At 68.4% G+C, this 56,752-nt stretch carries 55 protein-coding genes and 1 pseudogene (1 of these 56 only partly in view); 15 read left to right on the top strand and 41 right to left on the bottom strand.

Features of this window, described 5'->3' with window-relative positions:
- Positions 1-34 precede the first annotated feature (34 nt).
- Entirely contained in the window at positions 35-1,630 is a 1,596-nt protein-coding gene (locus ABD981_RS13820) for a Na+/H+ antiporter (protein ID WP_046907327.1), read from the top strand.
- On the opposite strand, the gene ABD981_RS13815 is transcribed toward ABD981_RS13820, so the two are convergent.
- Entirely contained in the window at positions 1,609-2,526 is a 918-nt protein-coding gene (locus ABD981_RS13815; RefSeq protein ID WP_046907326.1) for a 1-aminocyclopropane-1-carboxylate deaminase/D-cysteine desulfhydrase, read from the bottom strand. The genes ABD981_RS13820 and ABD981_RS13815 overlap by 22 nt on opposite strands.
- A gap of 56 nt (positions 2,527-2,582) precedes the next feature.
- Positions 2,583-3,173: a peptidoglycan recognition protein family protein gene (locus ABD981_RS13810; RefSeq protein WP_046907325.1), complete on the bottom strand. Its 591-nt coding sequence runs from the start codon at positions 3,171-3,173 to the stop codon at positions 2,583-2,585.
- Positions 3,174-3,445: 272 nt separating this feature from the next.
- Between ABD981_RS13810 and ABD981_RS13805 the strand changes: the two genes are divergently transcribed.
- The 5 genes from ABD981_RS13805 (at position 3,446) to ABD981_RS13785 (ending at position 7,508) form a co-directional block, all read left to right on the top strand.
- Complete coding sequence (locus ABD981_RS13805; RefSeq protein WP_046907324.1) at positions 3,446-4,861, top strand: family 2B encapsulin nanocompartment shell protein; 1,416 nt, start codon at positions 3,446-3,448, stop codon at positions 4,859-4,861.
- 70 nt (positions 4,862-4,931) lie between these two features.
- Positions 4,932-5,981 (top strand): family 2 encapsulin nanocompartment cargo protein polyprenyl transferase, encoded by a 1,050-nt coding sequence (locus tag ABD981_RS13800; protein WP_046907323.1) that lies wholly within the window; start codon positions 4,932-4,934, stop codon positions 5,979-5,981.
- A 162-nt stretch (positions 5,982-6,143) separates the two neighbouring features.
- Positions 6,144-6,728 carry a dihydrofolate reductase family protein gene (locus ABD981_RS13795; RefSeq protein ID WP_046907322.1) on the top strand — a complete coding sequence of 195 codons (585 nt, stop codon included), beginning with the start codon at positions 6,144-6,146 and terminating at the stop codon, positions 6,726-6,728.
- 26 nt (positions 6,729-6,754) lie between these two features.
- Positions 6,755-7,042, top strand: coding sequence for a hypothetical protein (locus ABD981_RS13790; protein WP_046907321.1), 288 nt, complete (start codon positions 6,755-6,757; stop codon positions 7,040-7,042).
- A gap of 43 nt (positions 7,043-7,085) precedes the next feature.
- The gene (locus ABD981_RS13785) at positions 7,086-7,508 is read left to right on the top strand and encodes a DUF6304 family protein (RefSeq protein ID WP_046907320.1); all 423 of its coding nucleotides are present in this window, start codon (positions 7,086-7,088) and stop codon (positions 7,506-7,508) included.
- A gap of 34 nt (positions 7,509-7,542) precedes the next feature.
- Here the strand turns inward: ABD981_RS13785 and ABD981_RS13780 are convergent, their stop codons facing one another.
- The gene (locus tag ABD981_RS13780; RefSeq protein ID WP_046907319.1) at positions 7,543-8,001 is read right to left on the bottom strand and encodes a group II truncated hemoglobin; all 459 of its coding nucleotides are present in this window, start codon (positions 7,999-8,001) and stop codon (positions 7,543-7,545) included.
- Positions 8,002-8,066: 65 nt separating this feature from the next.
- Complete coding sequence (snpA, locus tag ABD981_RS13775) at positions 8,067-8,705, bottom strand: snapalysin (RefSeq protein ID WP_046907318.1); 639 nt, start codon at positions 8,703-8,705, stop codon at positions 8,067-8,069.
- 178 nt (positions 8,706-8,883) lie between these two features.
- On the opposite strand from snpA, the gene ABD981_RS13770 reads away from it, so the two are divergent.
- Together ABD981_RS13770 and ABD981_RS13765 are read left to right on the top strand one after the other, a co-directional pair.
- Complete coding sequence (locus tag ABD981_RS13770; protein ID WP_046907317.1) at positions 8,884-9,837, top strand: LysR family transcriptional regulator; 954 nt, start codon at positions 8,884-8,886, stop codon at positions 9,835-9,837.
- A pseudogene (locus tag ABD981_RS13765) lies at positions 9,789-10,199 on the top strand (GNAT family N-acetyltransferase); the annotation flags it as partial. The gene ABD981_RS13770 and the pseudogene ABD981_RS13765, both read left to right, overlap by 49 nt.
- A gap of 354 nt (positions 10,200-10,553) precedes the next feature.
- Here ABD981_RS13765 and ABD981_RS13760 read toward each other — a convergent pair.
- Entirely contained in the window at positions 10,554-10,685 is a 132-nt protein-coding gene (locus ABD981_RS13760) for a hypothetical protein (RefSeq protein WP_345530477.1), read from the bottom strand.
- Positions 10,686-11,125: 440 nt separating this feature from the next.
- Between ABD981_RS13760 and ABD981_RS13755 the strand changes: the two genes are divergently transcribed.
- Positions 11,126-11,407 (top strand): GntR family transcriptional regulator, encoded by a 282-nt coding sequence (locus ABD981_RS13755; protein WP_345529315.1) that lies wholly within the window; start codon positions 11,126-11,128, stop codon positions 11,405-11,407.
- A gap of 81 nt (positions 11,408-11,488) precedes the next feature.
- Here the strand turns inward: ABD981_RS13755 and ABD981_RS13750 are convergent, their stop codons facing one another.
- The 4 genes from ABD981_RS13750 to ABD981_RS13735 form a co-directional block, all read right to left on the bottom strand.
- The gene (locus tag ABD981_RS13750) at positions 11,489-12,187 is read right to left on the bottom strand and encodes a protein kinase domain-containing protein (RefSeq protein ID WP_338058636.1); all 699 of its coding nucleotides are present in this window, start codon (positions 12,185-12,187) and stop codon (positions 11,489-11,491) included.
- Positions 12,188-12,403: 216 nt separating this feature from the next.
- On the bottom strand, positions 12,404-12,847 hold the full coding sequence (locus ABD981_RS13745) for a glycine-rich domain-containing protein (protein ID WP_046907312.1): 444 nt from the start codon (positions 12,845-12,847) through the stop codon (positions 12,404-12,406).
- Between the two features lie 1,041 nt (positions 12,848-13,888).
- Complete coding sequence (locus ABD981_RS13740) at positions 13,889-14,089, bottom strand: hypothetical protein (protein ID WP_131723856.1); 201 nt, start codon at positions 14,087-14,089, stop codon at positions 13,889-13,891.
- 32 nt (positions 14,090-14,121) lie between these two features.
- Positions 14,122-14,343, bottom strand: coding sequence for a hypothetical protein (locus tag ABD981_RS13735; RefSeq protein ID WP_046907310.1), 222 nt, complete (start codon positions 14,341-14,343; stop codon positions 14,122-14,124).
- 396 nt (positions 14,344-14,739) lie between these two features.
- Between ABD981_RS13735 and ABD981_RS13730 the strand changes: the two genes are divergently transcribed.
- Together ABD981_RS13730 and ABD981_RS13725 are read left to right on the top strand one after the other, a co-directional pair.
- Positions 14,740-15,579 (top strand): helix-turn-helix domain-containing protein, encoded by an 840-nt coding sequence (locus ABD981_RS13730; RefSeq protein WP_046907309.1) that lies wholly within the window; start codon positions 14,740-14,742, stop codon positions 15,577-15,579.
- Positions 15,576-15,776 carry a DUF397 domain-containing protein gene (locus ABD981_RS13725; protein WP_046907308.1) on the top strand — a complete coding sequence of 67 codons (201 nt, stop codon included), beginning with the start codon at positions 15,576-15,578 and terminating at the stop codon, positions 15,774-15,776. The genes ABD981_RS13730 and ABD981_RS13725 overlap by 4 nt, the downstream gene beginning before the upstream one ends.
- 302 nt (positions 15,777-16,078) lie before the next feature.
- Here ABD981_RS13725 and ABD981_RS13720 read toward each other — a convergent pair whose 3' ends face one another.
- The 16 genes from ABD981_RS13720 to ABD981_RS13645 form a co-directional block, all read right to left on the bottom strand.
- Entirely contained in the window at positions 16,079-16,453 is a 375-nt protein-coding gene (locus ABD981_RS13720) for a hypothetical protein (protein ID WP_123954398.1), read from the bottom strand.
- Positions 16,454-16,882: 429 nt separating this feature from the next.
- The gene (locus ABD981_RS13715) at positions 16,883-17,689 is read right to left on the bottom strand and encodes a sigma-70 family RNA polymerase sigma factor (RefSeq protein WP_046907306.1); all 807 of its coding nucleotides are present in this window, start codon (positions 17,687-17,689) and stop codon (positions 16,883-16,885) included.
- A gap of 395 nt (positions 17,690-18,084) precedes the next feature.
- Entirely contained in the window at positions 18,085-19,938 is a 1,854-nt protein-coding gene (locus tag ABD981_RS13710; protein WP_046907305.1) for a DNA polymerase, read from the bottom strand.
- 68 nt (positions 19,939-20,006) lie between these two features.
- On the bottom strand, positions 20,007-22,442 hold the full coding sequence (locus ABD981_RS13705; RefSeq protein ID WP_046907304.1) for a phage/plasmid primase, P4 family: 2,436 nt from the start codon (positions 22,440-22,442) through the stop codon (positions 20,007-20,009).
- Positions 22,429-22,953 (bottom strand): hypothetical protein, encoded by a 525-nt coding sequence (locus ABD981_RS13700; protein ID WP_205628148.1) that lies wholly within the window; start codon positions 22,951-22,953, stop codon positions 22,429-22,431. The genes ABD981_RS13705 and ABD981_RS13700 overlap by 14 nt, the downstream gene beginning before the upstream one ends.
- A 1,039-nt stretch (positions 22,954-23,992) precedes the next feature.
- Positions 23,993-24,604 carry a DNA cytosine methyltransferase gene (locus tag ABD981_RS13695; RefSeq protein ID WP_240495181.1) on the bottom strand — a complete coding sequence of 204 codons (612 nt, stop codon included), beginning with the start codon at positions 24,602-24,604 and terminating at the stop codon, positions 23,993-23,995.
- On the bottom strand, positions 24,582-25,280 hold the full coding sequence (locus ABD981_RS13690; protein ID WP_046907300.1) for a recombination directionality factor: 699 nt from the start codon (positions 25,278-25,280) through the stop codon (positions 24,582-24,584). The genes ABD981_RS13695 and ABD981_RS13690 overlap by 23 nt, the downstream gene beginning before the upstream one ends.
- Before the next feature lie 81 nt (positions 25,281-25,361).
- Complete coding sequence (locus ABD981_RS13685; RefSeq protein ID WP_046907299.1) at positions 25,362-26,198, bottom strand: hypothetical protein; 837 nt, start codon at positions 26,196-26,198, stop codon at positions 25,362-25,364.
- Positions 26,199-26,341: 143 nt separating this feature from the next.
- Positions 26,342-26,869, bottom strand: coding sequence for a deoxynucleotide monophosphate kinase family protein (locus tag ABD981_RS13680; RefSeq protein WP_205628147.1), 528 nt, complete (start codon positions 26,867-26,869; stop codon positions 26,342-26,344).
- Between the two features lie 50 nt (positions 26,870-26,919).
- Complete coding sequence (locus ABD981_RS13675; protein ID WP_046907298.1) at positions 26,920-27,171, bottom strand: hypothetical protein; 252 nt, start codon at positions 27,169-27,171, stop codon at positions 26,920-26,922.
- Between the two features lie 89 nt (positions 27,172-27,260).
- Positions 27,261-28,031: a peptidoglycan-binding protein gene (locus ABD981_RS13670; protein ID WP_046907297.1), complete on the bottom strand. Its 771-nt coding sequence runs from the start codon at positions 28,029-28,031 to the stop codon at positions 27,261-27,263.
- A gap of 77 nt (positions 28,032-28,108) precedes the next feature.
- On the bottom strand, positions 28,109-28,360 hold the full coding sequence (locus ABD981_RS13665; protein ID WP_046907296.1) for a hypothetical protein: 252 nt from the start codon (positions 28,358-28,360) through the stop codon (positions 28,109-28,111).
- 14 nt (positions 28,361-28,374) lie between these two features.
- Positions 28,375-29,997, bottom strand: coding sequence for a hypothetical protein (locus tag ABD981_RS13660; protein WP_131723855.1), 1,623 nt, complete (start codon positions 29,995-29,997; stop codon positions 28,375-28,377).
- Positions 29,998-31,469: 1,472 nt separating this feature from the next.
- A complete protein-coding gene (locus tag ABD981_RS13655) occupies positions 31,470-33,866 on the bottom strand; it encodes a phage tail tape measure protein (protein WP_131723854.1) in 2,397 nt (798 codons plus the stop codon).
- A 388-nt stretch (positions 33,867-34,254) separates the two neighbouring features.
- Positions 34,255-34,569: a hypothetical protein gene (locus ABD981_RS13650; RefSeq protein WP_131723853.1), complete on the bottom strand. Its 315-nt coding sequence runs from the start codon at positions 34,567-34,569 to the stop codon at positions 34,255-34,257.
- Positions 34,570-34,601: 32 nt separating this feature from the next.
- The gene (locus tag ABD981_RS13645) at positions 34,602-35,165 is read right to left on the bottom strand and encodes a phage tail tube protein (RefSeq protein ID WP_046907292.1); all 564 of its coding nucleotides are present in this window, start codon (positions 35,163-35,165) and stop codon (positions 34,602-34,604) included.
- A gap of 68 nt (positions 35,166-35,233) precedes the next feature.
- On the opposite strand from ABD981_RS13645, the gene ABD981_RS13640 reads away from it, so the two are divergent.
- The gene (locus ABD981_RS13640) at positions 35,234-35,797 is read left to right on the top strand and encodes a hypothetical protein (protein ID WP_131723851.1); all 564 of its coding nucleotides are present in this window, start codon (positions 35,234-35,236) and stop codon (positions 35,795-35,797) included.
- Positions 35,798-36,193: 396 nt separating this feature from the next.
- Here ABD981_RS13640 and ABD981_RS13635 read toward each other — a convergent pair whose 3' ends face one another.
- From ABD981_RS13635 to ABD981_RS13585, 11 genes are all read right to left on the bottom strand, one after another.
- The gene (locus ABD981_RS13635; protein WP_046907291.1) at positions 36,194-36,442 is read right to left on the bottom strand and encodes a hypothetical protein; all 249 of its coding nucleotides are present in this window, start codon (positions 36,440-36,442) and stop codon (positions 36,194-36,196) included.
- Positions 36,442-36,786: a hypothetical protein gene (locus ABD981_RS13630; RefSeq protein WP_046907290.1), complete on the bottom strand. Its 345-nt coding sequence runs from the start codon at positions 36,784-36,786 to the stop codon at positions 36,442-36,444. The genes ABD981_RS13635 and ABD981_RS13630 overlap by 1 nt, the downstream gene beginning before the upstream one ends.
- Complete coding sequence (locus ABD981_RS13625) at positions 36,783-37,316, bottom strand: hypothetical protein (protein WP_046907289.1); 534 nt, start codon at positions 37,314-37,316, stop codon at positions 36,783-36,785. Before ABD981_RS13625 ends, ABD981_RS13630 begins: the two co-directional genes overlap by 4 nt.
- A gap of 194 nt (positions 37,317-37,510) precedes the next feature.
- A complete protein-coding gene (locus ABD981_RS13620; RefSeq protein WP_046907288.1) occupies positions 37,511-38,467 on the bottom strand; it encodes a major capsid protein in 957 nt (318 codons plus the stop codon).
- Between the two features lie 79 nt (positions 38,468-38,546).
- A complete protein-coding gene (locus tag ABD981_RS13615; protein WP_123954394.1) occupies positions 38,547-39,134 on the bottom strand; it encodes a hypothetical protein in 588 nt (195 codons plus the stop codon).
- Between the two features lie 9 nt (positions 39,135-39,143).
- The gene (locus tag ABD981_RS13610) at positions 39,144-40,124 is read right to left on the bottom strand and encodes a VG15 protein (protein ID WP_240495180.1); all 981 of its coding nucleotides are present in this window, start codon (positions 40,122-40,124) and stop codon (positions 39,144-39,146) included.
- Positions 40,124-41,554 (bottom strand): phage portal protein, encoded by a 1,431-nt coding sequence (locus tag ABD981_RS13605; protein ID WP_046907385.1) that lies wholly within the window; start codon positions 41,552-41,554, stop codon positions 40,124-40,126. Before ABD981_RS13605 ends, ABD981_RS13610 begins: the two co-directional genes overlap by 1 nt.
- 533 nt (positions 41,555-42,087) lie before the next feature.
- Complete coding sequence (locus ABD981_RS13600; RefSeq protein ID WP_240495179.1) at positions 42,088-43,791, bottom strand: terminase large subunit; 1,704 nt, start codon at positions 43,789-43,791, stop codon at positions 42,088-42,090.
- Positions 43,766-44,248, bottom strand: a complete 483-nt coding sequence (locus ABD981_RS13595; RefSeq protein ID WP_123954393.1) for a P27 family phage terminase small subunit — start codon at positions 44,246-44,248, stop codon at positions 43,766-43,768. The genes ABD981_RS13600 and ABD981_RS13595 overlap by 26 nt, the downstream gene beginning before the upstream one ends.
- Before the next feature lie 781 nt (positions 44,249-45,029).
- Positions 45,030-45,368, bottom strand: a complete 339-nt coding sequence (locus tag ABD981_RS13590; protein ID WP_046907287.1) for an HNH endonuclease — start codon at positions 45,366-45,368, stop codon at positions 45,030-45,032.
- An 837-nt stretch (positions 45,369-46,205) separates the two neighbouring features.
- A complete protein-coding gene (locus ABD981_RS13585; RefSeq protein WP_046907382.1) occupies positions 46,206-47,954 on the bottom strand; it encodes a recombinase family protein in 1,749 nt (582 codons plus the stop codon).
- 58 nt (positions 47,955-48,012) lie between these two features.
- Here ABD981_RS13585 and ABD981_RS13580 point away from each other — a divergent pair, with 58 nt between their 5' ends.
- The gene (locus ABD981_RS13580) at positions 48,013-48,141 is read left to right on the top strand and encodes a hypothetical protein (protein ID WP_276205573.1); all 129 of its coding nucleotides are present in this window, start codon (positions 48,013-48,015) and stop codon (positions 48,139-48,141) included.
- Between the two features lie 31 nt (positions 48,142-48,172).
- Here ABD981_RS13580 and ABD981_RS13575 read toward each other — a convergent pair whose 3' ends face one another.
- The 3 genes from ABD981_RS13575 to ABD981_RS13565 form a co-directional block, all read right to left on the bottom strand.
- Positions 48,173-48,307 carry a hypothetical protein gene (locus ABD981_RS13575; protein WP_276205572.1) on the bottom strand — a complete coding sequence of 45 codons (135 nt, stop codon included), beginning with the start codon at positions 48,305-48,307 and terminating at the stop codon, positions 48,173-48,175.
- 160 nt (positions 48,308-48,467) lie between these two features.
- Positions 48,468-51,434, bottom strand: a complete 2,967-nt coding sequence (locus ABD981_RS13570) for an AfsR/SARP family transcriptional regulator (protein WP_165590923.1) — start codon at positions 51,432-51,434, stop codon at positions 48,468-48,470.
- 406 nt (positions 51,435-51,840) lie between these two features.
- Complete coding sequence (locus ABD981_RS13565) at positions 51,841-53,181, bottom strand: hypothetical protein (RefSeq protein WP_345529285.1); 1,341 nt, start codon at positions 53,179-53,181, stop codon at positions 51,841-51,843.
- A gap of 325 nt (positions 53,182-53,506) precedes the next feature.
- On the opposite strand from ABD981_RS13565, the gene ABD981_RS13560 reads away from it, so the two are divergent.
- Positions 53,507-54,154: a tetratricopeptide repeat protein gene (locus ABD981_RS13560; protein ID WP_345529283.1), complete on the top strand. Its 648-nt coding sequence runs from the start codon at positions 53,507-53,509 to the stop codon at positions 54,152-54,154.
- Here ABD981_RS13560 and ABD981_RS13555 read toward each other — a convergent pair.
- Together ABD981_RS13555 and ABD981_RS13550 are read right to left on the bottom strand one after the other, a co-directional pair.
- Complete coding sequence (locus ABD981_RS13555; RefSeq protein ID WP_046907286.1) at positions 54,093-54,407, bottom strand: hypothetical protein; 315 nt, start codon at positions 54,405-54,407, stop codon at positions 54,093-54,095. The genes ABD981_RS13560 and ABD981_RS13555 overlap by 62 nt on opposite strands.
- Complete coding sequence (locus ABD981_RS13550) at positions 54,404-55,597, bottom strand: hypothetical protein (protein ID WP_338058634.1); 1,194 nt, start codon at positions 55,595-55,597, stop codon at positions 54,404-54,406. Before ABD981_RS13550 ends, ABD981_RS13555 begins: the two co-directional genes overlap by 4 nt.
- A gap of 1,006 nt (positions 55,598-56,603) precedes the next feature.
- Between ABD981_RS13550 and ABD981_RS13545 the strand changes: the two genes are divergently transcribed.
- On the top strand, positions 56,604-56,752 hold the start of the coding sequence (locus ABD981_RS13545; protein ID WP_345529280.1) for a phosphorylase family protein. The gene runs 3,178 nt beyond the window's last position; only the first 149 of its 3,327 coding nucleotides appear in the window; it begins with the start codon at positions 56,604-56,606; its stop codon lies off the right edge, out of view.

The raw sequence follows: 56,752 nt of genomic DNA, 5'->3' as shown, positions 1-56,752 counted from the left end.
CGGGAGTGACGCAAGCGCACGGACGGGACCTGGCATGGACGCACTGCAGCTGGTGGCACTGGTCGCGGCGAGCGCCGCGGTGGCGGGGTTCGCCCGGCGCACCCCGGTGCCCGCACCGCTGCTCCTCGTCGCCGTCGGCCTCGTCGCGTCCTATCTGCCCGGGGTGCCGGACTACACCCTCGACCCGCACATCGTGCTGCCGCTGATCCTGCCGCCGCTGCTCTACACGGCCGCCGTCGAGTCCTCGTACCTCGACCTGAGGGCCAACATCCGGCCGGTCGCCCTGCTCTCCGTCGGCTACGTGCTCTTCGCGACGGTCGCGGTCGGCTGGCTCGCGTACGTCCTCGTGCCCGACCTGCCGCTGACCGCGGCGCTCGTCCTCGGCGCGGTCGTCGCCCCGCCGGACGCCGTCGCCGCCACCGCCATCGCCCGCAGGCTCGGCCTGCCGAACCGGATCACCACGATCCTCCAGGGCGAGTCCCTGGTGAACGACGCCACCGCCATCACCGCGTACAAGGTCGCGCTCGCCGCGGCCGTGGGGGAGGGCATCAGCTGGGCGGGCGGCTTCGGCGAGTTCATGCTCGCCGCGGTCGGCGGCATCGGCGTCGGACTGATCCTGATGGTCCCCATCCACTGGCTCCGCACCCACCTGCGCGAGGCCCTGCTGCAGAACACCCTCTCGCTGCTGATCCCCTTCATCGCCTACGCCGCCGCCGAGGAGGTCGGGGCCTCCGGGGTGCTCGCCGTCGTCGTGGTCGGCCTCTTCCTCGGGCACAAGAACTGGAAGGTCGACTTCGCCACCCGGCTCCAGGAGGAGGCGGTCTGGAAGATGGTCGCCTTCGTCCTGGAGTCCGCCGTCTTCGCGCTGATCGGCCTCCAGCTGCCGTACGTCGTCCAGGGCCTCGGCCCGTACGGCATCGGGGAGGCGGCCTGGTACGCGGCCGGCGTCTTCGTGGCCGTGGTCGTCGTCCGCTTCGTCTGGGTCTACCCCGCGACCTTCCTGCCCCGCTGGACGTCCGCGCGCATCCGGGAACGGGAACCCGAGGTGGACTGGCGGGCGCCGCTGGTCGTCGGCTGGGCCGGCATGCGCGGGGTCGTCTCGCTCGCCATCGCCTTCTCCATCCCGGTCGTCACCGACGGGGTCGAGTTCCCGGCCCGCAACCTGGTCCTCTTCCTCACCTTCACCACCGTGATCGGCACCCTCGTCGTCCAGGGCCTCACCCTGCCGCCGCTCATCCGCGTCCTGAAGCTGCCCGGACGCGACCGCTACCAGGAGACCCTCGCCGAGGCGCAGGCCCAGAGCGAGGCCTCGCAGGCCGCGGAGGAGCGGCTCGACGCGCTCCTCGCCGATCCGGCCAACACCCTTCCGCCGCCCCTCGCCGACCGGCTCCGCACCGTCCTGGAACGGCGCCGCAACGCCGTCTGGGAGCGGCTCGGCGCCGTCAACGAGCTCACCGGCGAGACCGCCGACGACACCTACCGCCGACTGGCCCGCGAGATGATCGACGCCGAGCGCGAGGTGTTCGTACAGCTGCGCGACGCCCGCCGCATCGACGACGAGATGATGCGCACCCTGCTGCGCCGGCTCGACCTGGAGGAGGCCGCGGCCTACCGGGAGGAGTCCGCCTGAGGCTCCGGGGAGCCGGTGACCACGGCCGCGATCCGGGTGCCGGGGGCGAAGGCGCCCTCCTCGGCGAGGGTGACGAGTCCGTGGAGCAATTTGGCGACATACAGCCGCTCGATGGCGAGTCCATGCCGCGCCCCGAAGGCGTCCGCGAAGGCGTCGAGCTCCGGGGTGGTCCGGGCGTAGCCCCCGCAGTGGAAGCGCTCGTCCAGCCGCCAGTCGCCGCGCGGGCCGCCGAACGCCGCCTCCTGGAGGGCGCGCACCTCCCCTCCGAGGAAGCCGCCCCGGAGGACCGGGACGCCCAGCACCGGGCCGGGGAAGCCGGCCGCCAGACCGGCCAGGGTGCCGCCCGTCCCGCAGGCGACCGCGGCCACGTCGGCCCCGCCCGCCAGCTCGCGGCCGAGCTCCGCGCAGCCCTCGACGGCGAGCGCGTTGCTGCCGCCCTCGGGCACCACGTACACGTCCCCCGGCGCCCCGGGGGCCCGCTCCAGGAGCCCGGCCAGGACGGCGGGCTCGTGCTTGGCGCGGTACGCGGCGCGGTCCACGAACAGCAGGCGCATCCCGTCCGCCGCGCACCGCGCGAGCGAGGGGTTCAGCGGCCGGCCGGCCAGCTCGTCGCCGCGCACGACGCCGATCGTCGGGAAGCCGAGCAGCCGGCCCGCGGCGGCGGTCGCGCGCAGGTGGTTGGAGTACGCGCCGCCGAAGGTGAGCACCGGGCGGCCTTCGGCCGCGCGGAGGTTGAGCGCCAGCTTGCGCCACTTGTTGCCCGGCAGGTCCGGGTGGATCAGGTCGTCGCGCTTGAGCAGCAGCGTCAGGCCGTGCCGGGCGAAGCGCTCGTCCTCGACCGGCTCCAGGGGGGAGGGGAGCCGGGGCCGCAGGCGTTCGAGGTCGGGCGCGTTCACCCGGCCATTCTCCCGGACGGCCCCGGACGGCCCGGGGACGTGCCCCGGGCGGCGGGTCAGCGCAGCCTCTCGGCGATCCGCTCGCGCATCGACGCCATGGTGAAGCCGCGCGGATCGACCTTGCCCGGCTGCCACTCCAGGTGCCCGATCACCGAGCGCTGGGTCCAGCCGTGCACCCGGCAGACGGCCGCCGCGGCCTTGGCGATGGCGTCCAGCTGGACCTTGGGCCACGGGTCCACCCCGTCGCCGAGGTTCTCGCACTCGAAGCCGTAGAAGTGCCGGTTGCCGTCGGTGGTGGCCTCGTTGTCCGGCGGGAGGCCCTTCTCGGCGATGACCGCCCGCAGCACCTCGTCGTCGCCGAGACCGGCGTGGTTGGCCCTGCCGTAGCCGACCAGGTGGACGCTGCCGTCCTTGGCGATCACGCCGTGGCAGAGCGGTCCGGGCAGGGACGCGTAGCCGTCCCGGCAGATGCGGACGGTGTTGGCGGTGCCCCGGGTGACGGTGTGGTGGATCATCACGCCGTGCACGGGGCCCCATGGGCCCTTGTGGTTGCGGTTGTGGGTGCGCCAGTCGCCGACCTCGACGACGTCGAGACCCTCGCCGCGCAGCGCGTCGAGGAAGCGGTTCGCGGACATGGGTGAGGACATGACCGGCTCCTTTCAGCAGGGGGAAACCGGTGCCTCCGGGGTACCGGAGCGGTGCGCTCCGCTGCCATTCGTTCGGGCCGTGTGCGAGCCGATCCGGACAACCTGGGGTGAAGGGGCGCGTATGGGCGCGCACCGGCGTGCGCTGTTCGAGTGGAAATCGCGCGCCATGCCCAGCGGAACGCTGTCAACTCCCACTCTTTTGTGTAATGGCGCACGCACTCTCCGTGCTGAAAGGCTTCCTCTCGCAGATCTGTCATACGAGAGGGAGTTCCATGTCCGTTGGTTCGGTTGGCGACGAGGTCCGCACGGACCAGGCGGCACCGCAGCAGAGTCTCGGCACGGCCGCCGCGCGGAACCTCGCGTCCACCACCAAGTCGGCCCCGCAGATGCAGGAGATCTCCTCCCGGTGGCTGCTGCGCGCGCTGCCCTGGGTGCAGGTCCAGGGCGGGACCTACCGGGTGAACCGCAGGCTGAGCTACACGGTGGGGGACGGCCGCGTCACCTTCGTGCAGACCGGGGGACGGGTCGCCGTCATCCCGGCCGAGCTCGGCGAACTCCCCGCCCTCCGCGGATACGGGGACGAGGACGCCCTCGCCGAGCTGGCCGGCCGCTGCCACCAGCGCGAGTTCGCCGCGGGCGAGGTCATCGCCACCCGCGGCGAGAGCACCGACCGGGTCCTCCTCCTCGCCCACGGCAAGGTCGAGCAGATCGGCGCGGGGCCGTACGGGGACGAGGCCGTCCTCGGCGTCCTCGCCGACGGCGCCTACTTCGGCGAGGACGCCCTCGTCGACGAGGACGCCACCTGGGAGTGGACCGCCCGGGCGGCCACCGCCTGCACGGTCCTGGAACTCACCCGCGCCGACGTGCTCGCCCTCGCCGGGCGGGCCGCCTCCCTGGCCGCGCAGCTCGCGGGGGTCACCGCCCTGCCCCAGCAGCGCACCAACGCCTACGGCGAGGCCGCGATCAACCTCTCCGCCGGCCATGTCGGCGAGGCCGTCGTCCCGCACACGTACGTGGACTACGAGGCCTCCCCGCGCGAGTACGAGCTGAGCGTCGCCCAGACCGTCCTGAAGGTCCACTCCCGCGTGGCCGACCTCTACAACCACCCGATGGACCAGACCGAGCACCAGCTGCGGCTCACGGTCGAGGCGCTGCGCGAGCGCCAGGAGCACGAGCTGGTCAACCACCGGGAGTTCGGCCTCCTCGCCAACTGCGACTACGGGCAGCGGATCCAGCCCCACGACGGCGTGCCCGGCCCGGACGACCTGGACGAGCTGCTCTCCCGCCGCCGCGGCTCCAAGCTCTTCCTCGCACACCCGCACGCCATCGCCGCCTTCGGGCGCGAGCTCAACCGGCGGGGCCTGGCGCCCGAGACCGTCGACGTCGACGGCAGCCGGATCCAGACCTGGCGCGGGGTGCCGATCTTCCCGTGCGACAAGATCCCGGTCTCCTCCGCCCGGACGACCTCGATCATCTGCATGCGTACGGGGGAGTCCGACCAGGGTGTGATCGGACTGCACCAGGCCGGCCTCCCGGACGAGATCGAGCCCGGCCTCTCGACCCGCTTCATGGGGATCGACGAGCAGGCGATCGTCTCCTACCTCGTCACCGCCTACTACTCGGCCGCGGTCCTGGTCCCCGACGCCCTGGGCGTCCTGGAGAACGTGGAGATCAGCCGGCGGCACTGAGCCGCCGCCCCGACTCCTCCGCTCCTCCGTCCGAACCGAACGAACCGCGAAGAAAGCGACTGCGAAGACCATGACCACGATCAGCGCCGACGCCGCGACCGGGGGGCAGGGGGCCGTGCTGCTCCTGGACCGGACGCGAAGCGTCGTCGACCCCCAACTGCGCAGCACCGTCGAGTCCTTGCCCGAGTCGATACGGCGGATCGCGATGTACCACTTCGGTTGGGAGCACGCCGACGGCACGCCCGCCGAGGGGGCGGGGGGCAAGGCGATCCGCCCGGCCCTCGTGCTCGCGGCCACCCGCGCCTTCGGCGCGGACCCGGCGCCCGCGGTGAAGGCCGCCGCCGCGGTGGAGCTGGCGCACAACTTCACCCTCCTCCACGACGACATCGTCGACGAGGACCCGACCCGCCGCCACCGGGCCACCGCCTGGACGGTGTTCGGCATTCCCGACGCGCTGATGGCGGGCGACGCGATGTCCGCGCTCGCGCTGCGGCTGCTGGCCGAGGACCCCCACCCGGCCTCGACCGCCGCCGCGGCCCGGCTGGCCGCCTGCGTCATCGAGCTCTGCGCGGGGCAGCAGGCGGACTGCGCCTTCGAGCGGCGGGGGCCGCGGGAGGTCGGCCTGGACGAGGTGGTGGCGATGGCCACCGCCAAGACCGGCGCCCTGCTCGGCTGCGCCTGCGCGGTGGGCGCGCTGTACGCGGGGGCGGGGGAGGAGGAGGTCGCGGCGATGGACGCGTTCGGCCGGGAGGCCGGGCTCGCGTTCCAGCTGATCGACGACCTCATCGGCATCTGGGGCGACCCGGGGCGCACCGGCAAGCCGGCCGGAGCCGACCTCGTGGCCCGCAAGAAGTCGCTGCCGGTCGTGGCGGCGCTCGTCTCCGGCACCCCGGCGGGCGAGGAGCTGGCCGAGCTGTACGCGCGACCGGTCCTCGACGCCGCGGCCGTGCGGGCGGCGGCGGACGCGATCGAGCGGGCCGGGGCCCGGGACTGGGCGCAGGCCCAGGCGGCCGAGCGGATGGCCCGCGCGGTGGAGCAGCTCTCCCGCGCGGTGCCGGACCTGGCGGCGGCGGGGGACCTGCTGGCGCTCGCGGAGTTCGTGACGCGCAGGAACCGCTGACGGGAGAGGCGCGAGGGGGCGCGGGAAGGGGGGTGGGCGGAGAGGCGAGGCGACGAGGGCGCGAAAGGGCGTGGCAGAAGGGCCTTGCGTAACCACTACGGATAGAGCACTATGGGCGCAGTGGTCAGCACGGTCACGCTCCCTGACGAAAGAGATCCCGGCTTGCGCAAGCTCTCGTACTACGTCGCCTGCACCCTCGACGGCTTCATCGGCGACCCCCACGGCGACGCCTCGTCCATGTTCCAGTTCATCGACGAGGAGTACGCCGCTTTCATGAACTCCGAGTACCCGGAGACGATCCCCACCGCGTTCCGCGAGAGCTTCGGCCTCGCGGGCGTGCCCAACAAGCGCTTCGACACGGTCATCCAGGGGCTCGGCTCGTACCGCCTCGCCCTGGACGCCGGCGTCGTCAGCCCGTACGCCCACCTGCGCGAGATCGTCGCGACCCGCTCGCTCGCCGAGTCCCCGGACCCGAACGTCGAGCTGGTCGCCGGCGACCTCGTCGCCAGGGTCCGCGAGCTCAAGGCCGAGGACGGCCCGCTGGGCATCTGGCTCTGCGGCGGCGCCCAGGTCGCCGGACAGCTGGCCGACGAGATCGACGAGCTCGTCATCAAGTCGTACCCGCAGGTCTACGGCTCCGGAATGCCGATGTTCGGCGCAGGCTTCGGCATCCGTGACTTCGCGCTCGAAGACGTGCGGAGCTTCGGCAACGGGGTCGTCGTGCGGACGTACACCAGGAAGCGGTGACGGGCGGGGCGTCCTAGGCTGGAACCATGGCCGGGACGGTGCCGCACACCACACGGGACCCCCGGGCCGAGCGCTCCTGCCCGGCCTGCGGGGAGCCCCTCCATGTGCACGCGCAACGGCACAAGGTCCTCGGGGCCTGGGTGCCGGAGTGGGAGGTCGAGCCGTGCCGGAACCCCCGGTGCGAGCGGTACGAGCCTCCGGGGGGCGAGGTGCCGGAGGAGCGGCCGGTGGTCGGAGCGGAAGCCGCGAGCACGCATCTGACCGGCAAGAACGGCGAGAACGGCGAGACCGGGAGAAGTCCGGCCCCGGGGTGACCGGCCGCGCGCCGGAGCCGGTCATACCGCTACAGTCCGCCGCATGTCATCGGAGTCGACAGAAGTCTGGACCGGTTGGTACCGGGACCGCCTCGGAGCGGAAGCGATCGTGATCGCGGCCGACGGGAGCCATGTGGCCACCCGGATCAGGGGAATCGAGTACACGGGCGCGAGCTTCGCCGCGCTGCGTGCCGCGGACGAGGGCGGGCAGCCCCTCGGCGGATGCGTACTGGAGTGGGACCTCCCGCTCCCCGTGGTCGCGGACGGCGCGACCCAACAGGCCACGCTCAGCTGCCTGCTGACGCTGGGTGAGCGGGCCGACCTGAGCCTCACGCTGCACTACGGGGGCGCGGCCTTCGAATCCGGCATCGCCGGCACCGACTTCGAGGAGGCCCTCGCCCGGGTCGGGAGGCAGCTGCCGCCCGGCACCGAGTTCGGCCGGAGACTGCTCCGGACGGCGGTCTGACCGAGCCGCCCCCGCCACGCCTCCGGCCACGCCCTCAGGCGAGACCGTCCCAGCCCCAGCGCGGGGTCGGTCCGGGCTCGCCCAGATCCGTACCCGGCGCCGAGGCGGAGACGTCCTTGGCGATACGGGTCCCCCAGTCGAAGTACTCCACGACCCGGCGGCGCAGCAGCGCGTCGTCCGGGAGCTCCTTCGCCACGGCCGCCGTCATCAGCTCCATCCAGCGCAGCCGCTGCTCCTCGGTGATGGCGAGGCCGAGGTGGGCGGTGAGCAGCGCGTGATGACCGCCGTGGCGGGCCGTGAAGTCCTCGGGGCCCGAGAACACCTCGGCCAGCCAGACGGCGACGTGCTCGACGTGGGCGGGGGTGAAGCGGACGAAGACGGGCGCGAGGAGCGGGTCCGCGAGGACCGCCTCGTAGAAGGTGCCGGAGAGCCTGCGCAGCGCCTCGGCGCCGCCCACGGCCTCGTACAGGGTGGTGCTCCGCTCTTCGGGCATGCGGTCACGCTACCGAAGAACCCGCGCCCAGGCCCGCCCTCGGCACCCGTCCTCGCCCCGGTCCGTCAGGGGGTCTTGAACGCCGAGGCGAGCCCGTAGCGCCACAGCTGGTCGACGCGGGACCGCTCCTGGGCGTTCGGGTAGGCGTTCTGGCAGGACGTGCCGGGCCCGCCGCCGGACATCAGCTCGCTGCACGGGCCGCTGTAGTGATCGGGGAGGCCGAGGACGTGCCCGGTCTCGTGGGCGGTGACGCGGGTGGAGTTGTACTGCTGGTTCTGCCGGTAGTCGAGGAAGATGTAGCCGTTGCCGTGCCCGTCGGTGCTCGCGTACGAGCCCCGCGAGTCGTTGCCCTCGTAGTAGGTGAAGTCGGGGTTGGACCCCTCCACCAGCCGGACGTTGACGACGGAGCCGTTCCAGATCTGCGCGGAACGGGATATCTGGGTGCGGAAGCTGGGTGCGTTGGCGGCGCTGTAGACCACGGTGACGGCGGCGGCGCCAGGCGCGGCGGCCCGCTTCTTCGCCACGGACTTCATGACGGCGTCGAAGAACGCCTGGTTGGCCTTGGCCTCCGCGCTCGACCCGGCGTAGCCGGCGTACGGAGCGGGCGACGCGACCGCCGTGGCGGGAGCGGCGCCGAGGGAGAGGGTGAGGCCGGCACCGAGAGCGGCGGTCAGCAGGGACGTGAGGATCTTCGGGTGTCGCATGGGGGGCTCCTCCTGTGGGGTTGAGGAGAGTGTCGGGGGAGCCGGGGCGGGTGGGGATGATGTCAGCACCCGATAACACGAAGACATCACCGATCTGCCAACTCCCTTCCCATTGAGGGTGGTTGATGGTAGATACGCCGTCTGGTGCCCGCGCGGGTCCCGCCCTAACCTCGGCTCCATGGAGCTGGAGGTCAGGCACCTGCGGGCGCTCTGCGCCATCGCGGACACCGGGAGTCTGCACAAGGCCGCGCGCCAACTGGGCGTCAGCCAACCCTCGTTGACCACCCAGCTGCGCCGCATCGAGAACGCCCTGGGCGCCGAGCTCTTCTCCCGCACCCGCACCGGCTGCCACCCCACCCCGCTGGGCCGCACGGTCCTCGGCCGGGCCCGCCCCCTCGTCGACGGCATGACCGCGCTGATCACCGAGACCCGGGCCGCCGCGGCCCGCACGGGCGGCCCCGCGCTCCGGGTCGGCTCCACCGCCAGCCGCGCCCTGCCCGGCTGGCTGCGCCGGCTCCGCACCTGCCTGCCGGACAACGACATCGCCCTGCGCGTCGACGTCTCGGCCCACGCCCTGCTGCGCACGGTCGCGGCCGGCCGGCTGGACCTGGCCTTCGTCCACGAGGTCGAGGGCTGCCCGCTGCGGGTCCCGCCCGGCCTCAAGGGGCGCGTCCTGGTCGAACGGGAGCCCCAGTTCATCTCCATGGCCCACGACCATCCGGCGGCCGCCCGGGAGGTGGTGGAGCTCGCCGACCTCGCCGGCGACCGGTGGGCGGTCGACCCGGCCGTCGACGGCGAATGGGACGGCCTGCACCGGGTGCTGCGCGCGGCGGGCCTCGACCCGCCCCTGCTGCACGCCGACTACCACACCGCCGCCTCGCTCATCGCCCTCGGCGAGGCCGTCGCCCCCTGCCAGCCCACCTCGGGGCCGCGCGAGGACATGGCCGTCCGCCCCCTGCGCGGCGACCCGCTGGCCGTCCGCCTGCTGCTGTACGCCGCCCCGGGCGTCCCGCTCGACCGCCCGTACGCCGAGCTGGCCGCCGCCTACCGGGAGGCCGCCCTGGGCGCGGCCCCGTACCGGAGATGGCTGCGCGCGGGCGGGACGGCGGGGCCGTGCATGATGACGGCATGAACACCGAACCCGCCCAGGAGGCCCGTGCGGCCCGCGTCCGCCCCGCCCGCCCTGAGGACCTGGAGCGGGTCGCCGAACTGGCCGCCGAGCACGCCGCGTACGAGAAGGCGGCGCCTCCCGCCCCCGGCCTGGCCGCCCGCCTCCACCGCCTCGTCTTCGCGAGCGAGGCCCCCCGGCTGCGCTGCCTGGTCGCCGAACTCCCCGACACGACCCTCGCCGGCTACGCGACCTGCGCCCCCGAACTCTCCACCTGGGACGCGGCCGAGTACCTCCACATGGACTGCCTGTACCTCACGGAGGCGGCCCGCGGGCACGGTCTCGGGGCGCTGCTGATGGCGGCGGTGCGGTCGGAGGCGACGGCCCTCGGCCTCACCGAGATCCAGTGGCAGACCCCGCCCTGGAATCCGGGTGCTCGTGAGTACTGCTTCTGTAGGTTAGCGCAAACCCCCACATACAACACAGAAGCCCCGCCCGGCACTTGGCCGAACGGGGCGTTTTGCTGTCTGCGAGGGGCTACGCGCCCCGGTCAAGTTCTCCGGGCATCGGGCGGGGGGCCATGGCTGCGGCGTGCGCGGGGCAGGCGTACAGGGTCACCCCGGCTCCGCTCGCGCGCTCGATGTACCCGACTTCCATCGGGGCGTACGTCCAGCGCTTGCAGCGGCAGCACACGGCGCCGGACGGCGCGGGGGTGGACGGGGCTGAGAGCCATTCGCGGGTCATGCGGTCACCGCCGAAGCGGCGTGCATGAGGGCGTCGAACTGGTCCCCTGCGTATGTGTACGCGTAGTCGATGCCGAGGGTGGCGAGGACGACGGCCGTGCGCCGCTCGCGGATCGCGTACAGCTCCAATGTGTCCTCGGCGGGTGCGTAGGGGCGGACGAGCTTGGTCTCTTCGCCGTCGAGCGGGAGGAGTCGGGCCTGGACGTGGTGGGGGGGTGGGGGTGGGCCACGGGCTCATGTGGGGCCCGGTGAGCGTCGGCATGCTCTTGGGTGCCTGGTAGGCGGCGCTGTGACGTCCGGGCCGGCGAGCGGTGAGCCCGAGGGCGCACCAGAGGGTGAGCAGCAGCCCCAGTCCGATGGATGTGTAGGCGATAAGCTCGCGCATGTCGTTTCAGCTCCCATTAGCTGTTTCGGCAAGCCCCGGCGGACCGGTCCTAAGCGGTCTTCCGGGGCGCTTTCGTTTGGTGCTCCGTAAGACGGTAGAGCAACTGGTCTAACTGGTCTACCTCCTCTAAGAGGTCCACTGGTCTAAGTCGCCCGAATCTCGTCGGTTGTCTACGCTTCGCCTCATGTCTGACCAGCCGAGGAATCCGCACGCGCCGCACGCGCCGTACATGACGGTTCTCAACGCGCTCACGGCGGAGATTCAGGCGGGCAAGTACAAGCCGGGGGACAAGATCCCGAGCGACCGTGAGCTAGCCGAGCGGTTCGGCGTGGCCCGGATGACCGCGCGCCGAGCAGTCGGGGAACTCCGGGAACGTGAACTTGTCCGGACCGAATGGGGGCTCGGGACGTTCGTGGTCGGTCCCGCCGGCTCGGGCAACGAGGACGACGACCAGGCAAACGCGTAAGCCCGCGAAATCAGGAGCCCCGCCCATGCGCCACGGGGGTAACGCACGGACGGGGCGGTATGTAGTGCGCGTCGCGTGGCTCTACATGGCGAGCATCAGCGCCGCGCAGATCTCATCGGCCGTCGGCCGGTCTGACGGGTGGTAGCTCAACATGGCCTCCGTGAGCCTGCCGAGTTCCCCAGCGATCACGACCGGACGATGCGGCTTGTCTACGATCGCCTGCCGCTGTTCCTCCCGCGATGCATCGTCGGCGTAGGCAACGTGACGCCACCCGGTGGCACTGATCAGCAGGGAGGCGCCCAACGCGTACACGTCGGATTCGCGGGTGGGCTCGGCGGTACCGCACGCAAGGACGCTCCGAGCAATCTCGGGCGCTTCGTAGTGGACGAGACAGCCCTTGTAGGGGAAGTCCCACCGAGCCGGAACGTGCCCACCTCGGGCGAGGCCGAGATCAATCAAGGTGGCCCCGGCGCTGCCCATGATCAGGTGCGCCGGCTGCACGTCGCCATGGACCCATCCGGACCGGTGCAGGTTGGCGAGGGCCGTAGCACTGGCGAGGGCATCGAGTCGACTCGGAACGGCTTTGTTGCCGGGTGCGCGGTGCGGTGCCCACTTGTCGTACAGGCTCGGGCCCGAGTGCCACGGCTGCACGCTCCACGTGCCCTCGGCCCATTCGCCGTCATGGATGGGTCCGGCCCCGAGAGCACGCAGGATGTGTGCTTCCCGGCTCGGAGCAAGGGCGGTATGAGCGTGCGTGCGGCTCGGGTATCCGATCTTCACTGCGTACGGTCCACCCGATGTTTCGACGCGCCAAACCGTCGATCCTCTGCGGTTGGCCACGGGCCGTTTGCTTGTGGGTGTGATGACTTCCAGGACTCCCCGCGGGAGCTCCTTGGGCGCTGTGCTCGTCGTCATTTCTCGACTCTCCCAGTGACGCGGAGCCGACAACCAGACGGCAGCCGGCTCCGCGCATCTTTCACAGCCGAACCGGGGTGACTACACGGCCCGGTAGTCGCGTCCGCAGTCGGAGTCGCACTGCGCGGCGGACGCGCCGTTCACGGTCCACAGGTCATCCAGGACCATGAAGCCCTTCGCCTTCATGGCGTGCGCGGTGTCCCGGACCTCCTCCAGGACCCGGCCGCCGCCACCCGGACGCGGGTTGTGCTCCAGGAAGCGGCCCGCGTGCGTGTCGCAGAACTGCCGGTAGTCGGCGGTGTGAAGGATGAACGCGTGCAGGGCGCCGTCTACGTCGTCGGACGGAACCATCTTCACCGTGGCCGTGCCGACCGTGGCGAGGAACGCCAACGCCTGGTCGGTCGCGCGCTCCGCCTTCTCCAGGGTGTAGCCGAAGTGCATCACGGTGAACTCGGCGATGCTGTCGAACAGGTCCGCGTCGACCAGCGAACGGCCGGTGCGGAGATCGGACGATACAGCGGTCATGCTCTCACTCCTGTTGGTTGTGGTGTGCATGGAACCTGTCCGCGCAACGGACAGGGTCTTGCCCGCTCCCTCGGCTCGGGACCATCCCGCAGATAGGGGCCGGGCCGAGGGAACGGAGTCTGTGGGGTCCCGTCCACATCCGAGGGAGGGACGTAGACGGGACCCGGTGTGCAGTCCCCCACCGCCGGGCTTGGAGGGAGCCGGCGGCACCGCTGTAGAGACCCGAGGGCGCCCTATGGGGTGACTCCGCGCGGGGGAGCTTCCACCGTCCGATCCGGTTCGGACGGTTCTTGGCTCGCAGGACTGCACGCCCCACCGCGTTGGCGGCGGGGAGTCAGGGGCTAATCGGGGCGTGCACGTGCGGGCACGCGGTCCTCAACTCTTGTGCGGGACACGGAGCACATCCCGCCGTCGAGTTGGCTTGTGTGGTCATCCAACCTGCCGCGTGTCACCGGCACGTCCCGAAGACAGCCAGGTACGGGGCACCGAATCCGCTCTATCTTCCCGTCGGCGGCTCTCCATACGGTTCGGAGCGAAGCGGAGATATCAGTGAAGGACCGGCGGCTCACGGCACCAACACGCGGATGCCGTCGGGGAGCATGATGCTTACGGCCGGGGCAGGACCTCGCCACACATGAACCGACGCGTCCGCGTGGAACATGGACCGGGCCCGCAGGGGTCCCACCCAGTCCACCAGGACCCACATGTGGTGGAAGCCGTGGCGCGTCTGCACCTTGTCCACAACACGCACAGTCCCGTTGCCCGCGAGAACGCGGTGTCCGCTCCGTAAGGCCGTCGGAGACAATCGCTCGGTACGCATGAGTTCGCTTTCGGGTTGGGCCCGCTCTCCCCGCCCGGTCGGGACCACGGGAGGGGAGAGCGGAGTATCAGCGGAGCACGATAAGAAGGAAGCCGACCAGGAACGCAGCTCCGAACTGCGTGCACTTCCGAGCACGTTGGCGCCCGGTCATCGCGTCGCGACCAGAGCGAGGGCGAGCACCAGAGCGGAGCCGGTGACCACGGCCGCCACGGCCACGAGCTTCACTCGGTGCCCCCTGTGCGGGTCACCAGCGCCACGTATTCCAGGGCTACCGTGAACACGTCGTGCCCGGTGTCAGCGGTGTGCGACTCACACGTCACGGTGGCGCTCGCCGGCTCGGTCGTCGGCTGTGCTTCCCACGTGCACTCTCCGTCGAGACAGCGAGCCGTCATCGTCACTTCGGCACTGGGGTGCTTGTTCATGCGGTAGACCGGGGATGCGACTACCGCCGTGGTCACGGTTTCGGCTCCGCTCGGTGCTGCGGCGGGGCGTGCTCCGGGAGGGTGAGTTTCGGCGGCGAGTGCGGGTGGTTCCGGATCTCCACCACGTAGTCCGTGGCGCGGGAGCCGTCGCCTTCCGCGATGTAGTGGTGGGACCACTGTGCGAGCAGCGCGCATGCGGTGCAGTCCTCGGCCGGCTCGGCGCGGGGGGCGAACCCTCCGTCTACGGAGAGCACGACCGGGACCGGGTCCGGGGATGTTTGTCTCGCGCCGTTCACGGCTACACCGCCGGAACGGGGTTTGTGAGGACGCGGATACGCGCGCACTCTTCCTCGTTCGGGCGACGCAGCTCGGCGGGGGTCGCCGTCCACTTCGTACCCCCACCCGGGGGCGACAGGTGGACCACGGCACCGTCCCACGCGGTCACCCGTCCGAGCCGGGATGCTCCCTCGGCGGTGTCAGCCGCCATGAACGTACCGAGGTCGGGGACCGGCGCCGGCTCCGTGCTTGGGCTCGGGCGAGCGTTGTGTTCGGGCACGACCGTTCCTCTCCGTAGCGCTTCCACTACCAGGAGCCGTTAGCGTGGCCTACAGTCAGCATCCCTTCAACTGGCCGAATCGGAAGGAAGAGTTGTGACCAACCAGAAGGAGCTAGACGCCACCTCCAGCCCGCGCGCCGCGTACGGAGTGCTCTTACGCAGGTTGCGCAGCCAACGAGGATGGACGCAGGATGAGTTGGCCAGCCGATCGGCATATTCCAGCCAGCATATTTCGGCAGTTGAAACTACTCGCAAGCCGCCCTCCCTTCCGTTCTCGGTTCAGATGGACGAGATCTTCGGCACGAAGGGGACTGCCGATTCTCTAGAGCGCGAGTGGCAGAAGACCCGGCCGGGTCCACTCCTGGAGGGGTTCCCGGAGTACGTTGCCAACGAAGGGCAAGCAGTCGAGATCCGGCTATACGAGATCGGCATCATCCCGGGCCTTCTACAGACGACCGGGTACGCCCAGTGCCTAGCGGAGAGCAACGTACGTCGGGGCTCGATCTCGGTAGAACGGGCAGACCGCCGAGTCCGCTTCCTTGCAGAGCGGCAAGCTGCCCTAGTTCGCCCTGTCCCTCCGATGATGCTCATAGTCCTAGACGAGAGCTGCATCCGTCGGCAGGTTGGCGGGCCCAAGGTCATGGCCGAGCAGCTTGACCACCTTCTGATGATCGCAGAACAGCCCAACTCGGTTATCCAGGTGGCCCCTTACGGCATCGGAGAGCATCGCGCGTTTGACTTGCCGCTCAACCTGCTAACGCTGCCCGATATGACCGTGGTCGCGTATGCAGAGTCACAGATCCGAGGTCACATGGAACGCGACCGCGAGTCGGTGCTGAGGTTGCTCACGACCTACCATCAGTTGCAAGCCGAAGCCCTACCGCATGCGGCGTCGGTAGCCATGATCCGTGAGGCACGAAAGGCGTACCCGTGAACGACCCGCAGTGGTTCAAGTCCTCCCACAGCAACAACGACGGCAACTGCGTGGAAGTCGCCGGCAACCTGGTCCCTACGCTCGGTGTCGTTCCCGTCCGCGACTCGAAGACTCCCGCCGGCTCCGCCCTCGCCGTGTCCGCCCCCGCATTCGCTGCGTTCATCGAGGGCATCAAGGGCGACCAGCTCGGCGCCTGAACGCACAACAGCCCCGCCCTACACCCAAGTTGGGAGTAGAGCGGGGCTTTGTCATGCGGCTGTAGTGAACTGAGAAGGCAGGGCAAGGAAGGGCACACCTGCGGGCGGGGCCTGATCGGGCGTGCGGTCCGTCAGCCACACGCCCCACCCCGTGTCACCACGGGAGATGGGGATGCGGTGCACACTGACGCCATACCGGAGGGTAAGGCCGGCTCGGACGAGAATCTTCGCCATGCCGGCCGCAAGCTCGTACGCGTCCGGCTTGGACTCCACGCCGTCAACGAACGTACGGGTGGGCGCGCTCATGCCGCGCCCTGGTCACGCCGGTCGGCCAGTCGTCGCGCACGGTGGAGTGCTGCGATCCGTGCACGGTCATCAAGGACAACCCACGGCTCGCTGTTCGGAATCCACCGGCCGGTCTCTTCGGAGCGCTGCCAGTACCACTGAGCCACCACGTCGCCCGTGGGCAGGTGGTGCGCGGAGATGCGCCACATCAGCTCTTCGCACTCTTCCAGGAGCCCGGCCACCCGGGGCCCATGCAGGGCGAGCGCCGCGGCGAGCTCCCCGTCAGTGGCGACGGCGATGCGCCGCGCAGGCACATCGTGCGCGGGAACCCACTCCCAAAACAGACCGCCGGGTCCCTTTTGGAACACGTCAACGCGCAGGTCGACCGACACCCCGCCCGTAGACGGAGTCCGATTCGTCGTGATCTTGACCCTTTCGGAAACCATACCCACCCCACTAGATCGGACAGCTCTTCGGCTGCGACGTCGAGATTAGGCCACTCCAGCGAACCGCGCAAGAGGTTTCTTGACAGAGACATGCAGGTCAGAGGCACTATCAAACCGTCCGGTCTGCTTTCCGGGCATGACCCTGTCTCAATCCAGCCATCGGGTGGGGGTAGTTGAGGGTCGAACCGAAAAAAGGGACCGTCTTGCCGGTTTACGCCCCGCTGTGCCCACGCAGCTCGGGCAGCAGTCGTGCAGCCTCACACACAGGTCTGACAACGGTGGCGACCGTGCGGCCGGCCGCATTCCGAAGGTGCATGTCCACCAGGGCGCCGTGTCGAGTCACCGTGACCGTGCCGCCGTCGCGGGTCTGGAGCGTCACCATGCGCGTGCACCAGCTCGGTACAGCTCGGAGAAACGAGCCTTGCCCTTCTTCCGGGCTTGCCTGACCTGTTCTGTGGTCACGCCCATGTCGTCCGCCAGGTCGGCGTCCGGCCCGTCGCCGTAGTACCCGACCGGGGCAATACCGTGGTCGGCCTTGAGTACGTGGCGCTGCCGCTCGGAGAGCAGACCGAGCGTGCGGTGTACCTGGTCATGGATGACGGTCCGGCGGTGCGACGCGATGTCCGCGGGGGTGATCAGCTCGGCGGGGGTCCCGGTCTCGCGCTCGATCTTCTCGGCGAGGGTGAACGTTTCTCCGTCCTCGCACGGGACGGGCCGGTCAATGTAGTCCAGGCCGAGCCACGAGAGCCGGGCCGCATAGGCGTGCTCGGGGGTCATCCTGCGGTCGCCCATGGCGTCGCTCGCCGCGATGCGCTCGGCTTCGTACGGGTCTCCGCCTGCGAGGACAAGCGCGGACTCAAAATCTTTGGCCGCGCGGGCGGTGACTCCGGGGCGGGTTTCCGCTCGCAGCGTTTCCAACATGGTCGCGTTGACGTGTCGGTCAATGTAGGCCATGAAAGCTGCGGGGGCGTCTCCCTCGAACTTCCCTATGCACTGCCAGACCGCTATGCGGCCGGTCTGCCTGAGGTCTTCGGCAAGGGTGTTCCCGTGCTCCATGGCAGAGCCCGCATAGTAACGCGCGCGGGACGATATAAGCGTTTCAGTTTCCCGAATGATTTCCGTAATCGCGCCCAAGTCGTTGTTCTTGGCGGCGGCGATTTGGGCATGGGTGAGGTGCGTCATGGACCGTGGCTCCGTGTCTTGGGGGCTTTGGTCCCTGTGGGGACCAAGGGGGTCCCGGAACGGAGCGGAAAAGGGCATAGAAGCCCCTCGGCTCGAATGCAATGCGCCTTGCAAAAGGGCATGAAAATGCCCCGTCCCGGATGAGCAGGACGGGGCTTGCGCATTGCCTTGTCGCTGCGTGGCACCGAAATTAGGTCGGCATCACGGAGCGGACAACGCCATAGATTCGTGCGTTATCTTCGCTTAAACGGACAAAGGTTCTGGATTGGGCACGTGACCGTTATCTGACGTGTCGTCATTGCTCGATTCGTGACCAAACGGAGGGCAACCCTCCCGCTTGCTCACGTGTCCGCGCGGACGCGGTGACGGCGCTTTTCGCAGGTCAGGGCGCTGAATCAGTAGTCAGCGCCGTACAGCGAGCCCCACGAGCGACCGCCGATCTCGGGGTCAGCCGTGATGGGCACGTCGTACAGGTCCATAGACATGCAGCGCTGGAACTCCCGCGCGATGTCCTCGGCGTCACGCTGCGGCACGGACGCCAAGACTTCGTCATGGATAGGGAGGCGGCAGTATTCGAGCAGCCCGGCACCCTCGATGTTGAGTAGCGCTTGGCCGAGCAGATCACGCGCCGCAGACTGGCAGGCATAATTCACGACACTGTAAGTGCGGTCCCGGTCCAACGGGAGCCGGCGACCGGTCGCAGAAATGAAGACCATACGGTTCTGGAAAGCCTGTCGCTGCCACCGCGACGACGCGCGCTTGATCTCCGGAAAAGCCCGGTCGTAAGCGGCTACCGCTTGCGCAATCTCGGCTTCCTCGGCACCGGTCTGCTTCGCGATCGTCGCGACTCCACCCCCGTACACCTTTCCGAATCCAGCGCCCTTGAAAATCTTCCGGTGCCGCGGGGTTGCATTCTCGCCCTTGATCAGCTTTGCCGTGTACGTGTGAATGTCGAACTCGTCGCCACCGTTGATGAACCCTTCTTTCATGCGGCGGACGTTGGCGAGTGCTGCGAGGACCCGCATTTCCACGGCCTGAAAGTCGGTCGACACCATGACGTGTCCGGGCTCGGCGAGGATCGCGCGGCGGATCATGTGATCCGAGGACGGGAGTTGGTGCAGTCCGGCCGTGACGGACATGCGGCCTGTCCGTGCCGCGAGGGGCGACACGGTGGGGTGGATACGTCCCGCGGTGCTGAGGTTCGCTAGGAATGCTTCGGCGTAGGTCTTGCCCCACTTGCCGGCCCGCTTGGCCCGAAGCACCGCGTCTGCGAGGGCATTTGGCTGCCGAGCCCCGATGCGCTGCCAGTCCCGATCAAGGTCGGCAAGCGGGAGTAGGACAGTCTTATCCGTTGCGAGCGCCCCGCCCTTGGTCCGCTCGGTTAGCCGCTCACCCATGCCCAAGAGGGCTTCGGTCACCTGCGCCGAGCTGCCCACCTTCGTCACGCCGTATCGAGCTGCCACGGTCGCGTAGCGCTCGGCTTCCTCGGCGAGCCGGCCCGCGAGGGTCGACGTGTAGTCCTGGTCCACGAGCAGCCCCGCGCGCTGCATCACTGCGCAGATGCGGGCTATCTCGTGTTCGTACGTGACGAGCTGGTGCCGGACGCCGAGCCGGTCCAGCTCTCGGCGGAGCACCGGAGCGAGCCGAGCCGTCAAGATGACGTCGAGACCGGCGTACAGAAGGTACGTGGGGTGCGTGAGCGGGATACCGGCCCACCCGGTCTCTTTCGTGAACCCCAAGCTGTTGAAGACGCGCGTAAGCCCGCCCTGCGTGTCCGGGGCCGCGGGGTCAATCCACTTCGCTGAAAGGGGCTTGAGCGCGGTTCCTGCCCCGCCCTCGGATGGCTGCCGCGGGTCTATAAGCGCGGCGAGGATGCGCGTATCCGTGGTGTGCGGCGCGAGATCTTCCAGCCGTATGCCCGCGTGCTCGTCCAGGACGAGCCAGTCAAAGGCAGCGTTGTGGATGAGTACTTCGCGGCACCGCGGGATTGCCTCCCGAGCATACTGTGCGTGGTATCCGCCCTGTTCGTACAGCAGCACCCACGCTTCGTGTGCGTCGCCGAATTGCACGGTACGGAGCCGATAGCCGGCCGAGTAGATGTTGAGTCCGGTTGTCTCGGTGTCCAGCGCGATCGGTCCCCGTTCCCGGGCCCGGTTGAGCCAATCCCAAAAGAGCTTGAGATCGGTGGTGTCCTCGGGCACGTTCACGGTGACCGACTCGCCGGCCACGGTGTGGCGGAAAGTCAGCATGGGTCCCCCTAAACGAAAAGCGGGCCGCCCACCGTGAATTGGTGGACGACCCGCGTATGTGGTGTGCGTCAGTTGGCGAAGATTCCCGGCCCCGCTGCGTCGGGGCTCGCGTCGGCCTCCCGGAGACCCACGAGAGCGATACCGCGCATGGTCTTTCGGCGGTAGATTCCGCGTTCTTCCATGGCGTCATAGAAGGCGCGTCGGGTCCACCGTTCCTTTGCGGGTAGGTTTTCGGCTTCGCACCATTCGAGATACGCGTTAAAGGCTTCGTTGCCGTTCATCACGTGGTCGTCGTCGGCGGGCTCCAGGACACCGGGGAAGAAGCCGGCTAGCTGGTCGCTCGTCTCCCGGTACTCCTGTGAGGCACCCGTGATGACCTGCGGGTCTCGCAGCCCGCCCCGGTACCAGTCGACGGCCCCGCGGACCGCCCAAGCGGCGATGCCCTCGGCTTCCTCCAGTAGCTTCGCGTCCAGCTCGGTATCCCGCTCGTGGGGAGCGAAGTACCGCAGGAACGGCAACAGCTTGACGCGACGCCAAAGCCCCTCGTCCTGACTCTTAAACTTCGGCTTGTGGTTGGTCGCGAGCATCAGGAGAAACGACGGCTTGAATTCGAAGAACTCCCGTCGCAGATAGCGGGCCGAGATCATGTCCTTACCGGTTACCCGCTTTAGGATCGCTTCGGACATGGGCGCCCCGCTCTCACCCTCGGACGCCATGACCAGCCGGGCACCGCGTAGTGCCGCAATGTCGTTTGGAATGCCGCCGCTGGACTTCGCTTCAAACGTCGCAAACGGCGTCGTCTTGCTGATAGCGCGGAATACGGCCGTGAGGGTGTCGACAAGCACTGACTTCCCGTTGGCTCCCTTCCCCCAAAGCACGGCGAAGCTCTGTTCCGTGACGTGTCCGGTAATGCCGTAGCCCACGAGACGCTGAATATATGCGGGCATGTCCGGCATACCGGGGAAGATCTCGGCGAGGAAGGTTTCCCACCGCGGACACACCGCTTCCGGCCGGTAATCAAGGTCGAGCCCGTACGTGAGCATGTCGCGCATGTCGTGCAGACGGAGCCGACCCGTGCGGAGATCCACGACCCCGTTCCTGAAAGCGAGCAAATCCGGGCGGTTGTCGAAATCGGCTGCCTCTACCCGCACAGACGGAACCGACTTGAGTTCCGTCATGAGTGAGTCAATGCGGCTCGTCATCGTGAACCCGCGAGCAGCCTGTGTCTGTCCTGCGAGGACGAGAGCGGCCCCCATGCGGTGGATTTCCTGCCGGACGCGGGTGTCACTGCGGACCCACACCGAGCCATCCCACGTGTAGAACCCGAGCCCCGCGGCGTACCGGATGCGGCCCCCGCACCACGCGATCAAGGCGTGCGCGTTCATGGCGTCGCTCTCGCCGAGCTGCCCCACGAGCCGGGCCAGGATCTCGGCGGCTTCGGCGCCCTGGTCCCGGGTGACCGACTCGGCTCCGGTGCGCTCGGCAAGCTCGGCGGAGCGGGCTTCGTCCTCGGCGTCCGCGGAACCGCGTACGGGCTTGGCTGCCTTGACCGCACGGTGTAGCTCGGTGGCGAACCGCTCGGGCCCATCCTCGCGCCAGTCGGTCAAGTCCCAACCGGGGCGCGGAATTTCGAGCGCGTACGCCGTAACTCCATGCTCGGCGAGACCGGCAGCGAGCCGGGCGGTGAAGCCCGAGCCCGCCCGGTCAGCGTCGCCGGCGAGGATGACGAGCGAGCCTCGCAGCCCCTCGGCAAGCTCGGCCACCAGCTCGGGCGAGCCGGCGAGGGAAGCACCGCGGATGGCCACGGCGTCATACCCGCACGCAACGGCCGTGAGCGCGTCTCCGGGACCCTCGCAGACCAGGACCGTGCCATATCCGCCCGCGCCGCGGAACACGCCGTACGGGGACCAGCGGTGACCGCGCGGGTTGACCAGGGAGAGCCACCGCGCGGGGCAGTCGCCGGAGAGGTCCCGTCCCTGTAGTCCTCGGGCCACTCCGTCCCACCCGTGCAGCGGGACAGTGAGCCGGGGGTGAGCCCGGTACTGCCGAGACAAGTACGGGAACACGTCACCCTGGTCCCCGGGGTCCACGCCGATGCCGAGATCTATCGCGGTCTCGACATCGAGGCCGAAGCGCTTCGCGAGATAGTCCCGGGTTCGCCCGGCCCACTCGGACGACCAGTCCCCGAGGGCTGCCGACGTCCGGTCGACGTACGCGCCGAGACCAGCGACCAGACGCGTGGGTACCAGCTCGGGCCGGGCGGCGGACACCGTAGCTCCGGGGCCGGACACGTCGAATAGGTCGGACCAGCCGAGCCGTACCGCGCCGATCACGTCGCCCGTATCGCAGCCGGCACGGCAGGTGATCCGTACTTTCAGGTCCTCGCCCCGCCATAGGCGGAGGCTCGGGCGTCCGTCGTCGTGGGCGGGGCAGCGTGCGACGTACCCGCCGTCCTGGTGCTCGGCGACGTCGTCGAAGCGGGAGAGCAGATCAGCGAACAGCACGGCTCACCCCCGAGCGAGCGCGGTAGTCCGCGAGCAGAGACGCGAAGTCCCACAGGGGCAGGGACACGTACCAGCGGCCCGTGTCGAGCCCGCGCACCGTGAACGTGCCGCCGTACAGCTCGGCCATGGTGCGGCTCGTGTGCCCGAGGGCGAGCCGGACCCGGGTCCACGTACGGACAGTGAAGTGGACGCGGCCCGCGTGGACCGGGGCCCGGCGGGTCTTGTGCACGACCACGCCGTACGGGAAGCCCGCGTGCCGGGCTTCGACTTCGGCTTGCCGCAGCCACGTCGGAACAGCGGCGCTCGCCACGTCCTTACATTCGAGAATGAACGGGACCGCGTGCACGTCGCCCACGTCCGTGGCGCCCTCTTGCGCAGCCCGGCGGATGTTCATGCCGTCGAAGGGGTCCACGAACGTGCCGCGCTCGTTGACCAGCCCGAGAAACCGATTCAGGAAGTCCCGTACGGCGCTCTCCCATGCCGTACCGCGTGCCTTGTTCGGGTTAGCCAAGGTCGGCCCCCTGGCGGATGACGCAGCCCCGGCCCATGGCGTGTGCTGCCGCAGCGAGATACCGCAGCCAGTCCGGACGAGACTTCCAACCGTCGTAAAGGTGAAGCTCGTCGCCGGCCGACAGTTCGCGCACGTCCCCGATAGGGGGCGCGTAGTCGGCAGATATTTCGTAGATCATTCGTCCCCCCACACAGCAGAGGGCCGGACAACCCGTTTCGGTCGCCCGGCCCTCTGCCTGGTCGTCGCTCTTAGTGCCGCTCGCCCGTAACAGCCGGGATGATGAGCCGCACGTGTTCGGCGCTAATCCACTCCTTTCGGAGGGACCGGCGCTTCGTGAATCCGGACTCAACTCCGGTCGGCTGTACGCGCAGCATCGCGCGAAGACGCCCGTCAACAAGCCGCGTCGTCACCTTGTCCACGATGGCGTCAACCATCCGAACTCGGTTCCCCTGTCGAGCGGCATACGCCACTAGATCGTCTCGGTAAAGTTCCTCGCCGCTGTAGTCGGTGACAACACCGCGCTTACCCATGCTCGTCCCCCTTGTGATTCAGTAGATGCAGGTAGGCCGCGAAAGCCTGTTGGCTCACCACTCCGTTACCGACTGCCTTGAGCTGCCGAGCACGGTTGAGCCCCGGAATGTGAGTGATCCACCCCCGTGGCAACCCCATAAGCCATTCCGCGAACACTGCGGCGAGACGTCGACCACCGCGCGGGCCGAACTCCACAGGAATCGGGGCCGGGGTACCCATAAGCACTTCCCAGCGATGCACAGCCGGCGCGTAGTCCGCCCACCACTCGCGGGGACTATGAAAGGCGCCCGGAGTTTCCTCGGCCACTTCCGGGTCTACGGGCAGCAGATAGGAAACCTCATCATCGAGAGTCGGCCCGTGTCCGCCCGCACGTCGCTTATCCGGATGTTGCGGAGCGCCGTTCGTTCCCAGATTTGCGGTCGGTGTCTTGAAGAGTTGGTGTGCGCGTTCTTTGTCGAATAGTCGCGCCACGGCGGTAACGAGGTCCTGCCCGCCGCTACCGTCCCGCTCATCCCTCGCGAAGTCCGGCCCCTTCGTGGCGTCTGACGCCAGAGGGGTGGGGAGTAGGGGAAGCGATGAGAAACCATCTATCGCGGTGGTGGGCGGCTCCAGTTGCGGAAGCCCGATGGCAACACCATCTTGCGTCGTACCGTGCCTCGGCCAGTCCCGCGAGTACGTGCGCGAGGCCCCTGTTTCGGATGGCGGATACGTTCTCCAGGAAAATGAGCCGTGGTCGAAGAACGCGAATGGCCCCGAGTACGCTTTCCCAGATACCCGACCTCGCACCGTGAATCCCCGCCCGCTTCCCTGCGTTGCTGATGTCCTGGCAGGGGAAACCTGCCGTAATGATGTCCACCTCACCAGAAATGGTGGACCAGTCGTATTTGGTAATGTCTCCGAGATTCGGTGCGTGCGGATACCGGTTGGCGAGGATCAGAGACGCATACGGATCGACTTCCGCAACGTATCTGATTCTCTCTCCGGTCAGTGCCTCTACGGCCCGACCGATTCCGCCGTATCCGGCGCACAGTTCCAGAATCGGAATGTGGATACCCCCGTGAAAGAGGGGCCCGAACCGTGCCAGGCCCCTCGGCCGGCTAGAACGGAGTCGGCTCCGCAACCGCGTCGTTCCAGGACTTGAGAACCTTTACAACCGGCTTGAAGTACGAGACGTCTCGGCCCTTCTTGGTGGTGTACTCCACCAGCTCAATGCCCAGCTCGGCGAGGGCTTCGCCCTTGATCTTGTCGAGCGCGTTGCCGATCTCGTGCAGCGTCTCGGCGAGCTTCCATGAACCGGTCTGGAAACGGAAAAGGCCAAGGTCGTAATCCTCGGCGAGCCGGAACAGAACCGAAATGCTCGGGGACGGGCCGCGCTTCGTCTTCGCAGCCGCCTTACGGTCCTCCATCAGGGCCGGGCAGCCGCACGCCTTACCCCGGTCCTCATCCGGAGAAAGGAACTCGACACCGTCGCAGTGGTGAATGAGAACGTTGCCGTTCCACAGCTTCATGTCCGACGTGATCGCGTCCGCGCCAGCGAGAACTACCTTGACGCGCTTCGCCTCTGTCAGAATCTCGATGAAGTTTTCCGACGTGGAATCGGTCTCCTCGGGAGTACCGCCCATGAGATGAGCGATAGCGTCCGCCACGTCCGGGTCACCCGTGGAAACCTTCCACGCGGAGAGCGCTTCCGGAATGCCGTTAACGGAACGACCCGAGTGGAAGCGACCCACCGTGTCGTCAGAGAAAGAACCCTTCGGCATCGCGTCCGGGTCGGTCTCGAAAATGCGCAGAGCCATGCTGTATCCCCCTGGTTTTGGGCATGAAAAAGGACGAGACGCCTAGGTGCGCTCGTCCGTGCTTAGGTGTTTTCTGTTTGGTTAAGCGGCTCGCCGCTGCGTACCTGTGACAAGCCGGCGGACGCTCTCTGCAATTGGGACGCCGAAAACGGTCTTGGAAAGATCGCGGTCCCAGTGGAAGACGTGCCGCAGCGTCAGAAAGACATTGAAGATCTCTTCATCGATCCGGACCGGCTTGAACACCCACCCCTCGGGCGTGATGTGCAGAACCGCAGCACCGTCAATGTGCGGCATGGGCTCGGAAGTACCGTCCGGGGAAATCAGCCGGTCGGCGTGCGCGTACGCGGCAAGCTGTAGCGCGACGTCCGGATAAGCGCTTTTACTCGTCTTCCAGTCAACAACGAGCGTGTGCCACTCGCCGTTTTCATGGTCGGGCTTACCGTCCTCGCCGAGCCGCACGCGCACAATGGCGTCAAAAGAGCCCGCGTACCGGTGCTCGTCCGACCACGCCACGTCTTCGGCACGGACGAGCTGCGGGCGCACAGCGGTAAGGAATTCCGCGAAGCCGATTCGGTAGGGCTCCAGGTCGGGGTGGACTCGGCCGATCTCTTCCAGTCGAATCATGCGCTCGAACATGTCATGCGCGTCCGACCCCACCTTTGCCCGGAGCTTGGTGTATCGGGTGTGCGCGTTGCGCAGGAAGTCCACGGCGCCCGCGGGGTCGCGCTCGGCGATAGCCCGTACGGCGTCAAGGTTCTCCACGGCGGTTTCCGCGGTCATTCGAGCAGCCCAGAAAGTCAGGTACGGCTTCGGGAGCATCGAGACGATAGACGTAACGCCCGGCACCTTTTCGGCGGTGCTCGGGTTGACGTAGAAGCGGCTGCCGCCGCGCTTGATAGTCCGGATGGCTCCGGGCATGGGCGTGTCCCCCTCGTGAATGTGTGTGGTGGCGAGGGGATGACGGGATGACGGTTCAGACTGTTTTTTGGTATGCGTCTAAGAAAATAGAGAGAAAACCAAAACGGCAGCCTGGTCGTCATGCCGTCATCCCCTCGCGCTGATCAGCGCGGTACGGCGAGCCGGTCCGCAAGCGCGTACAGCTCGTCCACGGACCCGCCGTTGGTCAGCAAGGCGTCCGTGGGGAAGTCGTCTAGCTCGGTCTCGCTGCGGTGCTGCCGCTCGTCCTCGCCGGCGGGGCCGTGCTCGCCCGGACGCTCGATGCGCACCAGGAGGCAGCCGCGGGCCCGCAGCGCGCGGGCTTCGTTCTCGTACCGGCAGTCTGTGACGACGGCAGGGATGTGCCACCGCTCGGCTACGTCGAGCTTGGCGAGGGCGAGCCGGAGCCAATACCGCTCGTCCTGGTCGCGGACTCCCTGCCCGAGCCGCTGCAACGTACGGCGTACTTCCGGGCGCCCCTTGGCCCGGTCCCACCCTTCCCGCCGGACCACGTCCGACAGACGGAGCGGGATCGGCTCGAAGCCGGTCGGCTCGTGTCCCACGATGGGGTCCACATCGAGGGCGAGGGAGCGCAGCGGGTCCGCGAACGCGATACGGGCGAACGCGAACCGCTGCACCAACCGACTGCCCACGGTGTCCTTACCGGAGCCCGCGCGGCCCATGAGTGCCACGTGTCGGTAGGTCACTCCGCGGCGCCCTCGGCGTCCTGGTGCTCGGTGAGCGCGTCGGCCTGGTCGTCGTTCGGGACCGGCTCGCCGGCCGTGGCGGTCTTCCGGTCCTCGGTGCGCTGAACAGCCTCACCGACACCGAGGACAGCAGCCACGAGACCGAGGACGAGCGCGCTCGGCAGCTCGGGCCGGTAGTGCGCCACCAGGGCGAGGGCGGCGACCGCCACGGCGTAGATACGGGCCGGGTGCTTGCTGATGAACTGCATGGGAGTCCCCCTATTGCTGTGTGTGATGAATCCGGCGGATGTGCGGCCGAGCTGGTCCCCGCCGGACGGACCAGCCCCACGCGGTGTCACTACGGCTTCGGGACCCGCAGCGCGTCCCACGTCGACTTACCGGGCCACCCGTCCGCGTCGGTGCCCGTGAATCCGCGCTTTCGCTGCCACGCGGCATACGAGCGACGGTCAGAGTCGGTCCACTGCGGACCGGGCCCGGACGAGTAGCGCCCACAGCCCTCGGCCACCAGCCGGCGACCCATGGCAGTGATCAGGGCCGAGCGGGGTGCCCTACGGAAGTACGCGGCGCCCGGGAACGGCGCATAGACCGGCTTCGGCTTGTCCGGGGGCGAGCCGGCCAGCCGCTTAGCCCGGGCGACGATCTCGGGAAGCTGCGCGATGATCTTCGGCCCCGGGCAGCTCGGGTGATTGCCCCACGGCTTCCCGCCCATGGCGTGGTAACCGAGCCCGCGCCCGTTCGGGTCCGAGGTGACCTGTAGCGGTACGCCGTAGATCTTGTGGACCCACGCGAACACCTCGGCAATCCGGTCCATCTGCGCGGACGTGAGCGCGTCTCCGCCTCGCCCCTCGTTCTCGATGCTGAGCCACGAGGGGTTGCCGTATGCCTGTGCCCATGCCCGGTCGGTCGTGTCGACCCACTGCGTAAGCTCGCCACCCTTGCCCGTCCCGAAGTGAGACGAGGATCGGGCCGCAGGATTCCGGAACCAAGAATCGGTCCCGCCGAGCGTGCCCGCCATGATGTGTACGACCAGGCCCCGGACCGAACTCTGTCCGCCCTCGGTGTAGTTGATCGGAATGGGGTGCCACTTTGCCCCGCTGAACTTCGCCACGATTCCCCCTGTGTTGGGCATGAAAAAGCCCCGTCCGGTAAGCCCGGTACGGGGCGTGGAATGGTGCTGGTGGGTGTCTAAGCGCTGAGCTTGGCGACGGCGAGACCGGCGGCAACGACGGTCGCGACGGCGGTAATGAGGGCAACGGGGATCACGTACTTCGCTCGCTCGCTCTCAAGACCGCGGATGCGGGTCTCGTGGTCTTCTAGCGTCTCGTCCACGGTTTCCCCCTGTTGTCCGAGCCGCTGCACGTCACCGCGCAGCCCGACTACTTCGTTGTAGATCTCTCTTGCGCCGATGCGCACACCTAGCTCGTCCTGGTCGTCCATCTGTCCCCCCTCTGTTAGACCGGTGGCGGTGCCCCTGGGCGCGTGGGCGGGTCCGGGGTAAGCCCCGTGTCCGCCGGCATGCCGTTGCTTGCCACCCCGCGCAGCGTGAGCGTCTGCCGCACGGCGGTCCCGCTGCCTTCGGTACGGATTCCGATTACCCATGCGAGGGTGTCGAGCTGTGCGCCCGTGGTGTCGACGACGCGGACCACGTCCCCGAGATCAACGCGAGGGTTGGGAAGAATCTCCACGCTCTGGAGCTGCGGGGCAGGAACGGCGCCTGCCTTGATTAGGGCTTTGGCGACGTCGCGTCCGGTGCCCCCGTCCTGAATCCAGGGGGCACCGTCATGCTCGAACGACTGCATGCCATAGGCGGCTTGGCTTGCCGCATCTCGCTCCGCCGCGAGGGACACCACGGGCGTTCCCGTGGTCTGCGACGGCTTCGGGGTCCCGAGATTGCACGCGTGGTAGTAGAACGTGCTCGCCGAGCGGTTCCGCACGGTGAGATAGACCGTGCCGTCCTCGCGGCGGATGCTGTATTCCGCTGCGCCGCGCACGAGGGGGGCCGTGGTGGCGGCTGCTGTGCGGATGATCAGGTTTCCCCAGCCGCTCAGCGCCCCTGTGATGGTCGGCGGGACCGGATCGTAGCGGTCTTCGCTTGTTGGCATGCTGCGGGTAATCGTTGCCCCTGCCGCTACCGCAATCGGGGTGGCCGGGGAGTCTGTGAGACCCGCCAACTCGTAGTCGTGGCCTGCCCAGTTCTGCCACTTCACGGCTACGGCGTTCCGGCACGCGTCGATTTCTTCAGTGACTGTGAGACTCGCCAGTTCCCGGGCAGATGAGACCGTGAGTGCGGGCGTGGTTGGCGTCGCCGCCCACCGGGTGTAGTCCTGCCATCTGATGAACCCGTCCCGGTCGACCTCGACTGTGGACAGCGTGGCCCGAGCGATGTCGGTGAGAACCGACCAGACATCTCCGGAGACCGCCGGGAAGACCGCCATGGGGAACGCGGGTGTTCCGAGGGTCGCGCCCTTGGTCCATGTTCCCGTCAGGGTGCGTTCCGCGTCGGTAGCCGGCTTGGCCGCGAGCTGCGAGATCTGCATGGCCTCGATGCGCAGGTTCGTCACCACGAGATTCACAGCGCGTAGTTCGCCCGGGGGCGACGGAGCTGTTGCCAGGCTTTGGTCTGCCCCCGCCCAAGCGGTGCCGTTCTTCGTCACCACGGGGGCGACTGTGGGCACCCCCGTAGAGCTCCAGCGCAGCCACCACCCGAAGTGATAGGTGCCTGCGCCCATGGCAGCCGACGTGTTCCACGACACTCGCTGATTCGACGCAGGGTCGGCATTTGCTCCGTGGCTGGCCGTCATGGTGCCGGTGAGGAAGTTGATCTCAAGAGACACGAAGCGCGAGTCAGTCCCCGTGTCGTATTGGAGTCTGTACCGAAGAATCTGATCTGTGTTCGGATTGCTGAAAGTAGTGTTCGCCCAACCCTCCAGCCAAAGCCCATCACTGGTGCGATTGACGGTGGCCACGGCCGGCCGGTAGTTCGCCTCGGCCGTAGAAAAGGTCCCGTCCATCGCGCTCTCAAAAGGCGCCCCTGTCTTGGTCCAGAACGACCACAGGCCAGACAGGCGCTCCACACTTCCGATGGTTGGGGTGAGGCCACCGTGCATGGGTGCATAGAAAATTGCCGTGCTGCGCGGAGGCGGGCACGTGTGAATTCCTGCGCTCCGTAGCAGGTGATCCACAACCCACGTGCAGGAGGTAACCCAGTAGAGAACGAGACTGTCCGGTGTGACAGTCCTCAGCGGGATGTCGGGGTACGGGAGCCGGGCTGGCTGCCGCAGCCGTTCGGCACCATCGAGCGCAGACAGCCGCACCACGTCAGACCCCGACTCCGCAGACCGGGTTCTGACCTTGCCGCGGAATGCGTCCAGCGACGTACCGCCCACACCCCACCCGTGTACGACGGACTGTCCAGGGCGCGCCACGTCACCGGACGAGCGCGGGGCCCACGGGCCGTACAGTGCCGGAGCGCTCTTGCCACCTGCCCCCGTCACCGTGACGTCGAGCTGCGCGCTACTGGACCCGCTGAACGCTCTCATCGAGTCGGGCAAGTCGGTGCCGTAGGCCCGGTCAAGAGACCAGCTTTCGACCTGCGCCGAGACGTCCCGGCCTCCGAGCCGCAGCGTGTGTGCGGCAGTGCGCTGCCCGAGTGCGAGGGCCGCAGTAAGCGCGGCGCTAGCCGGCTGCACTACTCGTCACCTCCACCAGGTCCAGCCCGATGTCCCTGTAAGCCCCGTCCCGGGGAGTGGCTGCGTGCCGGTACGCCGTGATGCTGTGGGCCATGCTGCCCTCGCCGATCGGACGAGAGCCGGCGAGCAAGGACGCAGACGTGTCCCCGAGGCTGAGGGCGGCAAATCCGGTAGGGAACAGGCCGGTTGCCTTGAGTCTCACGGCAGGGCGCATAAACGCTGCGTTTGCCGGGCTAACTGCCACAAGGGGCCGCGTCGTATCTGTCTGCACAGCCGAGCTGATGAACGTCTTGGCTCGCGTGTACCAGTGCAGGTACACACCCTCTACCTTCGGAGAGTAGGAGGGAGACGAAGCAGACTCCGACCACCAGGTGACACGTTGGTTTGCGGGGACAGGGAAATAAGACCAGGCCGGATTAACCCACGCCAGCTCTGCCGCACCGCTTGCCGGGACAACTCGAACATCTGCAACCTGGCGGAAAGGCTCCGTGTCCGTAGCCATGAAAGTAATCTCCCCCGGCACCACGCCCCATTGAGTAGTGCTGCCCCTGCCTTCCGCCTGACGATTTCCCAGCAGGTTGGTGGACAGAGGGTCGAGAACTGCCACCGGCTCAAAGCTGTAGCTCTGTCGAGCCAGCAAGTCTATGTGCCGAACGTCCTCGGGTAGCATCGCATCCCACACCAGCTTGTACCGGCGCGGGGCATTAGACGCTGTCCATGTTGTTACCCCGCCGCCGAGTGACCGGAATTCAGTGACGCCGAGATCCGGGCTGCGGTCAAACGACTTAGCGCCGTCGCGGATCTCGCGTAGTCCGCCCTCATTGGGATACCGACTCGGAACCCCAATCCACATGAACTCACCTCCTAGCGATCTGTCGATTTCCTGCGGCCACGGCGCGCGCGATTTCCTGCGCCCCGATCTTGACTACAATCTCCTGTCGTTCGTAGCGCTCGGCACGGATGCGGCGGAATTCCTCACGCCAGTAGTCGGCGAGGTCCGAAAAGGTGCGTGTGGGGGCGACCTTCCCCGCAGCCTTGTAGGTATTGACCCGAGGAACCGTCACCATGGCCCGTAGACGCGCGTCGAGCACATGCTGAGTCTCATCAATTCCGTCGACCACGCCCGGAGGAATCCACCGGCCGATCGCGTCACGCATGAGTCGCGAGGGTGAGTGGATTCCGAGGGCCGAAGCAATCGGGCCCGGAATGGCGTCCTTGGCCCACCCCACGAGCTTGTCCTTGAGCCACCCGGTCATCTTCGAAATGCCGTCCCACAGGCCGTGGATCAGATCCTTGCCCTTGTCGGCAAGCAGCCGGCCAAAGTCGCCGAGCGACTTCTTGATTCGGTCCGGCACACCCTTCAGCCATTCGACGAACTCGCCGAACTTGTCTTTGGACTTCTTGGCAAAGTCGCCGACCCAACGCGCTCCGTCTACGAAAGCCTTGCCGAGCTTTCCGATCCAGCCGATGATGTCGCCGAGCCAGTCAATGGCAGTGCCAAGCACGGTGAAGAGACCGGAGAAGATCGGTCCGGCGAGCCGGATAATCACCGGAATCACTGCGCCCAGGATCTTCGCGGCAAGCTGTGCCAGCCACGTAATGACCGTCGACACCACCGAAATGACAGGCTGCGCCTTCTGCACAAGCTCGGCGAGCTTGCCGCCGATCATCTGCACTGCGGGAACGACCCGAGTTGTCACGAACGCGGCGAAGGCGGTAAAGATCGGCTGGACGTTCTCCAGGATCGCCGTATAGATCCTCATGGCTGCGGGCAAAATTGTTTCGGTGAAAATCCTTGCAAGGCCCGTCAGTACCGGCATGACTGAACTGGAAACCGCCCCATACAGGGTCATGAATGAAGGCAGGAGCTGTGTTGAAAGCACACCCCACACACCCCGCAGTGCAGGAAGCAACATTGAGTTGAAGAGCTGCCCAAGTGCAGAGAACCCTGGTGCGAGGGTGTCGCGCGCAGTTGTCCCGAGCCCCATCAGGGTCTGTCCGAGACCGGCAATGGACTGCCCGCCGGCGCCCGAGGAGAAGGCGCCGAAGAAGCCGCCGACAACGCTTTTTCCGATACTGAATGCGGGTCCGAGAACGTCACCGACTGTGGACGCTAGCGAGACCAGCGGTGGAATCACACTGTTGCCGAGGAAGTTCGATACACCGACTTCTAGCGTCCGCTTGAATTGCTCGATCTTGGCGGCGCCGTTGTTGTGCAGCGCATCGCCCATCTTGTCTGCGGCACCCGCGGTATCACCGAGGGCCTTTACGGCTGTCTTCGGATCCATCGCGAAAAGTGCGCGGCCTAGATCCTCGGCTTTCGTACCGAAAAGGCCGACGGCTACCGCGTTCTGTTCGGCGGGGTCCTTAATGGCCTTGATGCCGTCTAGGACTTGCTGCAAGCCCTCCTTGGCCCCGGCCCCGCCGCCCGCAATCTTGCGGGTCATCTCCTCAGCATTGAGCCCGATGGCCTTATAGGCATCAGCACTCGTCTTACTACCGTCCGTCGCCCGGATCTGAAATTCCTTCAGGGCATCGGCCATGGTGTCCGTGTCTCGGGCGCCTGCGGCAAGACCTTGGGACATGAGCCCCATTGCGTCTGCGGCGGAAAGTCCGAGGTCCCGGAACTTCGTCGAATACTCGTTGAAAGTGTCGGCCATGTCGTCGGCCCTCGGACCCATCCGCTGCATTCCAGCGGTCAGGATGTCGAGTGCTTCCGAACCGTCTTTGGCGAGACCGTTCTTGAGTATCTGACCAACGGCATTGCTAGTCTGGCCTAGGTCAAGTTCGAAAACGTCGGAAAGGTTGGCAACCTTGCCGGTTATCTCTTCGATCTGTGCGTTCGTCGCTTCGGGCGGAAGGATGCCGGACCGCATCACGCCCGAGATTGCCGATGCCGCTTCCTCCACGGAGCCCGTGATGCCGTGCGCATAGAGCTGCCCGGCCGCTTCGCCGTAACGTTTCGCCTCGGCGGGTGTGCTGCCGAGGGACGCCTGTATCCGCCCGTCAATGCGGGTCTGGTCCAGGGCATCCGTGAACCCCTTGACCAGCAGGGCGGCAGCAGCGATGCCGATGGCGGCGAGACCGCCCTTGAGGACCCCACCCATCTTTCCGGTGAAGCCCTCGCCGGCTGCCTGCCCGCCCTCCTGTCCGGCGCTCTCTGCGGGGCCTGTGACTTGCCGCTGTAGCTCGGAGGCGAAGCCCGCAACCTCCGGAACAATCGACACGTAGCCCATACCGACTTCCACGGCCACTACGAGTCACCCCCCGGCTTCGGCTGCCAACGGACGAGGTACGCGGCAACTTCCCGCGGGTCTCGCTCGGTTCCGCCGATGCGGTCCGGGCGAACTCCGGGACGAGCTAGCGGCGTTGGGCGTCGACTCGGCGACTTGGCCCCGGCGTTGCTCCGCTGCCAGTTCGCTTCCGCGAGTCGGTCGTGTAGTGCGGCGAGTAGCTGTGTCTCCAGCGTCCATCCGGCGTCCTCACCGGCGAGCGCGCGGCCGAGGGCGGATTCCGCGGGGAGGGCAGTCACCAGGGCCCGCAGCCGGCGCCACGTGAGACCGGACCCGGGGCGGAAGACGTCCCGAAGGTCTGCGCGGTAGTAGCGCGCTAGGTCCGCTTCGATGGCCTCTCCGTGCTCACTCAGGAGTCGGCAGAGGCCGGCGATTCCCCCAGCGGGGCACCCTCATGGCGCTGCCACTGACGGAAGAGCTCGCCGAGCGCAGACAGAGGAATCGGCAGCTCGTCGAACGTCTGCCAGTCGGTGCCGAGACCAGCCTTAAGAAGGGTCTCGATATCCGCCGCACTCGGGTTATCGACGTTCACGGTCTTGAGAATCTTCTTATCGAGCTCACCCGCTGCGGGCATCTCAAAGAGGTGACCGGCGGTAGTGAAGCGGAACGGTTCCCGGCGCGCTTCGCGCACCCACACGTCAAGGTCAAAAGCAGAAGTGGTCAAAGGTTCCCCCTGTAGGAAACTTGTGTGTCTGATCAGGCAGCCGGCGCAGCAGACCAGGCAGGGTCATTGGAATACTTGAAAGCGACCGTGCCATCAGGTCCCGGATAGGCCGTAATCGTCAGCTCGTACGAAATTGCCTCATCGCCCTTGTAAATGATGTCCCCGGTCTCGGTGACTTCGCCGTCCGGAATGACGATCCGGATATGCGAGTCACCGTCGATGACGTCAAAACCGAACGTCCTGCGGTCCGGGCCGGGCGCCTTTACGGCGAGCACAGACTTACCGTTCATGGTCACCACCTTTGAGCCCTTGTGGTAAAGCTCAAGCACGGTCTTACTGGTCTCGATGGCGGTAAAGGAAAAGGTCATCTCGCTAGAGGAGATGACCTTTCGGACGGTCTGCCCGCCCTGCCAGCCCTTAATTTCGGACGAGTCGGCCGAGTTGGACTCGGTAATGCCGTCATCGGATATCCATCCGATGTCGGTAAAGGCCACATCCCAGTTGGATTCGGAATCGGTCGGGAGCTTGGTCTTGGGCGGTGCCACGTACGCGGCACCTGTGATCGCTACGCGTACAGCGCTTGCGGAAAGAGGCATGGGTGTCTCCCTGGTGAGTTTCGGGAAAGAGGCCGCGACACGTCGTCAGCGGCAGTACAGTGCGCGCCATGGACGCAGGATTGGCCGCTGTGTGCGGCGCATTGGCAGGTGCAGTTGGCGCAATAGGTGCCGCATGGGCGACTTCTCGCACGCAATGGAAAAGCGCAAGATTGTCGGCCAGGGCAGCACACCAGGCTCAACGACGGGAAGAAAGGACTTCGCGGTACAAGGAGTTTGCTTCCGCTGTGAAGGAGGCTTCAATTGAGCTCACCATCACAATCCCTGAAGGGAGTGATTACGTTGACTATTTCACGGATGATTACATAGCGCTGGTCGAACCTCTCGTTAAGGGCGTCGTAGACAGTTTTCCCAATGTGGCGTTGGCGGGCCCCAAGGAAGTACGTAAAGCTGCGCGAGAGGCAATGGACCACGTTGGCGCCACAATGATTGCGGCCCTAGAGCTAAACGAGTGCTACCGACGGGCGCCCGAGGATCGCCCCATGCGAGAGGATACGCTCCAGTCGTTCACGAGCTTCAAGAGATCAAATCGCCTGGTGTATGAGACATGGACTGCCTTCATAGAATTGGCCGGAGAAACCCTTGATGACGATGGAGTCATTTCATTGCAGTGACGAAACCGCGCATATGCACTTCCACCGCGAACGCGTACCGGGGCGACCCCGATACGTCGTCGGGTAGCCACTGCGGGCCCCCGACTTCCCGCACGGTGTAGACCGTGACCCCGCCCCGAACTCCCGGGATCGCGTGAACCAGGGCGCGGACCAGCTCGGCGAGATCGGCGGCGGCGGCTTCGGTCTCTGCCCATGCGTGGACATCGAGGCGGGGCCGGTCGCTTACGGGGGTCGCCCTGGTCCCCCCGACCCGTTCCACCCGGACGAACCGATCGGGGCGGGGCGAGGGAATCCGGGACACCACGGAGACCGGTTCGCCGGCTGCCGCAAGAGCGGTGCGGAGATACCCGGTTACCACGGCCACGGCGTCCGGCATGACGACGACCGGGCGCGTGCTCACTCGGCACCGTCCAGCCCTCGCAGCAGAGCCCGCCGCGTGCCCTCGCTGTCGCCGTGCTTCGCGTAGTCGCCGATCACGGCAGCACGCCAACGGTGAGCACCTAGAGCCGAGTCGGTCCGGAAGTCGCCCCCCGTGGTCGACTCCGCGGCAGCCTTCATCCGCTCGGCGATCCGGCGGACTTCGGCCCCGGCTTCGTCCGACTTCATCAGGGAGTTGATCCCGTTCCGGTTCGGGCGGAAGCGCATCAGCCGATCACCTCCTTTAACCGGGCTTCGGTGTGGTGGTGTCGGCCCGAGACCGTCCAGCGGGCCACGTCGCCGTCCACATCGAGCAGCCGGCCGAGCGCCACCACGCGGTCCCCGGGCTGTAGGTCGACGTCGACACCGCGACGTGTGGTCAGTCGCCACCCGGTGACGACCACGGGCCGGTCCCCGGTGTCCTCGGTCGACACGTCGGGCTGGACGGACACGCGGCGGACGGTCGTCCTGGTCGCGCGGGCCCAATCCCGAACGGTCGTCTCGTTGCCGTACCGGTCGACCACAAAGGGGGCCCGGACGATCACGACCGTCTGCGTGTAGTGCACGCTCACCGGAGCCTCACCACCGCGACACGCCGCCGGTACCGGGCGAGTAGGTCCCGGTCCGCAGGGGCGAGAGACGCCCCGATGGTCTCGGCCGAGTAGGTCACCGAGACCGAGCCGACCGACTCTTGCCGTAGATCGGACGGATTGGTGAGCACTCGGCCGGCGAGGGTGAGCACGACCGCGAGCACGTCCCCGGGCACGGACGCGTATCCGTGGGTGTAGGTGACGGTCACGGCCTGGTCGTCGACCACAGCGAGCCGGTCCCGGACGAGCTGCCACCGATCCGACGGAACGAGCTGCCCGCCCGTACGGACGGACTGCACGGCGATCACGGGACGCTGCGGCAGCACCACCCAACCCCCGTCCGGGTGGAGCGTGGCCGAGCTGGTCCCGCGGGTAAAGCTCTGCCGGGCTTCCCGGCGGACCACCGCGGACGCCACATCGAGCACCAGGGCGGCGCCCTCGGGCAGCTCGGCCGGCTCGCGCTGCATCCACGCGGCAAGCTGGCCCACTGTGGCCAGTGCGGGGAGTGCCATTCGCGTTACCTCCCCTGGTTACTTGACTGTCTGTGCGCCGCACGCCAGACACCGCGTCACGGTCCGTGCGACCCCGCCCGAATCGAGAACCGGGAAGCTCTCAATGCGGGGCGGGGGCGGACAGGAATCCGTGTGCGGAATCTTGGGGGCGGACGCTGCACGCTTACGCGGCGGCAATTCCGTACCCCTCTCGGCTACTTGGCGAGGACGCCGTTAAGGCGCGCGGCGGCCTTGCCGCCGAATACGGCAAGGCCGCAGTAGAACTCAATTCGGGTGCGGTAAGCGGGCTTCGTTTCGAGCTGCCCGAGGTCGTCCACCATGACACCGCCATTGGTGAGACCGGTCACGGCCTGGTCGTCCTCGGTCTGGCCGAAGCGCACGGCGTAAATGCTGGACGCGTCGGTGGCCGTGCCCTGCGTCTCCGTCTGCGGAAGGATGTCCGCGCCCGCGGCAGTCTGGCCCGGGTCGAGCAGCGGAATGCCGTTGTACGTCGCCACGAGCTTTCCGGTAAGAGCCTCGCGAACCATCTCGTATCCGCCGAGCCGGCGAGCCGCGCTCTTGATCTTCGCGATTACCTGACGGTTGGCGTAGATCGCGCCGTTGGTGCTGTTCAGACCCGGGACGGAGCCCACGAGACCGTCCAGCAGGTCAAAGAACGCGTGCGCGTCGGAGCCACCATTGCCGACGATCGGAGCGCCGTTCGTGCCCGCGGAAATCACCTGCGAGCCGGTCAGCCGCTTACGCAGACCGTCAAAGGACTTGGGGTCGGTGACGGTGTCGCCGTTGAAAAACGTGTCCTGGTACTTATAGGCGGCAGCCTTGACCTTCATTCGAGTCTGAATGGCGCGCTGGTCATTCAGGTTGCCGCGGGTCTGGACGATGAAACGGTCCACGTCCGCGTCACCGCCGAGAATCACGAGGGATTCCGACTTCTGGTTTAGTGTGCCGGTACTCTCGGTGTAGCCCTCGTTCACGCCTCGAAAAGCGACGCCCGGCAGCGTGGCTTCCTCGTTATAGCTGTACGAGTTGCCCTCAATGGGCATGAGCGGAATGCGGTCCAGGATGGACGATTCCTGGACGAAAGTCTCGATGACTCCGCGCTGTAGGTTGGTGGTGCTGAGCTTCGCGGACTCGGCGAGTGAAAGCGCCATGTGCTATCCCCCTGAATTTGGGCATGAAAAAAAGGGACGCACGTTTTGTGTGTCCCTCGGTGTGGGTGGGTGGTGCGGGTTACTCGGCGGTGCTGTACGCGTCCCGCAGCCGATCGAACGGCGTCGCCGGCTCGTCCGCCGGGTCCGTGGTGCCGCGCTGCCCCGAGCCGACGTCACCCCACGGGGCGGGGCTCGATGCGGTCGACTCCGCGGCGAGATAAGGCTTGGTCCGTACGAGCTGGTCCACGGCGGCGGCAATGGCCGCGGTGTCGACGTCGCCGGCCGTACCGGTAAGCGCGTCAAGGTCGACCAGGGCGAGCGCGTCCGCAGGGTCACGGAGCTTGCCCGTTGCCGCCGCGCGAAGTTCGGCGCGGACGAGCTGCCCCATGAAGTCGGCGCGGATCTCGTCGCGGAGCGCGTCAAGGTCGGTACCCCGCTGCGCAGCGTTCGCGCGGCGGAGTCGGGCCGCTTCGGCGTCGGCGTCCGTGGCTCGCTTCTCTGCGGCAGCTCGGGCAGCACGCTCGGCGGTCAGCTCCGCCGCAGAGTCGTTGCCGCCCTCGCCCGGCTTCGTGCCCTCGGGCGGGTTGCCGCTCGGCTTCGGGTCTCCCTCGCTCGTCTTCGGCTCCGGGCCGGTCGGGTTCGGGTTGGGATTCGGGTCGTTCGGCATGGGTCCCTCTCACGTGATGTATCCGTGTTTCCGGAGCATCGCTATTTGGTGCTCTCGGTCATCGCCAGCAAGTTTGAAAATGGTTTCCGGCATTAGCCGGGCTTCCTTGGCGCGCTCGTACCGCCCGCCCCCGGGCACTTTCGCGAACGGTCCGAGGGACTTCCCTCCGATGCCGCGTTTCGTCGTCCCCTCCGTGGTCACCCGCAGCGGGCCCCGGCTCGTGGCAGCCGTCGACAGTCCGCGCCGAGCGTTCACGAGCTGCCCGAGATCGGCCCCGGCCTCCAGTGCCTTGACCCCCGCGGCACCGAGCCGCTTCAGCTGGTCCTCGGGGCTCATCCGGCGAAAGAGTTCTTCCGGGGTGTCGGTCCCGCGCCACTCGGCATCCGTCATCGGTTCCATGCCGCAGTCACACCGGGGGTGCCGACGAAAGCCGGTGCTGTAGCTGTACTGGCGCCCTGAAAGGACGATGCAGCGAGCGCACGCGGGCAACCGGACCACCCGGACGTAGGACACGCACCGGGGCTCGGCAGCCATGGCGACCGACGTAGCGGCACGCGCCGTGTCGGCAACCGTGGTGCTTACGAGCATGGCCATTTGGTTCAACCCGACCAGGGATGCCGCTTCCGCGGACGCTCCGCCGGCTAGAGCTTGAGCCGTGCTGATAGCCGGGACGTAGAGCAGCGTGGAGAGCGGACGAGCGTCCGCGGCGAACCCTGCGAGGGCGCCCGGCTTCAGCAAACCGAGCGGACCGGCTGCCGCACCCTGCGCGAGCATGGAGGCGGTGACGAACGCTTGGGCCCCTGCCGCCGCACTCATCTGCCCGGCGGTCACCGCGGCGAGGATCGCGCGGCCGGTCTCGCCCGACATCGCGGACAGGATCCGGTCCGGGGTCACATCCCGCCACAGAGCTTGTACGGCTTCGACCACGCTGCGCGTGATGCCCTGGACTTCCGTGTACCGGGTCTGTGCGAGCGTCGCGGAGTCCGGCATTACGCGACGTCCGGCAGCTCGTCCGCGGGCCCGTCCTCGCCCTGGTCGTCCTCGGGCGGCTTCGGCCCATACAGCGCGGCCACGTTGCCGCCGAGGATCGCGCCCGCCTGATCGTCGCGCATCCGCTTCCACCGAGCGATCACGTCCGGGGTGACCCCGGGGATTCGCTCCCACAGAGCCTCATCCGGTACGCCAATGCTCTTGAGCTTGACGAGCGCGTCCGAGTACTGGGAGTCCGAGCGGAACTGCGGGTCACGCCAAATCACCGTGCCGAGCGCGAGGGCTTCAGCTCGTCCCCGCTCGCCGGCTGCGAGGGCTTCCAGCCGCATCACTTCGCGCAGCCCTGCGCCGAAGTGCCGTTGTCGCTCGGTCACTTTGGCCACTAGACCGGCTTCCGATGCGGCGAGGGCATCAGCACTCACGTTGATGAGCTGCCCACTTAAGTACGTGGCGGGCGTACGGGTCTGCGCCGCGATGTGCTCGACTGCTTTAGTGATAACCCTTAGGTAGTTGTCGAGATCGGCGGCGGAGAATTCGGCGATCGATGCGCCTTCCTTCTCCAGCCACAGCAGACGGTCCGAGCGGAACTTGTCAATGGGCTCGTCTTCCTCGCCGACGACTTCACCGGACTCGGGGTCGATGATCTCCCGAACGGGACGGTCCATCCCGAGGATTGCCCGAGCGGGCAGCGCGAGACCGTCCGAAGCGGTGAGCAAGTGAGCCCACAAGGTATTGACGGAGTCCTGTAGCGGGAGCACGGTCACCAGCTCGGAGCGCGGCTTTCCGTGCAGCCTGCCTCGGTTGGGGAGTTCCACCAGCGGTACAGCGCCGAGCGGGTTCTTGATGTGCGAGGGCTCACCCCGCGGAAGCCCGACGGTACGACCGGTCCACTCGTGGCTTCGGCCCTTCCGCTGCCACCGATAGACCATGTCCGGAGTGAAGAGGGTGGCAAGCTCGTACTCGCCGTCCCGCCATGCTTTCAGCCCCGCAGCGCGGAGCCGGCGACGACCCGGCACGTACTCAACGATGGCGTTTGCCGCGTGCTCAAAGGTGATCTCGGTGTTCACCCCGTCCGGCTTCCAGACCAGCGCGTACGAGCGGCCCGTGATCAGCGCTTCCAGTAGCGCTAGACCTATCTCTACATCGCACTCGGACTTCCGCCATGCCGTCGCGGCTGTCTGGTCCACCGTGCCGTCTTCCAGCCGGAATCCGAGCGGCATGAGCCGTTCCACCGTCGCGTCCGGGACCGTCGCACACCAGTTATCGGAAAAGTCCTTGAACAGTCCGCCCGTCTGCGCGCTGAACTCGGGCGACGCGAACAGCAGCGGGCGCTTTCCCTCGTACGCGTCGGACCACTTGCGGGTCTCGTTCTTCCGTCGCTCGATCTTCGCGCGGAGCCGGACCGTCATCTGTAGCGGAGTCTCCGCCATCCACACCCCCTAAAACACCGCATTAGTTCCATACTTCACAAACAGGCCAATCGGGGTAGCTGACGACAGCTCAGAAGGCGTCACGCACGACCGAGTTGGGCGATACCGTGTGCCTAGGGGCTGGCACCTAGTCAGTCCTTAAACGAGGAGAGATCCATGAATAACGGTCCCTAATTGCTGACTTAAGGGATGCGGGCGGCCCTCGGCCCCCAAGTCCGTCAGTCAAAACAAGGACGTGATACATGGCCGATATTTAACCCATTAGGAGAAAACGTGAGTATTCAGACTCAGACCCCAACCCCAACCCCAACCAGCACTAAAGTGATGGCTGTGCTTCTTGCCGTCGCTGTCGCACTAGTTGTCGGCCTGGTGGCCGGCATCTGCACGTTTGCGATTAGTGCATCTCTCGCAGCAGCAATGGCTGCCGGAGGTGGTGCGGTCATGCTTACGCTGACCGTCATCACTGCGCTACGAGAAATGTGGCGTAACTTGTAAGAAGCGGCGCCCCGTAACATCCGGTTGCGGGGCCAGCGCTAGGCGCTCGCAGCGCGAGGACGTTTGAGTGGTCGGCGCACGTAGCCGTCAAGTGCCATGACCGCAGCGGCAATCCCGTCGATTCGCGCGGACGACTTTCCGCGGTCCGGCTTCACCGGGCGCATGTTGTCGTTGCCGTCGCGGTACACCTCCACCACGCTCGCGTTCCAGCGGAGCACCGGGTTACCGCCGTGCCGTATTCGGCCCTCGCGCAACAGCCGTTCCAGTTCCTTGCAGCCCGGAGACATGCCTAGGTAGGTCTGCGCGACCGGGACGACGTCGACACCGCGCGTCTTCGCCTCGATGCGTTGGACGAGCTGCCCGGCAAACATCCGGTCGTACGAAATCCGCTGGACGTCCAGCCGGCGGCAGTCCGCCACAATCTGTTTCTCGATGGCGTCATAGTCGATCGCGTCGCCCTCGGTAAGCGTGATCAGTCCCTCGCGGGCCCATTGCCGGATGGGGACCTGTAGCTGTTGCTCTAGCTCGTCGGCCCTCTCCTCGGGCAGCCAGAAACGGGAGATCAACTCCAGCTCGACCCCGGGCACGCGAGATTCAACAGCGAGCACCCATGCCGACAGGTCAGACACCGCGGAGAGGTCCACGCCGCCCCACGCGCGCCGATACCGGAACGACCGATCGTCCACGCTGCCCGCGTTCGCGTCCCACAACGAGAGCGGCAACCACCTCGAAGCGGCCCGCATCCTCCTGTTGAGAGACAGACGACAGAACGTCGCAAAGTAACTCGGTGTACTCCGTGCCTTGTTGGCCTCACGGCGCATGTAAGAGAGCGAGGGTGATGCTCCGAGCCCTGGATTCGCCTTACGCCACGTGCTCTCGGCGAACGGATCGTCCGTCTCATCGGCCGCCCAAATGACGCCGTAGTGGCCAGGGTCCGAGACCACGCCGTCCGCGCAACGGCGCGTGTACGTGTGCTTCTCGTCATAGATGCTGCCCTCGGTGCCCTCATCGGCAGTCGTGATGTAGATGATCAGCGGCTGATCCCGGGCACCGGTACCGGTCTCGATAGCGTCGATGAGGTCACGCCGCTTGTGCACGTGCACCTCATCCACAATCGCGCCGGACACGTTCAAGCCGTGGGCGGTCTCGGCAATCTTCGAGAGGGCCCGGAAGACACCGCCCGTACGCGGCACCCGGATAAGGCCCCGTAGAACCTCCACACGGCCCCGTACGGCCCGCGAAGTGAGCGCCATGCGCTTAGCGTCGTCAAAGACCCGCTCGGCCTGTGGAAGCGAGCCAGCAGCCGCGTACACCTCTGCGCCGATCTCGCGGTCCGCGAGCAACAGCACCAGACCGATGCCACTGCTTAGTGTGGACTTGCCGTTTTTACGCGGAACTTCGATCCACGCCGAGCGGATAACCCGCACCGCACGCCCCAACTCGGGGTCATGCGCGAGCCATCCGAAGACCGGGGCGATAACCCACACGATCTGCCACGGCGAGAGCCGAAGCCGGGAGTTCCCCCACCGCCCCTTCGTGTGCTTGAACGACTGGATAGCGTCCACGGCTCGGCGAGCGGCTGACACATCGAAGTAGGCGCCCGGGGCGTCCGCGGCTTGTGCTGCCACCACCAGGGGCCGCGAGCGGCACGCGTCGGCTATCTCGCCCTCGGAGAGGCCGAGTTCGCGCAGTGCGTCCAGTGGGGCGGGCAGACCGTCAGTCGAATACGTCTCCGTCATCATCCCCACCAAAGTCCGGCGGGGTGATCCGGGTTGCCGACGCGGGCGAAAGCCCAAGCTCACCCACCAGCGAGCGGAAGTGACTCCGGTACTGGTGGGCAATCGTCACCCACGGCGATTTCACGTTCCCGCGCTCTGTCTCGACTACCAGCCCCGTGCGGGAAAGCTCCCGCTCTGCCTGCCAGAGCCGAGCCACCGTTAGGCAGTACTCAATGGCCGTTTCGCGCTGCGAGTCGGTCAAGCCGGCTGCCACCACCAGGGCGGGAATCGTCCGGCGCCACACATCGCGAGCCTTGCCCCGCACGTCCTCGGCGGAGTCGCCCGGCAACAGCTCGTCCCAGTCCGGTTCGATCGGCTCGGCAGGGGCGAAGCGCGCACCCTCGCTGTTGCGGTCCGAGCGGAACGTGCCCTCGCGGACTGCCTGTATATGGGGCTTGGGCTTTTGCCCGGGTACTGCCATGGGGGTTCACCTCCACCGAAACGCTCTGATGAGCCATGCGAGTTTTTTGCCTCCCTGCCGCTCTGGCAGGCGAGGGGACGGGGGTCACCCCCTGGTCAGAACGGCGGACGCTCGTTCGCCTCACGCCGAGACCGAGCCTCAGCAGCGAACCCGCCGGGCTGATTCCGCGCGGTCTCGCGGTTGTGGCACGCCACGCACAGCGGGCGTAGATGCTTCGCCGCATCCGGAGTCGCCTCACCCCTCGCGATCAACTCGCGTCGGGACAAAGGGAAGTGGTCAGCCACGTTCGCCATGCCGCCGCACAACACGCACCACGGGTTCGCGTACAGGTACGCACGCCGGATGCGCTGCCACCGCGTGGTGTAGACCGCACCACCACGTGACGCCCGATCCTTGTCCGCTTCCCTCTGGTGTGCCGCACAGCGCCCGCCACGGGCAGTCAGTTCGGGGCACCCGGGTACCGAGCAAGGGGGGCGGGGTCGTCGGGGCACGGGGTCACCTCCAAAACGGCGGGAAGAATTTATGGACAGGAATTGCAACCCACGTGCGGGATTTTGGAAGCAACATCTAGGAAGAAATGACTAGACCGATTCTGTGGTCTACTAAGGCGCCCAATCGACGAAAGGGAAGCCGTGAAATCCGTGACCGACACCCCCACCGTGCGCCCCGCCCTCGAACTCCGCTTTGGAGGACTGCACTTGACCGTGCAGCGCGTCCCGGGGTGGCTCGTCGCCCTAATCACCACCGTCGGGGGGGCGGCGGGAGCATGGTGGGCACAGCGCTAGGCAGCGCGCCCGAACTCCGTCCGCGTCTTCAGCGCGTGGCACCCCCGGCACAAGACCTGAACGTTGCCGCCCGTGTCGGTCCCTCCCATCGAGAGGGGCCGCACGTGGTCCACGTCCACGTCTGCCGCGGGGAAGTCGTCTAGACACCAGTCACACCACGCGTGCCCCTTCCGCTCGACGATCCGGCGGAGTCGTGCAGCAGCGTCATTGCGGGCCGCTCGTCGTCGGCTCCGTGCTCGCCATGTGCGGACGGTCGGTCGTCGCTCGTACGCCCCGTGGTGGGTCTTGCAGCGGCCCCGATGGGTCGCCGGCTCCGTGCAGTCGATACAGCGCATGGCGCCCCCTCGATGTCGTCGGCCTGGTCGTCGTTCTCTGCGTGCCCACCCCGGGACTCGAACCCGGAACTCTGCGGCCGATATCCCCGAGCCGGGGCCGGGGCCGGTACCGCGCACCTCTGCTCTGTTGGGTCAGGTGGGCTTGGTCGTCCTCGCCGGCGGGGCCGGTCCGGACACTGTGGGGACCGCACGCGCTTACGACCCCTTTCGGCGCCCCGGTCAAGGGCGGTTACTCATGGGCGGTGCGGTCCCCGCGCTCTGTCACACGACCCCTGCGGCCACCCCCGTAACGGCGGGGTGCGTGGTGCACGGACAGAGCTGATGTGAGGGCAGGCACTCGGTCCGCCGTGGTTCCCCCTCGGGGTGGGTGCGCGGTAGTCCCGCCCTCACTCTGTTGTGGGGACCAGAGGTGTCCCGGCACCCACCGTGCGGCGTGCTCGGTGACTCCGTGCGGTCCCTCACTGTGTTGTCGGGACCAGAGGTGTCCCGCTCTATCCGTCCAGCCACGAGCCGTGCCGCGCGGTCCCTCGTGTGGTGTGGGGGGCCACCGAACTCCCGAGGTCCGAGCATGACGGGATGGCGTTTCGAGGACGGTTTGGTTTTCTCCTTATTTTTTCTTGTGCATACGAAAAAACACTCTGAACCGTCATACCGTCATGGCTCGGCCCGCTGGTCGGCCCCGCTGCGGGCACACCAAAGCCCCGGCGGTCCGCGAGGGACTACCGGGGCTCGGCTCGTTGTCGGCACGGGTGTACTGCATTCTCGGACTAGTCCTAGAAGCGCCGTGCCTCACCCGCGCTCTCCATACCGGCACGGGCTACGGCGAGGGTAACCGGATCACGCGGCCACAGTCACCCGCTCTTGACATGACTCCACGAGCCTTGCCGAGCTGCCCGGGGCTGGGGGCTTGTGTCCCCGCTTGTACGCTTCGTGGTCGCCTGCGGCAACAGCGAGCGATTCCGCGGCGGGGTCCAGCTCTCCAGTCATGCTGAAGTCCACGCGCCGAGTGTCGAGCTTCCGCCACCCTCCCCGCGTGCCGCGCCGAACGTCCAGTCTCACCCCAGCTTCAATGAGCATGGCTCGCCGGCCCGCAGTGTTCTTCTCGGCCCACTCGTCCGCGAAGGTGCGCCCAGTCCGCGTCACGATCCGCTGCGGCTCGCGCTTCTCGCGCGTCTCTAGATCGGCGATGCGTGCGTCGAGCGCGTCCGCACGTTCCTGCCACTTTGCCGCGGCGTGCTTTGACTTCTGGCGGCCCTGCTGTTTCTGGTGCTCCTCGAACTCGGCGAGGGTGGCCAGTAGCTCGGGCTCGGGGTCATAGCCCGGGATCTCAACAACCTGTGTCGTCTGTATGGTGCCCACCAGCCGCAGGAACTCCGCGGTCACGTAGTCATCCGTCCAGTCCCCGCGGATGTAGGCAGGTGCCGCGCACTGTACCCCCCGGGTACGGCTGTTGCATACGTACTTGGGGGCGGCGGTGGCGTGGGTCCGTCGTTTATCGAGGTACATGCGCTCCCCGCAGCTCGCGCAGTGGATCACAGTGAGTAGCAGGGCGTCTGTGTCTACCCGTGCGGCGCGTACCGGGCTCGCGGATCGGGGCTTGTTCAGGATGGCGCCCACCCGGTCGTATTCCTCGCGCGTCATGATCGGGCTTTCCGTCATCATCACGGGGTTGCCCTGGGCATCTCGGACCGGCACGCCTCGGTGCATCTTCCAGCCGAGGAGCGTTGGGTTAAGGAGCATCCGACGGATGGCGGAACCCGTCCAGCGGAACCGCTCGCGGGTGATCGACTGGCGTCCGCCGATGCGACCGCCCGTCTTTCTGTTCTTCATCAGCGACCAGTGGTCGCGCGGGCTCGGCACGTTGTCTGCGTTGAGTTGTACTGCAATGGCTGACGCGGACAACCCGTCCAGGAGTAGCCGAACGATGCGCTCAATGATCCTGACTGCATCCGGGTCCGGGATGAGCGTCCAACCGACTCCGCCGTACTCCTCGGGCATAGGGGCGGGCATGTATCCGTACGGTGGCATCCCTCCGCCACTCCAACGAAGCGGCATCTTTCGGATAGCCGCCATGGCTCCGGTCACCCGATCGCTGATGCTCTGCGCCTCCACCTGTGCAGCGAACGCAAACAACATCATCATCAGTTCGCCAGTGGGCGCCAGCGGGTTGCGGAAGTCGAATTCGATGCGCCCGCCCCCGACCCCTTCGGCAAAGACAAGCAACTTCCTGTGCTCGCGGGCCCACTTGGCAAGCTCATGCATGTCCGCCATGGACCGGATGGCGCGGTCAAAGCGCCACCAGACCAGTGCGTCAAACTCGTCTGGCTTCGCGAGCCACCCGCCGAGCTGTGGGCGGTCGAACGGGGAAACCTTGGACGCGCTCACGTCCAGGTCGATGGCTTCTCGGAGCTGGTCACCCTCGCCGAAGTCGATGCCGAGGGCTGCCGCGGCGATGTCGCCGGCTTCGCGCTGCCGCTCAGGGCTGGTCGTTTCGTCGGTCAGCACCGAGAGCCGGACGCACCGTACTCCGCGGAGGGTGGTTTCGTAGACCGTGCCCGCGAGCGGGGAACGGGATGTAGTCGTCATGCCCTCTGTGGGGACCACAGGGTTCCCGCTGCCGAGCGGGGGCAGGGTGGCCGTCGCCATGTTGTCGCTCCAGAACCAGAAGTTCCGAGCACTGGGGAACGAGGGGGCGATCCGCTTCTACGACCGTCTGGGCGCGACGTCGAAGGAGAAGCGGCGGTATTCCCTGCGGGTGGCGGACGGGGAATGAGCTTGGGCCCGGGAATCCGGGCCCAAGGTGTTCAGGTGCGGTCGACGACGGAGACGGCGAGGAGGGAGTCGGTTTCGGTCGTCGAGGACGGAATGCATATCGCGACGCCGATGGCGGCGGCGGTGCCGACAAGGCAGATGAGCATTCGTGTGGTCATGTTGTTCATGTCGCTCGCTAAGAGTCGTTCCGGTGCGCTTCGTTGCGCTCGACGGGATCTCAGCACCACTTCCGCATTGCTTGCAAACCGGCCGCGTGGAACAGATCGTTCTGATAAGTTCTCTGCCCGTCGGTGCCGGTGAATGTGTCGACTGAATATGCCAGAAGAGTCAACCCCGAGAATGCAGCGCCTGGAGCGCCCGCCGGGCCTCCGTCTCCTCGTGCGCCGCTCCGATGTCCCGGGCCGCCGTCCATGCGCCCTTGTAGTGCAGGGCCGCGTCCGCTCTGCGTCCCACCGCACGGAGGGCGTCGCCGATGCTGTGGAGCGTGGCGGCGGAATTGCGCAGGTCGCCCACTCTCCGGAAGACCGAGAGGGCTTCGCGGTACAGCGCGAGCATCTCCTCGGATTCGTTCTCGGCGATCATCGTGCTGGCGAGGTTCACCTGCGCGGAAGCCCGTTCCGTATCGCTTCCTATTCTCTTGAGGAGGGAAAGGGATTCGAGGGCAGCGCGCCGCGCGGTGTTCCGCTCGCCGAGGTGGATGTACAGATCCGACAGGTTGTTGAGGACGCGGGCGGCTTCCCGTTCGTCGCCGCAGGATCGGAATCCCTTGAGGGCGGAATGGAGGGATTCCTCGGACGCCTCGTAGTTCCCGAGGAACAGATGCGTGATGCCCATGTTGTTCCGGCACCGGGCTATCTGCCAGACGTCCCCGGTCCGCCGCCGTAATTCGAGCGTCGCGCTCTGGAGGGTCAGTGCGGTGGCGTGCCGGCCGAGGTTCCAGTGGACGACGCCGAGGAGATGGCGGACCTCGGCCTCCGTCTCCGGGTCGCCGACCGTGCGGGCGAGGTCGAGGGCGCGGTGGGCGCTCGACAGGGCGCGTTCGTAGCGGCCGGCCCGGGACTGGGCGCCGGCCAGGTCGATCAGTGCGGCGGCCTCGCCGCGTGCGTCGCCCACCGCGCTCCAGTGGCGCGCCGCGGGCCCGTGCATGCGCTGCGCCTCGCTCCAGTGCCCGTCCTCCTCCAGGAAACCGGCCAGGGCGCCGGCGAGCAGCGCGGCTTCGAGCGGGCGGCCGTGGGTGCGCGCGCAGTACTCGGCGGCGACCAGCCCGGGGCGCTCCAGGGCGAGCCAGTCCCGTGCGGCCTGCGCGTCACGCCACTCCGGCAGGGCGAACTCCGGGGCCTCCGGCGGGGGATGCGCGGCGGGCTCGTACCGGAACCGGCGCGGATGGATCAACCGGGCGGCCCGCCGTGATGCGTGCACATAGAAATGGATCAATCGCCCCTGCGCACGATCGCGTTCGCCCGGCGAGTCCTCCATGGCGGCGAGCATGCGGGCGAATTCACCGACGAGGTCGTGGAACTGGAAGCGTTCCGGCGCCGGTTCGGAGAGCAGATGATCGTCGAGGAGCGAGTCGAGCGCGCGTTCCGCCTCGCCGGGGGAAAGGCCGGTGATCGCGGCGGCGGCATGGGGTCCGAAAGTCGATCCGAAGTGCAGGCTCAGCAGCCGGAACGCCTTCCTTCGTTCTTCTGTCAGGTCCTGGTACGACATTTCGAATACCCGGGCTATCTCGCGGAATCCGTCCCTGATCTCCGCGAGCCTGCCGGGTGTCCTCATGAGTTTCTCCACCAGGTGGGAGGTGGTCCACGAGGGGCGGGACGCCAGGCGTCCGGCGGCCAGTTCGACCGCGAGCGGCAGGTGTCCGCAGAGCCGGACGATGCGCGCCACGTCCTCCGGGTCCCGTACCCGGTCGTCGCCGACCAGCCGCCGGAAGAGCGCCGCGGCGTCGGCGGCGGGGAGGATGTCGAGGAAGAGCGAGCGGACCCCGGGGAGCCCGGTGAGCCTCCGTCGGCTGGTGACGATCACCAGGGACGGGGAGCTGCCGGGAAGGAGCGGCCGCACCTGCTCCGCGTCCGCCGCGTCGTCGAGGACGATCACGGCACGGCGGCTGCTGAGCAGGGTGCGCCAGAGCGCGGTGCGTTCGTCCGGGTCCGCCGGGATCGAGTCGGCCGCCACGCCGAAGACCCGCAGCAGGGTGAAGAGCGCCGCCTGCGCGCTCAGGCCCTGGCGCCCGGGGGCGTGGGTGCGCAGATCGAGCAGCACCTGGCCGTCGGGGTAGCGGCCGGAGAGCAGCCGGGCGGCGTGGACGGCGAGGAGGGACTTGCCGACCCCGGGCATGCCGGCGATGGTCTGGAGCGCGATGACCCCGCCACCGCCACCGCCACCGCCACCGGCGCCCGCGCTTCCGCCGCTGCTTCCGCTGCCCGGACCACCGGGTTCCGCCGTCCCCGGGTCGGGCGGGAGGCCGGCGAGCCCGTCCGTGAGCAGGGCGAGTTCCCGTTCCCGGCCCACGAGGTCCCCGTGTCCCGGCAGCGTGTGGGGCGCGGCGGGCGACGGCGCCGGGTGCGGCAGCAGCTCCGTGACGGGCGCGCGGTCCAGAACCAGCCGGTGGACCCGGGACAGGGCCTCGCCGGGGTCCGTCCCGAGCTCTTCGGAGAGCCGTCGGCGGACCGAGTCGTACGTGCGCAGGGCGTCCGCCTGGCGCCCGCAGCCGTAGGCGGCCGTCATCAGCTGGGCCGCGATGGTCTCGTCGGTCGGGTGCTCGTCGAGCAGCGCGGTCAGGTCCGGGACGAGTTCGGCGTGACGTCCGAGCCGCAGCTCGATCGCGGTCCGGGTGAGGGTGGCGGCGAGCCGTTTCTCGTTGACGTGGGACCGGGTCGCCTCCGCCCACAGGCCGGAGAGGCCCGCGAGCGGTTCGCCGCGCCACAGCCCGTCCGCCGCGGTGAGCCGGTCCAGGGCGCCGGCGGTGTCCCCGCCGTCGGCGAGCGCGCGGGCCTCGTCGGTCAGCCGCCGGAAGCGGTGCCAGTCCACCAGGTCCGGGTCGATCTCGAGGGTGTACGCGTGCGCGCCCTGCACCAGGCGGGCCGGGTCCCCGGCGGCGTGCAGGCGGCGCCGGATGCGCGCCGCGTACACGTGCAGGCTGGCGCGGGGCTTGCTGGGCGGCCGGTCGTCCCACACCCGGTGCACCAGGGCGTCGAGCGTGACGGGGTGGCCCGCGTCCAGGGCCAGGGCGGCGAGGGCCAGCCGTTCCTTCGGCGTTCCCGGCGCGCCGCGGGTGCCGTCCGAGCGGAATTCCACGGGGCCGAGCAGAAGTATTCCGAAGTCCACCGAGCGTCCCCTATCGCCGGTAGGCCCGCACATGTGTGCCTGCACTCGCTTGTAGAGGGCAAAGGATGACACGATGCCAACTCGGTCAAAAGATGGCGCCACTCGATCAAATTGCTTGGCCAGAATGATCTGTTGATCTCAATTGATCAGAGCGTTCGGTCTGATTTGGGTCAATTGAGGGTAGGGGTCATGCCGTCCAAGAAGGCCAGAGTCATAGGCGCCGACGGACATACGGGGGGAGACGGAAGATATGGAAGCCGTGACGGCTCCACAGCTCACCACTGCCCTGATCAACGGGGCGGCACGCCCTGAAATGTGGCGCGTTCTCGTCGACCGGCTCAGGGATCTCGGGGCGGACCCGGCGGTCGCCGACCTCTTACGCGGCGGGCCGGCCGCCCACCCCGCCACCAGCGCGGAACTGGCGCGGCGGCTCGCCCGCGCGGCGGCCGCGGACCCACGGCTCGGGAGCGTCCTGCGGCACTGGACGGCCGAGGTCACCGCCGCCACCGCCGCCAACAATGACACCGCCACCGCCAACACCCTCACCGGTGCGGCCACCGTCCACGGCTCCGTCGTGCAGGCCGGCGAGGTCCGGGGCGACGTCCACATCCACGTACCGCCCGCAGCGGGCACCCCGCCCGCCCCCCACGTACGGCCGGCCCCGCGGCAACTCCTCCCCGCGCCCGAGCACTTCACCGGGCGCGCCGACGCCCTCGACGCCCTGGACGCACTCCTCCCGCAGCTCGGCGGCCGCCCGCTCCTCACCGTCGTCAGCGGACCCGCCGGGGTCGGCAAGTCGTCGCTCGTCACCCGCTGGCTCCACGGCCTCACCGACCGCTTCCCGGACGGGCAGCTCTACGCGGACCTGCGCGGCCACCTGCCCGACGCCGGCCCCGCCGCCCCCGGCGAGATCCTCGGGCGGTTCCTCCGGGCGCTCGGTGTCAAGGACGTCCCCGTCGAGCCCGCCGAGTCCGCGGCGCTCTGGCGCTCCCACACCGCGGGGCTCCGGCTCGCCGTCATGCTCGACAACGCCCTCAGCGCCGCCCAGGTCCGCCCGCTGCTGCCCAGCTCCCCGGGCAGCCTCGTCGTCGTCACGAGCCGCGGGCGGCTGACGGCCCTCGGCATCGACGGCGCCTCCTTCCAGCAGCTCGGCGTGCTGTCCCCGGCCGACGCCGTCGAGCTGCTCGCCGGGCGGATCGGCGCCGAGCGGGTCCGGCGGGAGCCCGAGGCGGCCGAGGAGGTCGCCGCCCTCTGCGCCGGCCTGCCGCTCGCGGTCTCCGTCGCCGCGGCCCGGCTGGCCGCCCGGCCCCAGCAGTCCCTCTCCGCCATGGCGGGCGCGCTCGGCGGATCCGGCGCGGCCCGGCTCGACGCGCTCAGCCTCGGCGGCGAGCACGCCGTACGGCTCGCGCTGGACGCCTCGTACCACCAGCTCACCCCCGAACTCGCCCGCGGCTACCGCCGCCTCGGCCTGCCGCCGGTCACCGTCCTCAACGGCCCGGTCGCCGCCGCTGCCTGCGCCGTCGGCCCCGACGAGGGCGACCGGCTGCTCGACGACCTCGCCGAGGTGAGCCTCCTGGAGGACCTGGGCCCCGACGGCACCACCGGCCTCGGGCGCTACCGCTTCCACGACCTGGTCCGCGCCCACGCCGGGCAGCTCGCCGTCGACACCGAGGACCCCGCCGACCGCCGGGCGACCGTCCGCAGGGTCGTCGACCACTACCTGGCCACCGCCACCGCGGCCGAGGCACTGCTCACGCCCAGCCACCGCACCCTGCGCCGCGACTACGCCCACCCGCCGGGCCACCGGCCGTCCTTCGACGGCCCCGCCGCGGCGCTCGCCTGGCTCGACACCGAGCGCTTCCACCTCATGGCCGCCCTGCGGACCGCCGCCGAACAGGGCTGGGACGCCACCGCCTGGCAGCTCGCCGACGCGATGTGGCCGCTCTTCCTGCGGCTGCGCCCGTACGACCTGTGGGTCGAGGCGCACGAGACCGGCCGCGCCGCCGCCCTGAGGGCCGGGGGACCGGCCGGGGCTCAGCCGCATGCTGACCTCGGGCGGCGTCGGCCTGCGCAACGCCGGGCGGTCCGACGAGGCCGTCGAGTGGTTCACCGAGGCGGTGCGCGGCGCCCGCGAGGACGGCGACCGCAAGGCCGAGGCCCAGGCCCTGCACGGCCTCGGCCAGTCGCACCTGCTGGCCGGCCGGCTCGACCGGGCCACCGCGTACCTGACCGAGGCGCTGGCCCTGCGCGAGGCCATCGGCTACCGGCGCGGCGCCGCGATGACCCGGATCTGCCTCGGCGACGCGGCCCTGGCGGCGGGCCGCCCCGGGCAGGCCCTGGCCCCGTTCGCCGAGGCCCGGGCCGCACTCGTCGCGGTGGCCGACCCGTACGACGCGGCCCGCGCCCTGGCCTTCCTCGGGCTGGCGCTGGCCCGCGCCGGAGCACGGCACACCACCGGGGAGGACGCCGAGACGGTGCTGCGGCAGGCCCTGGACGAGTTCGTCGCGACGGGCTCGGTCCACTGGCAGGGCAGGGTGCTCGAAATGCTCGGCGAGACCGCCGCCCTGCGCGGGGACCCGGCCGCGGCCAGGGAGCTGTACGAGCGGTCCCTGGCGCGCTACGCCCCGGTCAGCGAGTCCGACGCGACGCGGCTGCGCGCCCGCCTGGCCGGGACGGACCCGCTTCCCTGAGCACGACCACCAGGCTCACGCTCCCGGACCCGCTCACCCGCAGCCCGAGGACGAACCCGCCCTCGGCCCGTCGTACGACGCTCACCAGGCACCCCGGATACCTCAGCAGCACGGCCCCGGCGAGCCGCACGGCCGCCGGGTGGGGGAGGGCGTCCGGGGCGGCCAGCACGTCCGCGCACTGCAGCCAGGCCTCGCTCGCGCCGCCGTCGAGCGCGACGCACAGCAGCTCCTCGCACGCCGCGGCGGCGGTCACGCGCAGGCTCCCGACCGGTCGTCCGTGCCCGAGTCCAGCGCGGGCGGGTCCGGCAGCGGGGCCGTGGCCGGCTCGTACGCGGGCTCGCCGAGCCGGAGGATCCGGTACAGCAGCCGTCGCATGTTCGCGTTGAACCGCCCCGGCTCGGAGGAGATCCGGCCCGCGATCCGCGCGTACGCCTCCGCCGGGTACTCCGCCGCCGCGTACGCCAGCTGCTCCGCCAGCGGGTGCGCGGGGGAGAGCGCCGGGGCGACCCGGGCCAGTTCGGCGCCGGGGGAGGCCGGATTGACGTCCTCCTCGGGGAAGCGGGCCAGCAGGATCGCGGCCGGCGTCATCGTGGCGTACAGCGTGACCGAGCCGTGGTCGCCGATCACCCAGTCCGCCGCGACCAGCAACGGCCGCCAGTCGGCGTCCGGCGTCACCAGAGTGATGCCGCGCCGCCGCAGGGTGTCCAGCCAGGCCCGTACCTGCCAGTCGCCGTGCCCCGACCAGACGTTGGGATGGACGAGCACCGCGATCCGGTACGCGCGGTCCGGCAACTCGGCGAGCAGCCGCGGCAGCAGCGCGTCCAGCCGGTTGAACGACGAGCCGAGCCCCCACGTCGACGACACGAGGACCAGCCGCTCGCCGGGGCGCAGCCCCAGCGCCATCCGGTAGCGCTCGCGCAGCGGCAGACTGGCGGCGATCCGGTCGTGGACGCCGTCCCCGACGACCTCCGTGACGGGCAGCGCCTCGGGGCAGGACGCGCGCAGCAGCTCCAGATCCTCCCGATGGGCCACGGCGTACGCGGCGGGTACCACCCGGTCGCCCCACATCAGGTACGACCGCCCCATCCCCCCGACCCCCCGGGGCTCACCCGGCCGCCGCGCGTCCGCGACCCGCGCCAGCTTCATGTGCCCGGCCCCGTGCGGCAGCCGGACGAGCGGCGCCCGCAGCCGCTCCACTCCCTGCGAGCCGGCCGCGAGCGCGAGGTCGAACTCGCCGCGCACCGCCTCCTCCCACGGCAGCACGACCCCGCCGAGCCCGTGCAGCGCCCGCAGGGCCCCGCCGTTGAAGGCGTGCGGCGCGACGGTGAAGGCGACCTGCACCCGCAGATCCGCCGCCAGCAACGGCAGCAGCTCCCGCAACCGTCGCCCGTACACCTCGGTGTGCACGACCACCAGCACCTTGCGGCACCCCTGCAGGGTCACCCACTGCGCCGGATTCCTGACCACTCCGTCCATCACAACCCCCGCCTCGGCTCACCCGACCAGTCCGCCGACGAACCTCCCCCACACCCCCGTCCACCCCCTTGCGGGGCCCTTGCCGAAACCTTGCCGCCGACTTCAAGGGGGGCGGGGCAGCGGCCGGGAATCGACCGCCCCTGGAAACCCTCACTCATCGACGGATCCCTGGAGCCCGTCGGCACCGCGGCATAGAGTACGAACGGGTCGTCACCGAGGTTTCACGAGACTCGGGACGCCCTCGTCCGATTCGGGGGGCCTGGTACCGGGCCGCATTGTTCGGAGAGGTGTGGCCTCCAGGTGTCGGTGGACCGGGTCGACGTTTTGGTCATCGCCACGTTGCCGGAGGAGCTGGCAGCGGCGAAGGCCGCGGGCCTCGCCGGGGTGTCCGGCGACCCTGGGGTGGCGCGGTGGGAGGAGCGCGGCGCGGGGGGACCGGCCCCGTACTGGTGGGGTGAGTACCGTCGAGCGGACGGCCGCCGCCTCTCGGTGGCGTTGGCGCGATCGACGCACATGGGCAGCCGGGAAACGGCGCCCATCGTCACCGCGTTGACCCAGCTGTTGCAGCCCGGATGCCTGGCCATGTGCGGGGTGTGCGCGGGCAACCCCGACGAGGTGGCCCTCGGGGACGTCGTGGTGGCCGACCCGGTCTACGAATGGGACGAGGGCAAGCAGTCCCCGGCAGGGCTGAAAGGCGACCATCGGCAGTTCCGGCTGGACCACCGGTGGCTTCACGCGGTGCAGGACTTCACGCCCAGCGGGCTGCCCAGCCACCGCCCGGCCGACGACGAGGACGCGTTGCCGTGGCTGTTGGAACGCTTGTACCGGGGCCAGGATCCGCGGAGCCACCCCGCGCTTCGCCGGTACTTCCCGGAAGGCACATGGGGGGGCGCGGCTGCGGCAATGGGAACAGGGGGGATGGATCGGCCGTGCCCGCGCCGGGCTGGAGTTGACCGACCAGGGCGCCGAGTCGGTGCAGAGGCGGTTGTACGACGATGTGGACGGGCCGCGGCGTCTGCCCTTCGAGGTGGTGGCGGCCCCGATGGCGTCGGGGAGCGCGGTGGTCGCCGATCCCGGGCTGTGGGCCCGGTTGCAGCGCATGGGGGCGCGAAAGATCGCCGC

The organism is Streptomyces showdoensis (assembly GCF_039535475.1).
In the GTDB taxonomy this organism is placed as follows: domain Bacteria; phylum Actinomycetota; class Actinomycetes; order Streptomycetales; family Streptomycetaceae; genus Streptomyces; species Streptomyces showdoensis.
This window is presented reverse-complemented; position numbering and strand designations above follow the sequence as displayed.

Coding starts and splice junctions, on each gene's coding strand:
- ABD981_RS13820 (WP_046907327.1), top strand. CDS start 35: ATGGACGCACTGCAGCTGGTGGCACTGGTCGCGGCGAGCGCCGCGGTG.
- ABD981_RS13810 (WP_046907325.1), bottom strand. CDS start 3,173: ATGTCCTCACCCATGTCCGCGAACCGCTTCCTCGACGCGCTGCGCGGC.
- ABD981_RS13805 (WP_046907324.1), top strand. CDS start 3,446: ATGTCCGTTGGTTCGGTTGGCGACGAGGTCCGCACGGACCAGGCGGCA.
- ABD981_RS13800 (WP_046907323.1), top strand. CDS start 4,932: ATGACCACGATCAGCGCCGACGCCGCGACCGGGGGGCAGGGGGCCGTG.
- ABD981_RS13790 (WP_046907321.1), top strand. CDS start 6,755: ATGGCCGGGACGGTGCCGCACACCACACGGGACCCCCGGGCCGAGCGC.
- ABD981_RS13785 (WP_046907320.1), top strand. CDS start 7,086: ATGTCATCGGAGTCGACAGAAGTCTGGACCGGTTGGTACCGGGACCGC.
- ABD981_RS13780 (WP_046907319.1), bottom strand. CDS start 8,001: ATGCCCGAAGAGCGGAGCACCACCCTGTACGAGGCCGTGGGCGGCGCC.
- snpA (WP_046907318.1), bottom strand. CDS start 8,705: ATGCGACACCCGAAGATCCTCACGTCCCTGCTGACCGCCGCTCTCGGT.
- ABD981_RS13770 (WP_046907317.1), top strand. CDS start 8,884: ATGGAGCTGGAGGTCAGGCACCTGCGGGCGCTCTGCGCCATCGCGGAC.
- ABD981_RS13755 (WP_345529315.1), top strand. CDS start 11,126: ATGTCTGACCAGCCGAGGAATCCGCACGCGCCGCACGCGCCGTACATG.
- ABD981_RS13745 (WP_046907312.1), bottom strand. CDS start 12,847: ATGACCGCTGTATCGTCCGATCTCCGCACCGGCCGTTCGCTGGTCGAC.
- ABD981_RS13740 (WP_131723856.1), bottom strand. CDS start 14,089: ATGAACAAGCACCCCAGTGCCGAAGTGACGATGACGGCTCGCTGTCTC.
- ABD981_RS13715 (WP_046907306.1), bottom strand. CDS start 17,689: ATGACGCACCTCACCCATGCCCAAATCGCCGCCGCCAAGAACAACGAC.
- ABD981_RS13710 (WP_046907305.1), bottom strand. CDS start 19,938: ATGCTGACTTTCCGCCACACCGTGGCCGGCGAGTCGGTCACCGTGAAC.
- ABD981_RS13690 (WP_046907300.1), bottom strand. CDS start 25,280: ATGGCTCTGCGCATTTTCGAGACCGACCCGGACGCGATGCCGAAGGGT.
- ABD981_RS13685 (WP_046907299.1), bottom strand. CDS start 26,198: ATGCCCGGAGCCATCCGGACTATCAAGCGCGGCGGCAGCCGCTTCTAC.
- ABD981_RS13675 (WP_046907298.1), bottom strand. CDS start 27,171: ATGCAGTTCATCAGCAAGCACCCGGCCCGTATCTACGCCGTGGCGGTC.
- ABD981_RS13665 (WP_046907296.1), bottom strand. CDS start 28,360: ATGGACGACCAGGACGAGCTAGGTGTGCGCATCGGCGCAAGAGAGATC.
- ABD981_RS13645 (WP_046907292.1), bottom strand. CDS start 35,165: ATGCCTCTTTCCGCAAGCGCTGTACGCGTAGCGATCACAGGTGCCGCG.
- ABD981_RS13640 (WP_131723851.1), top strand. CDS start 35,234: ATGGACGCAGGATTGGCCGCTGTGTGCGGCGCATTGGCAGGTGCAGTT.
- ABD981_RS13635 (WP_046907291.1), bottom strand. CDS start 36,442: ATGCGCTTCCGCCCGAACCGGAACGGGATCAACTCCCTGATGAAGTCG.
- ABD981_RS13625 (WP_046907289.1), bottom strand. CDS start 37,316: ATGGCACTCCCCGCACTGGCCACAGTGGGCCAGCTTGCCGCGTGGATG.
- ABD981_RS13620 (WP_046907288.1), bottom strand. CDS start 38,467: ATGGCGCTTTCACTCGCCGAGTCCGCGAAGCTCAGCACCACCAACCTA.
- ABD981_RS13615 (WP_123954394.1), bottom strand. CDS start 39,134: ATGCCGAACGACCCGAATCCCAACCCGAACCCGACCGGCCCGGAGCCG.
- ABD981_RS13610 (WP_240495180.1), bottom strand. CDS start 40,124: ATGCCGGACTCCGCGACGCTCGCACAGACCCGGTACACGGAAGTCCAG.
- ABD981_RS13605 (WP_046907385.1), bottom strand. CDS start 41,554: ATGGCGGAGACTCCGCTACAGATGACGGTCCGGCTCCGCGCGAAGATC.
- ABD981_RS13600 (WP_240495179.1), bottom strand. CDS start 43,791: ATGATGACGGAGACGTATTCGACTGACGGTCTGCCCGCCCCACTGGAC.
- ABD981_RS13595 (WP_123954393.1), bottom strand. CDS start 44,248: ATGGCAGTACCCGGGCAAAAGCCCAAGCCCCATATACAGGCAGTCCGC.
- ABD981_RS13590 (WP_046907287.1), bottom strand. CDS start 45,368: ATGCGCTGTATCGACTGCACGGAGCCGGCGACCCATCGGGGCCGCTGC.
- ABD981_RS13585 (WP_046907382.1), bottom strand. CDS start 47,954: ATGACGACTACATCCCGTTCCCCGCTCGCGGGCACGGTCTACGAAACC.
- ABD981_RS13580 (WP_276205573.1), top strand. CDS start 48,013: ATGTTGTCGCTCCAGAACCAGAAGTTCCGAGCACTGGGGAACGAGGGG.
- ABD981_RS13575 (WP_276205572.1), bottom strand. CDS start 48,307: ATGAACAACATGACCACACGAATGCTCATCTGCCTTGTCGGCACCGCC.
- ABD981_RS13560 (WP_345529283.1), top strand. CDS start 53,507: ATGCTGACCTCGGGCGGCGTCGGCCTGCGCAACGCCGGGCGGTCCGAC.